Source organism: Sphingopyxis sp. SE2 (assembly GCF_032227185.1).
Classification (GTDB): domain Bacteria; phylum Pseudomonadota; class Alphaproteobacteria; order Sphingomonadales; family Sphingomonadaceae; genus Sphingopyxis.
In genome coordinates, this window is record NZ_JAPMXW010000001.1 from 2,038,704 (window position 1) to 2,096,374 (window position 57,671).

A 57,671-nucleotide genomic window follows, 5' to 3' on the forward strand; every position below is an offset into this window, starting at 1 on the left:
TCGCCTTCTCGATCGAGAAACTGAGCACCTGGCGTCCCGCGATTTTCGCAAGGTTGCGCTGCTCGGCATAACCATCGGTGACCTTGGCGACATCGGCGAGGCGGATCGTGCGGCCATCGCCGATCGAAATGCGCGTTTCGCCCAGCTGATACGCGCTGCCCGCATTCCCGAGCACGCGCACCGCCTGTTCGGAGCCCGCAATCTCGGTGCGCCCGCCCGCGGCGTTGACATTGACCTGCCGCAGCTGCTGGTTCACCTGGCTCGCGGTCAGGCCATAACTCTGCATGCGCGCGGGATCGAGGATCACGCGAATCTCGCGATCGACACCGCCCGAGCGGCGGACCTGGCTCATTCCCGGAATCGAGAGCAGTTCCTTCGCGACCGTATTGTCGACGAACCACGACAGCTGCTCCAGCGTCATGTCGGTCGCCTCGACCGCGAAATAGGTGATCGGGCCGCCGGCGATATCGACGCGCACGACTTGCGGCTCGAGGATGCCGTCGGGCAGGTCGCTGCGGATCTGCTGCACGGCCTGGTTGACATCATTATAGGCGCGGTCGATCGGTGTACCGATGGCAAATTGCACCATCGTTCGGCTGCTGCCCTCGCTGACGTAGGACGACATTTCGTCGACGCCGCTCACGCCGCGAACCGCCGCCTCGACGCGCTGGGTGACCTGCGTCTCGAGCTCGGTCGGCGCCGCGCCGGGCTGGCTGACGATCACCTGCACCGCGGGAAATTCGACGTCAGGATTGTCGTTGACGTCCATCCGGTTGAAGCTGACGAGCCCCGCGAGCAACAGCAGCACGAACAGGACGATCGGCGGCACCGGATTGCGAATGCACCAAGCGGAAATGTTGCGGAAACTCATGACTCAGACGCCCTTGTGCGAATGCGATACCGATGACCGGATTATTGCGACGACTTCTGCAGTACCGGCTTCACCTTGTCGCCGACGTTGAGGAAGGCGCCGGCGAGCGTCACGACCCGTTCGTTGCCCGTGATACCCGACGCGATCGATACGCCGGCATCGCTGACCGCGCCGACTTTGACCGGCTTGCGCTCGATCTTGTCGTCTTTGCCGACGATCAGCACGAAATTGCCTTCGGCACCGCTCTGTACGGCGCTTTCGGGGAGCAGCGGCGCTTCCGCCGTGCCCGACACGAGCCGCGCGTCGGCGAATCCTCCCGGACGCAGCACCGATGAATAGGGAACCGCGATGCGAACCATGCCCTGGCGCGTATCCATATTGACGACCGGCGATACCTGCCACACCTGCCCGGCAATCTGAACGTCGGTGCCGACCGGCGTGACGGTCGCGCGTGTGCCCACCTTGACGCGCGCGAGGTCGGCCTCGGCCATCTGCGCGAGCATTTCCATCTCGCCGCCACGCGCCATGCGGAAAAGCACCCCACTGCCCGCGCCGACGATCTGGCCCAGTTCGACCTGCCGCGTCAGCACAAGCCCGGCGGCGGGCGCGACGATGTTGAGCCGGTCGTTGCGCGCTGTCGCTTCGGCATATTGCGCTTGCGCGACGCGCACGCGCGCATTGGCGGCGTCGCGGGTCGCACGCTTGCGATCCATATCGGCCTTCGAGATGAAGCCGCGGCCCACCAGCGCCTGCGCGCGCTCGAGTTCGGCTTGCGCCAGCTCGGCGTCGGCCTGCGCTACGCGGATCGACGCCGCGAGGCTCGCCGCCTGCTGCGTCTGCACCGAACGGTCAATCACCGCCAGCGTCTGCCCGGCGCCGACCCACTGGCCGGGCTCGACGAGGACGCGAACGACCTCCCCGCCCTCGCCCGCGACGCCCACGGGCATTTCGCGGCGCGCCGCGATCGTGCCGTTGGCGGCAATCGCCGCCTCTACCGACACACGGCCCGGAATGACCACAGTGACGTTCGGAACCGCCGCGGAACCCGCCGCTCCCTCGGCATCGGCCGCGCCCTTACTGCTGGTGAAGGCGTAATAGGCCGCGCCGAGCGCGAGCGCGATCAGCACCAGCGCGACGATCAGCCGCATCCGCTTGCGCCGGCTGTCGTCGGCGTCCTCATAAAAGCTTTGCGTGCCCGCCAGGCTGTCCATCGAATCCACTTTCCGCTCGTAGTTCACGCCCAAAACCCTCCCTGCCATGCGCGGCATCGTGACGCGGAAGGCGCGGATGCGCCTGCCCTCCCCGATCCCGCACAACAGGATCAATCCTCTGCGAGGTGTATTACCTAATTAAATCACCACTGGCAAGAGGCGAAACTTCGCCATCCCCCCTGCGCCCCGGATCGCGCGCCATAGACGCTTTGTCACGCGAATTCCAGTGGTTGCGGGCATAGAAAAGGGCGACCCGCCTTGCGGCGGCCGCCCTTTTTCTTTGCGCCGGCCCCGCCGGGACCGGCTATCGTCGTTCGACGGTCAGCGTACGCGACCGCGGCGCACGAGGTTGACGATCCCGAGCAGAATCACGGCGCCGATAAAAGCGGTAAGCAAGGTCATCGGATCGAAGGCGTCGCCGCGCAGATGGCCGCCGCCGAGGAAGCTGCCGAACAGGAAGCGGCCGAGGATCGACCCGATGCAGCCGACGATGATGTTGAGGAAAATGCCCTGCTGGGCGTCGGTACGCATCACGATGCTGGCAAGCCAGCCGATGATACCGCCCATGATGATTGCAATAATCCAAGTCATAAGATCACCCCTACGATCGTGTTGGCGCCTGACCCTGCAGGCCCCTCATTGGTAACCCAAATATCTGAAATCGCCTAGCGGAATGGCGGCGACACAACGCGGCCGCCATGCCGATCAGCGAACGCTGCCGCGCCGGATCAGGTTGATGATCCCCAGGAGCACCACCGCACCGATAAAGGCCCAGAGCAAGCCGACCGGACTGAAGGTGTCGAGGCTGGCGCCCATGCCGAAAAAGCTGCCGAGAAAATTGCCGAGGAACGCGCCGACGATACCGACGACGACGTTCAGGATGATGCCCTGCTGCGCATCGGTACGCATGACGATGCTTGCCAGCCAGCCGATGATGCCGCCGACGATCAATGTGATGATCAAACCCATGATTTTCCCTTCCCTGAACCGGCCGGGCATGCGCCGACGGCCGGCGATTATCGGAACGTCCGGTCGTGCCCGGACATCGCTTCAGCGATATCGGGATAATGCGGTCGGGGACCGAAAGGTTCCCGGCCGGCCCGTCCGGGCGCGGCCGGGAAAAGGGGGATCGATTCCTGATCAGGAACGTCTCCGGGTCGCAACATGACAGTAAGCAGCCGCATTTGACGCTGGTGTGACGAAAGCCACAGTCGCGAAAATAATCTCGGGTGGAGCGCGCCTAGAGCCAATTGCGCGAAATCTGAATCATCCGCGTCCCCGAGTGAAGACGAGGGGGGGCTCGTTCGAGCGAAGCGAGAACCAGCGCCCTCTGCCTCGACTTCGCTCGCATAGCCCCCCTCGTCTTCACTCGGGGACGCGGATCAGATGACGCGCGCTGCGGTACCCATTCAGCCCGCGCAAACGAAATGGGGGCCGGCATCGCTGCCAACCCCCACTATCCGGTTTTGCCCTGCTGGCTCCGTTTCGCTTCATCCCGGTCCGCTTCTCTTGCGATCAGCGGCCCGCAAAACGATGCGTCGCGGCGCACGCCGGAGCAATCCGGCGACGGTTTGGTCGGCCCCCTTTCGGGGGCCGGCCGCACCTGGAAAGCCCTTCATCATCTCTTCTTGCGTCCGCCGAAGCGGTCGCTGTCCAAGCGATGGACTGCATTTCCCGTACCCGATCGGGTTCGTATCAACTCGTGGGAATCGCTACGTTCCGTGATCGGGCTATCGATCGATTTCCTCGTCGGTCCGTTCGTTCTCTTCCGGCTAGTCTTGCAACTACCCTTGATGTCCCGATGGTCCGACGTATCTGTCGTCCGATGATTTGAAGCTGACATGAAGCGTTCGGGCCGCCAACAAAAAATGCACGAAAAGGCGCCAGAAACACCCCGTGCTTGTGGATAAGTCCGGCATTAGCAACAAGCGGATTCGTTGCAGCAATTTTGCAACAAGGTTGCAGCATTTTTAGAGCCTGTCGCGGCATCGACTCGGTTCGCGGGCAACGGCACGACTCGCGACTCGCGCCAGATAAAAAGAGGGCGGACCCCGGCTGGGCCAGCCCCTCATGTCTGTCCGGGCGACAAATCAGCCCTTCACGGTCACCTCGACACGGCGCGCCGCCGAATTGTCCGCGCCGGAGGTGGTCGTCTCGGCCGGCTTTTCAAGCACGACCCTTTCGGCGGCGAAGCCGAGCTTCTCGAGCGCCGCCTTTACGCTCTGCGCACGGTTCTTCGACAGTTCGGCGTTGGCGGCCGCGTTGCCTGTCGGATCGTTATAGCCCGACACGGCCAGCATTGCGGCGGGGTTGGCGTCGAGATAGGTTTTTACCGCCGCTGCCGCGGTGGACAGATCGTTCGACACCTCGGACTTCCCGGTATCGAAATAGACCGTCAGCATCGGCTTGCCTTCGCGATCCGCGGCGACAACGCCCGCGCCTTCCGGAATGGCGGCGGTGGTGGTCGGTGTCGCTTCGCTGTCGGCGGGTGCAACCGTTTCGCTGACAGCAGCTTCGTCGGTCGCCGGCGCCACCGCGGCTTCCTGTTTCGAACAATAACGCAGTCCGAAGAAAAGCAGCGCTGCCAGGACCAGTGCGAGCAGGAGCCAGCCGAGCCAGCCCATGCCGCCACCGGCTTTGTCGTCGCCGCCGCCACTCGAATAGGCGGCTTGGGGAGTCGTCGAGGGCGGCGGCGGTGGCGTCGCGGGTGCAACGGGTGCGGCCGTCGCGGAAGGTGGGGGGACGGCCGCAGCGAGCGGCGCCACCGGCGCGGCTTCCTCCTCGTCCTTGTCCGCGCCGCCCGTCGTACCTGCAGCAGCCAGTCCGGCAGCCGCGCCGGCAGCACCCGCGACGCCGCCGAAGACGCTCAGCAGGCCGAAATGCTGCGCGAGGAGATAATAGACGGTGACGCGGTTCTTCGTCCGGTCTTCCTTCATCCGCTCGCCGACACCGGCGATCGCGGCATCGAGCGTCGCATCGTCGTCGGTCAACCCGAGCTTCTTCTTAAGGAAATTCTCGCGAACGCGGTCGGTTTCTTTTTTGTCGCTGAAGGAAACCAGCGAGGAATCGCGGTTCCGAAGCGCGATCCCCAGATATTTGACGATCGTCGACACCACCGTCTTGTCGGCGTCCGCGACATATTTCCTGACATCCGCCAGCCAATCTTCTGCCATGCGATTATCCTCCTGCCAGACGCAAGGGTTCGCCGTCAGACGCTCGCACGGGGGGCGAGACTCGCGTCTTAGGAGCCGGAACTTATATCATTTTTCAGGAATGCAATAATGCAGCGGGCTAGCGCTTGCCGAGGTCGCCCTTGCCTACCGTTCCCGATGCCATTTCGAGCATCCGGTCGAGGCTCTTGCGCGCGGCGAGGCGAAGATCCTCGTCCATCTCGATCCGCGGCTTGAGGTCGCGCAGCGCGAGGTAGAGCTTTTCCATCGTGTTGAGCGCCATATAGGGGCAGATATTGCAGTTGCAGTTGCCGTCGGCGCCCGGCGCGCCGATGAAATTCTTCTCGGGCAGCGCGAGCTCCATCTGGTGGATGATGTGCGGCTCGGTCGCGACGATCAGCGTGTCGCCGGGAAAGCTCTTCGCGAACTGCAGGATGCCGCTGGTCGACCCGACATAATCGGCGTGATCGACGATATGCGGCGGGCATTCGGGGTGCGCGGCGACGGGGGCGCCCGGATGCTGCGCCTTCAGTTTCAGCAGCTCGGTCTCGCTGAACGCCTCGTGGACGATGCACACCCCCGGCCACAGCAGCATATCGCGCCCGAACTTGCGGTTGAGATAGCCGCCGAGGTGGCGGTCGGGGCCAAAAATGATCTTCTGGCTTTCCGGAATCTGGCTGATGATCGTCTCGGCGCTCGACGAGGTGACGATGATGTCGCTCAAGGCCTTCACCGCCGCCGAGCAGTTGATATAGGTCAGCGCGATGTGATCGGGATGCGCTTCGCGGAAGCGTTTGAACTGTTCGGGCGGGCAGCTGTCCTCAAGGCTGCATCCCGCGTCCATGTCGGGCAGGACCACGATCTTTTCTGGGCTCAATATCTTCGCGGTCTCGGCCATGAACTTGACGCCGCAAAAGGCGATGACATCGGCGTCGGTTTCGGCCGCCTTGCGGGACAGCTCGAGCGAGTCGCCGACGAAATCGGCGAGATCCTGAATCTCGGGCTTCTGATAATAATGCGCGAGGATGACGGCATTGCGTTCCTTGCGGAGGCGTTCGATTTCGGCGCGCAGGTCGAGGCCCGAGAGATTCTCGCGGATGGGAGCAGTCATGGCGTTTCCTTATATGGCTTAGCCTTGGTGCCCCCCTACACCGCGACCCGCGGCAGGGCAATTCGGCTATGAGCCAGCCAGACGCTCCGCGAGTGCGATGACGGGAGGCGTCATCGACAGCAGCGATATGGCGATGCGCGTTGCGATGACAACCGCGCCGATCGCCCATGTCGCCGGATGCACCGCGCCGCGCGTCCGGCGGTCATAGGCTGCAACGATCGCGACGACCGCGATCTGGCACAGCGCGACGGTGGGCTCCGCCCATGGTCCCATAATCGGTATCGGAAGGAGCCGCCCCAGCGCGGGTTCGAGGATCACGATCGTCGCGCCGATCATCAGCCGCCGGTGCCAGTCGGTCGCACGCCGCCGCCGGAGCGCCCACGCGACCATCGCGCCGAAAACCAGCGACTCGGTCACGGTCAGCGCGAGGAAATAGGGCGGCGTGAAAAAGGGCGGGAAACGGTTCAGGACGAGTGACGCGACGCCGGTGAAGATGCCGAGGCAGGTGATGAAGATCGCGAGCAGCCCGCCGATCCGCCCGAGTTGCCGGTGCCGCGCCAGATTGTCGCGCGAAACGAATGTCGGCTGCGCGATCAGCAACGCCAGCCACGCCAGCATCGCCACGCCGTGGATATGCACCCAAAAGGGCGCCGCGACCGGATCGACGAAGCCTCGCAGCGCGAATTGCAGAAAACCGAAGACGATGAAGATCGCGAGGCCGATCGCCATGCGATGCCAGAAAAGCTCGACGCGCGCGGCGCCGCCTGCCGTTGTAGCCATGCCCATTCCCCCTGCCCGATCCGACAGAAGAATAGCGTAGCGGCAAAAGCGCGAAAAGCCCGGTTTTTACCCAGCCGATGCGTTGGCGAAGCGCGCGGTCACCTTCGCGTCGATGCCCGCGGCCTTCAGCGGCATCGCGAAGCTCTGCTCGACCGCGGCGCGCGCAGCGCCCTGCGCGAGGCGCATCGGCGTCGCGCCCTTTGCCTGCTTGATCAGCTCTTCCTGCGCGCGCTTGCGATTGGCGGCGTCGAGCGTCTGTTCGGCGTCGGTCAGCGTCAGCAGGATTTCACCGTCGCGAAACTCGCTGATCGCATCGATATCGATCTCCGGCCCCGCCAGCCGCAGCGGCGGCAGCGTGACGGTCAGCGCATTGGTCGCCGCATCCCAGTCGAGGTCCGACTGTTTCAGCTTACCGAGGTCGAGTTCGTAGCGGACGGTGCCCGGCATGATCAGTGTCTTCTTCGCGCTCAGCCCGAGCCGGCTCTGCGTTGAGGTCACCACCGCGACATAGCGCGCGGTGAAGGGCACCAGCACATTCTGTTCCTGCAATCCCTGGAGGCTCGCAGCGACGACGGTTTCGGGATCATAGCCGCGCTGCCAGTCCTGCCAGGCGCGCCAGCCGAAGAACAGCGCGAGCGCGAGGATCGCGACCAGAGCGGCGCGGAACGGGCCTTTGCTCACGCCACCAGCCTCCAGCTTTCGGCATCGCGCGCGACGCGGCCTCGATTTTCAAGATCGATCAGATGCGCGAGCACCGATCGGCCGGCGGCCCCGGTCAGCCGCGGGTCGAGCCCCTTGTACATATGTTTGACCATCTCGGGGATGACGCTTGTGCCCTTTTCGAGTTCCCGCAATATCTGCCGCTCGCGCTGCTTGCGATGGCCGAGCATCCCGCGCACCAGTTGCCGCGGCCTGGTCACCGCGGGACCGTGTGCGGGGTAATAGACGCAGTCGCTGCGATCATAGAGTTTCGACAGGCTCGCCATATAGGCCGCCATGTCGCCGTCGGGCGGACTGACCACGCTGGTCGACCAGGCCATCACATGATCGCCGGTGAACAGCGCCCCCGTTTCGACGAGCGCGAAACAGAGGTGGTTCGAGGTGTGCCCCGGTGTCGCGACCGCCTCGATCGTCCAGCCGTCGCCCGAAATCCGCTCGCCGTCGGTCAGGATGCGGTCGGGCGCATAATCGGCGTCGAAGGCCGAATCGGCGCGCGGGCCATCGTCGTTGAGCGCCAGCGGCGCGCAGCCGATGATCGGCGCGCCGGTCGCTTCCTTGAGCGGCGCGGCGGCAGGCGAATGGTCGCGGTGGGTGTGCGTGCAGAGGATCGCCGCGACGCGCTGGCCTTCCACCGCGCGCAGGATGGCATCGACATGCCCCGCGCCGTTGATGTCGGCGGGATCGCCGATGCTCAGCCCCGACCCGGTCGGACCCGGATCGATCACCGCCACATCGCTGCCCGCGCCGACGATCCACGTCTGGGTGCCGGTGAAGGTATAGGGTGAGGGGTTCGGCGCGAGCACGCGGCGCACCAGCGGCTCATGCTGTTCGCACTCGCCGGCGCGGATGCTGTCGGGCCATGGCTTTTCGTCGCTCATGCCGCCCATGTGGCATCGCACGCCGCGAAGGAAAAGGGACGAAGGCCAAAAATCGGGACGCGAAAAAGGGAGCGACATGGGCCGCTCCCTTCCCCGCCCCTGCCGCCGGCCCCACCGGGGAGCAAAGGCCGGCGTCGAAGCTGGTCGGGCTCAGTGGCCCGATTTCTCCATATCGGCCATCGCCTTTTCGAGATCGGCGGCGACCTTGGCGCGCATCTCCTCCGACATGGTGTGCGCCCATTTGGCCTGGGCGAAGCTGTCGCGCGCCTTCTTGAGCGCCGACAGCCGTGCTGCCCCACTCTCCGCCGTGTCGCCGCAGGAGAACATATGGACGCTGCTGTGCTTGTTGCCGTCCGTCTCTTCCTGCTTGACGAGCGGCGCCGCCTTCGTGCCGTCGCCGCATTTGCCCATGATCATCGTCTTGCCGTCCATCGACCAAGCGACACGCGGCATCGGCGGCAGGGGCGGCATCGGGGGCATCGGCGCCATGACGGTGCGGATCCGCTCCTTGCGTTTCGCTTCCAGCCTGTCGGCGATCGCTTCGGCGCGCTTGCCCGAGATGCCCTGCTCCTTGAGCGTCGCGAGCACATCGTCGCGCGACAGGCTGCCGGGGGTGCGGATTTCGATACGCCGCGCCTCGTCCTTGCCATCGATGCGGGCGGACATGGCGGCGGGCGCCTTTGCGCCATCCTCGCGGATCACGATGCGATGCACTTCGCGTTTTTTGCCGCTCTCGTCGGTCGTGACATCGTCGCGATGCTCGGTGAAGACCATGACCCCCGGCGCCTCGAGGGCTTCGGGCGGCAGCGGCGCTTCGGGCGGAGCGGGCGGCGCCGGGACATCAGCCGTCTGCGCCTTCGCCACGACGATCCCCGCCGGAACGAGCGTCGCGGTCGTCGCGAGCACCGCCAGCGTCGCGCCGCCGACGAGCAGCCGTCCGACAAGGCCGCGCTTCTTCGAAATATCCTGCCGCGTCAACATCGTCAGCCTCTCCTGCAGATTGTCGTGCACCGCCATCGGTGCGGCGAGCGACAGGCGCGGGCCGACCGCCGCCTTGACGATCGCGGTCGCATAGCTCGCGGTCCGGTCGCGGCCCTCCCGATCGGCCTCCTCCCGATCGACCATGCTCAGGACGCGCGCGTCGCACGCGGCCTCCTGGTCGAAGCGAAAGGCGCGGATCGCGCGCCAGGCGAAGGGGTTGAACCATTGGGTCGCGAGCAGCACGAGCGCCGCGCTGTTTGCCCAAAGGTCGCCGTGGCGATGGTGCGACAGTTCATGGTCGATCGCCAGCGCGCGCTCCTCGGCGACATAGCGCGCGAAGAAATCGTGCGGCACCGCGACATAACGCTGCCACAGGCCAAAGGCGACTGGGCCGTCGACCGCATTGGACATCACCAGCCGGATGGCCCCGATGGGCTCCAGCTCGACGGCATCGTTCAGAACCTCGCTCCGAAATCGGCGGTGCGACACCATCGCCGCAGCCAGCACGGCGGCCACTCCGGCCGCCCAAATGGCGAAGAGGGGCGGGGTCAGTTCGGCGAGCGACCAGAAGGGCTCGGCGACCGCTGCGGGCGCGGCGACCGGTAAGCCGACCGGCGCCATCTCTACCGCCTCAACCACGGGCGCGGGCATCACGATCACCGGGTCGGCGAAAGGCAGCGGCGGCAGCACCAGCCGCAGGGCCGGCACCGCCCATAAGGCATAGGTCAGCCGCGGGCCGAAATGCCGCGCAAAGGGCTTGCGGACGATCAGGACCAGCAGAACAAGAACCGCCGTGGTGATCAGCGTGTCGGCCCACGCGCCCAGCAGCACCGCGGCGCTCACGACTTCAGCTTCTTCAAGAGCGCCTCGATCTCGGCGATGTCGGTATCGGAGAGCGCCTCGCGGTCGGCGAGATGCGCAATCAGCGGGCTGACGCGGCCGCCGAACAGGCGGTCGACGAAACGCTGCGATTCCTCGCCCACGGCGTCGGCGCGTTCGATCGCGGGACTATAGAGATAGCGTCGGCCGTCGGCCTCGGCCGTCACCGCGCCCTTCTGGACCAGCCGCGCGAGCAGCGTCTTGACCGTCGCCTGCGTCCAGCCGTTGATGGTGCCGATACGCCGGGTCAGGTCGGCGGCGGTCTGCGGGGCCTTGTCCCACAGCGCCGACAGCACCTGCATCTCCGACTCGCTTGCTCGTTCTGCCATGCGGACCCCTCCCATTGGCACCCGTCGATCTGATGCGACTACAAATGTAGTCAAAGGGCTGAACGCTTGCTGAACGAAGCGGAACGCTTGTTGATCCTCCCTGTCGCGCAGCGATGGGGAGGTGGTAGCGCGGAGCGCTGACGGAGGGGCCATGGCGCAGCCCCTCCACCACCCGCTACGCCGGCGGTCCCCCTCCCCATGCCTTCGGCACAGGGAGGATCACATCTGTCGGAATTTTTGACACCGTTCGTCATCGGTAAGAAATCGCTAACCAGCGTCTTGCGCCGGAATCCGCGAGGACCGGAAACTGGCACGGCACTTGTATATTATCATTTGTTCCCGAGTGTTCCGCCTGCGCGAGCGCATACGGTCTGGTCCCCGATGCCCCCCGCCCCACCCGGGAAACCCCACTGTTCCTGATGCAGACGGGGGCGGATGGGCCGAAAGGCCCCGCCCCCCGGAAGCTTTTTTTCAGCCCTTCGAAATTTCCGGCACGCCGAACAACGCCGTCAGATTCGCGCGCTTGGAAAGCAGGTCGGCGAGACTGTAGCCGTCGAGCACCGTCATGAACGCCGCGAGCGCCTCGGCGAGCGCGCCCGTCAATCCGCATGCGGGGGCGATGATACAACTGCCGCAATCGACGAGGTCGAAGCCCTCCTCGGTATGGCGCACGACGGCACCGACATTGATCTCGGCCGCGGGTCTGGCAAGCCGGATGCCCCCGAAACGCCCGCGCACGCTTTCGAGATAGCCCGCGTTCACCAGATCGTTGACCACCTTCATCAGATGGTTCTGCGAAATGCCATAGGCGCGCGCGATCTCGGAGATCGGGCTCAGCCGCGCCTCATCCTGCGCCCCCACATAGAGGAGCACGCGCATCGCATAATCGGTGTAGCGCGTCAGGCGCATCGCAATCCTTCAAATCGGCTCCGATCACATAATATGTATTTTTGTTGCATGTTTCAAATGTCCGGAATACATGCGCATCAGATACATGATTGGAGCGAGTCGTGAACCACGACGATCAGATCGACGAAGCCGCGCTCGCGCGCCTGATTCCAGCCTTCTACGACCGCGTGCGCACCGACGCCGAGATCGGCCCGCTTTTCAATGACGCGGTCCAAGACTGGCCCGCGCACCTCGAAAAGCTCGTCGCCTTCTGGTCGTCGGTGATGCTGGCGACGGGCCGCTACAAAGGCAACCCGGTCGCCGAGCATCTGAAGCACAAGGCGCGCATCATCCCGGCGATGTTCGACCGTTGGCTCGCGATCTGGACCGCGACGACCGACGAGCTGATGCCGCACGCCGCCGCCGCAGCCCTGCAAGCCAAGGCCGCGCGCATCGCCGAAAGCCTCCAGCTTGCGCTCTTCTTCCGCCTCGACGACCCCGGTCGCGGGGCAGCCTGAAGCCCTTCTCCCCTCTTCAACTAAAAGGAAAACCCTATGCGCACCGCGTCCGCCCACGCCATGGCGATCGTCAAATCGACCGCCCCCGCGCTCGAAAAGCACGGTCTTGCGATCACGACAGCCATGTACGCCCGGCTGTTCGAGAACGCGGAGATCGAAGCGATGTTCGACCGCGCCGCGCAGACGAGTGGCGAACAGCCGAAACGCCTCGCCGCGGCGATCCTCGCTTATGCGAAGAATATCGACAAGCTCCAGTACCTCGGTCCTGCGGTCTCGCGCATGGTGAGCCGCCATATCGAGACCGGCGTCCGGCCCGAACATTATCCGCATGTCGCCAATGCCCTGCTGCCCGCGATCCGCGACGTGCTGGGCGAAGAGGCCGCGACCGACGAGGTGCTCGCGGCATGGGGCGAGGCCTATTGGATGCTCGCCGACCTGCTGATCGCCGCCGAGGCGCAAGCCTATGAGGATGCCGAGGCGGCGTAAAATGTGCTGCTTTCGGCCGGAATACGAAATTCTTTCCATCGTTATCCCGGTGAAGGGTATCCGTAGGCACGTGACCCCGGACACGATCTCGCCGGTGCGATAAACCGTTAGGGTGAGATCGTGTTTCAGAATCACGTGCCCTCTGAACACCCTTCGCCGGGATGACGGAACTGAAACGGCAACTCACCACCCCAAAGCCGACAAAAAAGCCCGCCGGACCCGAAGCTCCGGCGGGCTTTTTGTTCTCCAGAAACGCCCCGTTATTCGGCGCGCGTGGGAATCCCGTCCATCAGCGTGTGCAGTTCGCCAGCTTCCCACATTTCCATCATGATGTCGCTGCCGCCGACGAACTCGCCCTTCACATAGAGTTGTGGGATCGTCGGCCAGTCCGAAAATTCCTTGATGCCCTGGCGGACCTCCATGTCCTGCAGCACGTCGACGGTTTCATATTCGACGCCGAGCCGGTCGAGCATAGCGATCGCGCGCGAGGAAAAACCGCACTGGGGAAAGAGCGGCGTGCCCTTCATGAAGAGCAGCACGGGGTTGTCGGCGACCAGCTTCGTAATGCGGTCGTGGGTGGTGGGGTCGGTCATTGTCGGTCTCCGGTCGGGCGCGCCATCGCGCCCGCAAATCATCTGGCCCCTATGAAGGGACGGCGGTGGTCAATTGCAAGGCGTGAAGTTCGCCGCCCATGCGCCCGCCGAGCGCGGCATAGACCGCCTTGTGCTGCGCGACCCGGCTCAACCCGCGAAATTCCTCGCTGACCACATGCGCGGCATAATGGTCGCCGTCGCCGGCGAGGTCGGTGATCGTCACCTCGGCGTCCGGAAACGCCGCCGCGATCATCGTCCGCAAATCATCCTGGCGCATCGCCATCCCGCAGTCGTCCTCAATTCTGGCTGTCGATGAACTGGCGCCGCGCCTCGGCGGTTTTCTGGTTCAGCGCTTCGCGAATCTCGGCATCGCTGATCTCGATGCTCGCCGCGGTCAGGTCGCCCGCGAGCTTGCGGATCACATCCTCGTCGCCCGCTTCCTCGAAATCGGCCTGCACCACCGCCTTGGCATAGGCGTCGGTTTCCTCGGGCGTCAGCCCCATGCGCTCGGCCGCCCATTCGCCGAGCAGGCGGTTGCGCCGCGCGGTGATCCGGAACTGCACCTCCTGGTCGCGTGCGAATTTCGTTTCGAAAGCCCGTTCCCGATCGTCGAATGCGCTCATCTTGTCCTCGTGCGAATGAATCTCCCTTTGCAAATAGGTCGGCCACCCCGGCGGCGCAAGCGGCCTGTGCGGCAGATCACTTCCCTTTCGCTTACGAAGGGTTTAGGGTTTGGTCCCAAGGGAATGGGTCGTACCGCAGCAATGAAGACTGCGCCTTGCCGGCATCGCGTCGGCACGGCGCCTTCGCGCTTGTGTTTGGGGGATTGGTAATGGCCGCTCGACGTTCGCATTTCGCGCCGGTTCTGGCTGCGCTGGCCTTGACCGCGCCGGGAACCGCGCGGGCACAGGAAGGCGATCCGACGCTCCGCGACAGTTTTTCGATCGGCGAACAGGGCGGCTCGCTGTGCGAAGTGCAGGCCACCGTCCAGGACCGCGTGATCGAGGGCATGTTCGACCGCGCCTGGACGATCATCTGCCGCGATGCCAGCCAGCCCGTCGGCACGGTGCGCGTGCTGCGCGCCGGCGCCGATAAGGCGCGCACGCGGATCGAACGCGCCCGTGCGGGCACGATCGTCTGCGCCGCCGATGGCGCGTGCAAGGTCGCGAACAGCGACGTCGCCTGGACGACGCGGGTCGAAACCGACGGCGACACAAGCTATAGCGTCGAAGGCTTCGCCGCCTATGACGACGCACTCAGGATCGCGCTCGAATCGGTGCGCCAGCGCCGGGTCGCACCCGGCGTGATCAAGGTTGCGACGATCTCGGTCGGCGACAATGACGGCTTCGCGCGCACGCTCGCGGGGACGATCGACATCGACAAGGCGCTCGCTGAGGGATATCGCCGCAACCATAGCGGCGACTATGCCGAGGCCGCCGAATTTTTCGAGGCACTGTCGCGCCGGGCGGAGGGCGAGCAGGCAGCGGCCGGCATCGACCCTACCGAATTCACGCTGAACCGCGCGCTGCAACGCTCGAACCTTGGCGAATTCGCCGAAGCCGAGCGCCTGTTCACCGAGGTCGAGGCGATCCCGACCGGCGACCCGGTTCAGCTCCGCCTCCGCCGAAATTTCCGCGCGATCAACGCGCTCAACCAGCGCGATTATGATCGCGCAGCGACGCTGCTCCAGGCGCCAATCGCGCCGCTGACCACCGGCGTGACGGTCGCGGGCGATGCGGTAACGCTGACTCCGGAAATCGTCGCCGGCGTCAACAGCGGCGACAATGCCCGCGTCATCCGTCAGGCGAACGATCGCGAGCGGCTGACCCCGATCGAGCGCGCGCAGATCATCGACGCGCAGGCGGTCCATTTGCTCGGCACCGTCGAACGGCTCCGCGGCAATGCCGCGGCGGCGAAGACCGCGCAACTGAAGGGACTCGGTGACGCGCTTGCCGTGCGTCAGGGCCGCGTGACCTCGATCATCCGGCTGCGTTCGCAAATGCTCGGCGAGCTCGCCTTGGCCGAGGAAGCGATCGGCGACATCGGCAGCGCCGACGCGCGTTTCACCCAATCGGTCGATCTGCTCGCGGTCGAATATCCCGAAACCACCGCGCTCGCCTCGGCGCGTGCGCGCTATGCCGCCTTCCTCACCCGCCACGCGCAGGACGACAAGGCGATAGGAATCTATCGCGAGGTCGTCACCGCGCTTGCGAGTTCGCAGCGTTCGACCGCGGGCATGGCGAATGTCATGGCGCCCTATTACCGGCTGCTGGCGAACCGCGCGGAGACCGATCCGGCCGTGGTCGGCGAATTCTTCGTCGCCAGCCAGCTCCAGATCCGCCCCGGCGTCGCCGATACGCAGGCGGTGCTGGCACGCGAATTGTCGAGCGGCAGCGACGACGGCGCGCGGCTTTTCCGCCAGGCGACGACGCTGAACCGCGACATCGAGCGCGCACGGATCGAGGACGCCCGCCTCGCTCAGCTTCCCGAAACGCCCGAAGTGGGTGCGCTGCGCGCCGACATCAGGACGCAGCTCGACAATCTGGCGTTCCAGCAGTCCGAAACCCTCGTCCAGCTGGCGGCGTTTCCGCAATATCGCGTCGTCGCGTCGGGCAAGCTCGACCTCGCCGAATTGCAACAGGTGCTGCGGCCGGACGAAGCCTATCTGAAGATGCTCGTCGTCGGCGAGGGCGTTTATGCGATGCTGATCGAACCGGGCGGCGCGCAGCTCTGGAAATCGGCCATCGGCGCGTCGGATCTCGAAGGGGCGGTCGACACGATCCGATCGACCATCTCGATCGTCGAAAATGGCCGCCGCGTCACTTATCCTTTCGATGCGGCGACCTCGTACAAGCTTTACGGCCAGCTCTTCGGTCCCGTCGCTGCAAAGCTGCCGGCGGTACCGCACCTGATCTTCGAACCCGACGGCGCGATGCTGCGGCTGCCGATCAATCTGCTCATCACCGCCGACACCGGGCTCGCCGATTATGAACGACGGTTGCTCGACCCCGACGCCGACCCGTTCGACATGCGCCAGATCGCTTGGCTCGGCCGCACGAGCCGCCCGAGCACGGCGGTATCGACGCTCGGTTTCCGCAACGCGCGGCAAGCGCCGCCGTCGAAGGCGAGCCGTCAATATTTCGGGCTCGGCGAGAATCTGCCCGTCGAGGGCCGCTTGCCTTCGCTCGGCACCCGCGGCGCGGCGGGCGGCAGCGTCGACGCCGGCTGCCTGTGGGACGCCGCGCAATGGGGCCGCCCGATCTCGGCCGACGAACTGGTCACCGCGCGCGACGCCGTGGGCCGCGCCGCCGGAACCCTGCTCACGGGAGGCGCCTTCACCGACACGGCGGTCAAGAACCGCGCCGACCTCGCCGACTATCGCATCATCCATTTCGCGACGCACGGCCTTGTCACCGCGCCGCGCCCCGCTTGCCCCGCGCGCCCGGCGCTGGTCACCTCGTTCGACGGCGCCGATTCGGACGGCCTCCTCACCTTCCAGGAAATCTTCGACCTCCGGATCGACGCCGACCTCGTCATTCTGTCGGCCTGCGATACCGCCGGCGCGGCGAGCGTCGCGGCGACGCGCGAGACGGGGCTTTCGGGCGGCGGCAACGCGCTCGACGGTCTGGTGCGCAGCTTCATCGGCGCCGGCGGCCGCTCGGTGATCGCCAGCCATTGGCCCGCGCCCGACGATTTCGACGCGACCAAGCGGCTGATTGGCGGCCTGTTCGCGGCCGACGAGGGAACCAGCGTCGCCGATGCGCTGTGGTCGACGCAGATGCAGCTGATGGATGACCAGCAGACCTCGCACCCTTATTATTGGGCCGGCTTCGCGATCATCGGCGACGGCAGCCAGGCGCTGCTCCACAATGGCACGACCGCCGCCCGACAGGGGGAGAGCGCCGTCCGCGCCGCCCGCTGATCCGATGAACGCGCCCGAAACCATCATCCTCCCCGCGGACCCGTCTGCGCCGGACGGCCAGCGCACCGCGGTGCCGCTCGGCAAGCGCGTGCGCCGGCTGGTCATGCAGCTCGGCCCGTCGCGGATGGCGGCGACGATCGTCTTCCTGCTCGCCGCGATCCTGATCGCGCGCTTCAGCTGGCAGATGCCGCTGATCAACGCTGCCGAACGCGCGCTCTATGACGCGCGCGCGACGCTGATGGCGCCCAAGGTCGAACAGGACAGTCGCATCACCCTCGTCACCTATAATGACGAGACCCTGTTCAACACCGGCATTCGCTCGCCGCTCGACCGCACCCTGCTCGCGAACGCGCTCGGCAATCTCGACCTGATGGGCGCGAAAGCGATCGGCATCGATATCGCCTTCGATTCGCCGCGCCCCGACGACGATGTGTTGAAGGCGCAGCTCCGTTCGATGCGGACGCCGACATGGCTCGCCTATGCCGAACAGGCGAGCAATCCGAACACCATCTTCTATGAGCAGCAGAAGTTCCTCGAAGCCTTCATCGCCGACGTCACGACCACGAAGACCCGGCCGACGAGCGTCCTGTTCCGCACCGACGGCGATGATGTGATCCGCGAATGGCCGCACCGGCCGGCGAATCTGCCGCCGTTGATGGCGAACGCACTGGCCCCGGTCGATCCCGCCTATGCCGATTTTCAGGGCGGCATCCGCTTTCTCGTTCCCGCGCGCGCCGCCGCGGGTCAGGAGGAACCCGTTTTCGCCAACATCCCGATCGACACCTTCGCGATGCCGATGGATGCCGACATGCGCGCCGGTTTCGCCGAGCTGGTGAAGGACCGCTATGTGCTGATCGGCGGCGACATCATCGACAATGACCAGTTCAACACGCCCTTGAGCCGCTTTCCCGATGCAATCACCGGCCAGCATGAAACGATGATCGGGCTCGAAGTGCACGCGCATATGCTCGCGCAGCAGCTCGATGGCGCTTGGCCGCGCCCGATCCCGGTCCCGGCGCTCTGGGCGCTAGCGGTCCTGATCGTCATCGCGGGAGGGCTCACCAGCCTGATCGACCTGCGCGCGCGCTGGGTCGCGCTCGCCTTCCTCGGACAGATGGCCTTCTTCGTCGCCTTCCCGTTCTGGCTGCACGCGCGCGGCATCGACACGACGACGCTGCCGACCTTCGGCTGGGCGGTCGGCTGGCTATTCGGCTATGCCGCGGTAGGCACAGCGGCGCGTACGATCGGATCGCGCCAGCGCGCTTTCGCCCAGTCGGCGCTCGGCAAATATCTGCCCGCCGACGTCGCGGCGCAGATCTTGCGTGACCCCGACCAGCTTTCGCTGCACGGCGAGCGGCGCAACATCTTCTGCGTCTTCACAGACCTCGAAGGCTTCACCAAGCTCAGTCATGCGGTGACGCCGGAAACAGTCGCACGCTTGCTCAACGAATATCTCGACCGCCTCTCCGACATCGTGCTCGACCATGGGGGAACGATCGACAAGTTCGTCGGCGACGCCGTCGTCGCCTTCTGGGGCGCGCCGCTCAGCCGTCCCGACGACGGCGAGCGCGCGGCCGCCGCGGCGCTCGCGATGTTCGAAGCGGGCGAGAAATTCCGCACCGATCTGGCCGCCGACGACGTGCCCCCCATCGGCATGACGCGCGTCGGCCTGCACGTCGGCGACGCGATCGTCGGCAATTTCGGCGGCGAGGGGCGCATTCAATATACCGCGCTCGGCGACAGCATGAACACCGCCTCGCGGCTCGAAGCGGCGAACAAGAGCCTGAAGACCGGCGTGCTGATCTCGGCCGAAGCCGCCGCGCGCTCGGGCCGCGACGACCTCGTCCCGATGGGCCGCGTCACGCTGCGCGGGCGGGCGCAGCCGGTCGACGTGCTCACCCCGCGCCCCGATCTTGTCCCGGAACGGCGCGCGCAGATCGCCGCGCTTGTCGCCGCGCACGCGGCGGGCGATAAAAACACCCATGTGACCACCGCCACAGCATTGGCCGCGGAATTCGCCCAGGACGCATCCATCCTGTTCCTGATCGAACGCCTGAACGAGACCGAAAATGGAGAAAGCTATGTCCTTTCCTGACTTTCCGATGCGCCGCTTCGGCCTGACCGCCGTTGCCGCCGTCGCCGCCATGACGATCGTCACCGCCGCCGCGGCGCAATCGATGGTCGTCCGCTCGACCGGCCCGTCGGCAGCCAAATATCCGACCGGGGCGCGGCTCAAGCCGACTGACAAGCTCACCCTCGTCGCTGGCGACAGGATCGTGCTGATGCAGTCGGGCAAGACGCGCACGCTGTCCGGCCCCGGCACCTTTGCCGCCACCGGCACGGTGCAGGCGAGCCAGTCGCTAGGCGGCAATGTCAGCCGGATGCTCGCCAAGGGGCCGACAATGCGGTCGCGCGGCGGATTTTCGCGCGGCCCCAACGACCCGATCCCCGCCGAGCATCGCGCGCCCAATCTCTGGCTGCTCGACTATCGCGAGGGCGGGACCTTTTGCGTCATTGATCCCGCGTTGCTGATGCTGTGGCGCCCCAATATGCAAGGCGATACCGCGCTTGAGATCGAAAGCGGCGGCAAGAAGACGACCGTCGCGATCGTCGACGGCGCCAATTTCCGCAAATGGCCGACCGACGTCCTGCCGGTGCAATATGGCGCCGACTATCGCCTCTCGGGCGGCGGGCTGGCGCAGCCGGTTACGGTGCGTTTCGCCGCTGTCGAAAACGCCCCCGACACGGTCGAGGGGTCGGTCGACATGCTGATGAGCAAGGGTTGCACACCGCAGCTCAACCGCCTCGTCGATACGATGTCGGAAGCGGAGGCGGGTTGAGTAGAGGGATAGGCCGCGATTGAACGCGCCCTATCCGTCTGATATTATTCCCGGGAAATACCGCCTGTCGCGTGGCGGAACCTTCCTTGGGTCGCAATTGGCTCCGCCGGGTTTGCCGGCTGGCCGATGAAATTGGTGCACCGCGATCGGTGCGCCGGAACGCAAGGGGTGGTGATGGCCGTGTCGGGGGATGTGGGATTTCATGCGGCCGCGAGGCCGAAATACGCGGCGCTCCGCAGGGCGCTCGCGGGCTCGGCAGGATTGATCGCTGCAGCCCTGCCCGCGACCCTGTGGGCGCAGGCGACGCCGCAAATCCCGACGCGCGAAGAAATCCAGCGCCCGGCGCTGCCCTCCGCCATCCAGCCCGGCGAGCAGATCGTCGCGATCGACGACGGCATCGAACGCGCGCCCTGCCCGCTCGCCAGTCCCGAATTCGCCCAGATCCGCTTCACGCTCCGCGGGGTCGAATTTTCGAGCGTCGAAGGCATCGACAACGCCCTGCTCGCGCCGAGCTGGTCCGATCGCGTCGGACAGGAGCTACCGATTTCCGCGGTGTGCGAGATTCGCGACCGCGCTGCAACGATCCTGCGGTCGCAAGGCTATCTCGCCGCGGTCCGCGTGCCGCCGCAGACGATCGGCGACGGCATCGTCCGGCTCGACATATTGTCCGCGCGAATGACGCGCGTCGAGGTGCGCGGCGATGCGGGCGCCAACGAGAAGCTGCTGCAACGCTATCTCTCGCGGCTCGACGATGCGCCGGTGTTCAATATCGCCGACGCAGAACGCTATCTGCTGCTCGCGCGCGACATCCCGGGCATGGACGCGCGGCTGACGCTGCGCCCCGGCACGATTCCCGGCGAAGTCGTCGGCGAAGTGACCGTCACGCGCACACCCGTCACCTTCGACTTCAATGCGCAGAATTTCGGGTCGCGCGACGTCGGCCGCTGGGGCGGCAATGCGCGCGCGCGCTTTGCCGGCCTGACCGGCATGGGCGATCTCACCACGGTCAGCTTCTATGCGACCCCCGATCTCGACGAGCAGAAGGTGGTGCAGGCGTCGCACGAGTTCCGCGTCGGCGGCGAAGGGCTGCGCCTCGGCGCCAGCTATACCTATGCTTGGACGCGCCCCGACCTTACCGGCCTGCCGATCAAGTCGAACACCCAGATCGTCAGCCTGTTCGGCTCCTATCCGCTCATCCTGACGCAGGCGCGGCGCTTGAGCGTAGGCGGCGGGCTCGACATCATCGATCAGGACATCGGCCTGACCGGGGTGCCGATCAACGAGGACCGGCTGCGCGTGTTCAACCTGCGCGCCGACGCGAGCTGGATCGACCCCGCCTCGATCGCAGGGCGCGGCGGATATAATCCCGCCGAACCGCGCTGGTCGCTCGCCACCTCGCTCGAGGCGCGGCAGGGCGCCTCCTTCCTCGGCGCCAGCGACGATTGCGGCCCGGGCGGCACAGCCTGCTTCCTGCCCGGCGCGGTGCCGCTGACGCGCGTCGAGGGCAAGCCCGACGCCTTTCTGGTGCGCGCCAACGCCCTCGCCGAATGGCGGCCGGCAAAGCTGTTCACGCTGTCGGCAGCGCCGCGCGCGCAATGGGCGAACGATCCGCTGCTTGCCTATGAGGAATTTTCGGGCGGCAACTTCACTGTCGGACGCGGCTTCGATCCCGGCACGGTGATCGGCGACAGCGGCGTCGCGGTGGCGCTCGAAGCGCGCTATGGCTCGTTCGTTCCCGCCAATACGAACGCCTTCGCCTTTCAGCCCTTCGTCTTTTTCGACGCCGCCTGGGTGTGGAACAAGGATACCGCCTTCGACGGACTCGATCCGCAAAAACTCTATTCGGCGGGCGGCGGTGTGCGTGTCGCGTATGGCAACCTCGGCCGGCTCGACGTCACGCTGGCGGTGCCGCTCAACCGCGGCGGTTTCCTCACCGAAAAACCCGATCCGCGACTGCTCGTGTCGCTGACCACCCAATTCGGCGTGGGGGCGCGTTAGGATCCGCACTCAATTACAGCGGCGTCGAGGTTTGAAGCAAAATGGCCCAGTGCGAGGAGAGAAGGCGAAGGCATATGTCGATATTTCGAGACTTCTTGACGAAGCAATGGGCCATTTTGATCAAATCCCTTCGGGACGTCCAAATGGCTTCCATCTCGGACCGAAAGCCGCTTGCAAGGACAACCAGCCCTCGCGGCGCGTCTTTCGACCCGAGCTGTTCGCCATTTGGGCGCCTCGACGCCGCTGTAATTGAGTACGGACCCTATCCATGACCTTTGCTTCGAGGACGACTGCCATGCGTGCCACCGCCACTGTATCGCCCGTCCACAAAGGCAAGCAGCGCCTGCTGGCCAGTTGCGCGATCGCGGCCGGTATCGCTGCGCTTGCCTATGGGGGCCCGGCTCCAGCGCAAGTCGCCGGTTCGGGCAGCTTCGTATCGGGCACCGGCTCGATCGGCAACGATGGCGCGACCAACACGACGACGGTGAATGTCGGCGGTACGGAGAGCATCATCAACTGGGTGCCGACCGACACCGCGCCGACCGGCGGCGCGATCGATTTTCTGCCCGCTGGCGAGAATATGAATTTCGTCGGCACCGGCGACTATACCGTCCTCAACCGCTTCGTGAACGGCGGCAGCGGATCGCTGAGCCGCCAGATCGCACTCAATGGCACCGTGAACAGCTATGTCGGATCGACCACCGGCCCACGCGGCGGCAATATCTGGTTCTACAACGCCGGCGGCATCCTGATCGGCGCGAGCGGCGTGGTCAACGTCGGCAGCCTGCTGCTCACGACGAACGACATCGTCACTACCGGCGGCCTGTTCGGCGCGGACGGCTCGATCCGCTTCAACGGCGCGCCGGGCAGTACGTCGGCGATCACCGTCGACGGCACGATCAACGCCAATATCCTCGGCAGTCCCGGCAGCTCCTATGTCGCGCTGGTCGCGCCGCGGGTCGTGCAGGCGGGCACCGTCCGCGTTGACGGATCGGCCGCCTATGTCGCTGCAGAACAGGCGAATATCCGCATCAACGGCGGCCTCTTCGACATCGACGTCACCGTGGGCGCAGAAGGCGGCAACGCGATCACCCACACCGGCACGACCACCGGTCCCGCGCATCTCGACACCAATGGCAACCAGAGCCGCATCTACATGGTCTCCATTCCCAAGAATGACGCAGTGACGATGCTCGTCAGCGGCGCGATCGGCTATGACGACGCGCTGTCGGCGCAGGTCGATCCCGACGGTGCGGTGCGTCTGTCGGCAGGCTACAACATCGTCGGCGGCGAAATCGCCGCAGCGCCCGCCAACGCAACCGCCGCGAACATCACCGCCAGCGATACGCTGTTCCGAAGCAACACGGACGCGCACGCCAGCGGCGCCTTTGCCGCCGGCCCGGCGCAGCAATTGCCCGCATCGCCCCCGCCGCTGTCATCGGAAGGTCAGTTCTTCGTCGAAGGCAGCGGGACTTTCATCGGCGACGCCAGCGCGACGGTTTCGATCGGCGCCAATCAGTCTGGCGGCGCGACGGGAAGCCTCACGGTCCAGTCGGGCGGCCGTGGCGGCACGCCGGGCAACGCCGCGGTAAACGTCACCGGAGGGACGCTCTCGACGCCCGCCGCGCTCACCATCTCGGCATCGGGCACGCCCGACGCGCTGACCGGCGATGCGCAGGGCGGCACCGCCAGCCTGACGATCACCGGCGGCAGCGTAAGCGCCCAAGGGGTCACGGTCGAAGCCAATGGCTTCGGCGACCTCGACGCGGGCGGCTCAAGCGGGAACGGACGCGGCGGCAGCGCCGGCATTTCGGTCAGCAATGCGGGCAGCTCGTTGACCGCCGGCAATATCTTCATCAACGCGGTCGGAAGCGGGGATAACAGCTTCAGCACCGCCCCCGCCGTCAACGGCAGTGGGACCGGCGGCACCGCCAGCCTGACGGTCGCGGGCGGCGGCAGCGTCGGACCGGCAACGCTGCTTTCGCTCGACGCGAGCGGGTTCGGCGGTTTCGGCCTGACCCAGTCGGGCGAGGGCACCGGCGGCACCGCGCGCATCGCGGTGTCGGGCGCGGGATCGTTCCTCTCGGCAACGCAAAGCTTTGTCGACGCGACGGGTGAAGGCGGCGGGAGTTTTGGCAGCTTCCAGACCCAGAATGGCGGCAACGGGACGGGCGGCACGGCCGAAATACTGATCAACGCCGACGCAACCTCGGTCGTGTCGCTCGGCAATCTCGGCGCCTTCGGCATCGGGGATGGTGGCAACGCCGCCGGAAGCGAAAATACGACCGGCGGCGACGCGCTGGGGGGCTCGGCCAGCTTGATCGTCGAAGGCGGCGTCACAGCGCAATTCACTCAAATCGTGCTCGACGCGTCCGCGGCTGCCGGAACCGCCACCACCCCCAGCGGCACGACCGGACAGTCGGGCAACGCGCGCGCGAACGATGTGACATTGACCGCGACGAACGGGTCCACGATCGACAGCAGCGGCTTCATCAACCTTTTCGCCGTCGGCATGAATCCCTTTCCGTTCAACCCTGCCGGCGAAAATTTCGGAGCGGGCACGGGCGGCAATATTGCGGTGGGCGCGACTGCCGGGGGGACGATCACCACCGGCAACCGCCTCACCGCACAGGCGATGGGCGGCAGCATGTCCGACACGACCCGCCAGAGCGCCGGTGACGGCGTCGGCGGCAATGTCGATTTTCTCGCCGACGGCGGCACGATCCAGGCTGAGGTCTATGACGTCGACGTCAGCGGCAACACGGCCAGTGTGACCGGCACGGGCGGCACGGCGCAAGGCGGCACGATCGACATCGTCGCGCAAAATGGCGGGCAATTCGTCTCGACGCTCGACGCGACCAACAGCTTCAACGCCAACGCACGCTCGGGCGTCAGCGCGGCGGGCACGGCCGCCACCGGCGGCACTATCCAGCTGATCGCCGACGCCGGCACGATCGACCTCGGCGTGGGCGCCAATCTCTTTGCCGATGGCACGTCGGGCGGCGCGGCGACCTCCGGCGCGGCCAACCCGACCGGCACCGGCGGCGCAATCCTGATCCGCGTCGAAGCCGACGCGTCGGACAGCAGCCGCATCGACACGGGCGATCTGTTCGCAGCGGCCGGCGGCCAGACCCAGGCCGAGAGCGAAACACCGCCGGGCGTCGAAGCGCCCGCCGGCAACGGCCAGGGCGGGACGATGACGGTGGAAGTCGCCGGCGGCACCCTCACCGGCGGCGTCCTGAACCTCTTGGCGAACGGCGCCGGCGCGGGCAGCGGAACCGGAACCGGCGGCGCCGCGACCTTCACCCAGACGGGCGGCAATGTTTCGGTCAGCGACATCAGCATCGCGGCCGACGGCGTCGGCGGTACGGCGCAAGGCGTGTCGGGAACCGGCGTCGGCGGCATCGCGGCGATCGACCTGTCGGGCGGAACGATCACCGCGGCCGACATCACCGCCTCGGCCAGTGGCGAAGGCGGCATCGGCTTTGCAGGCGATGACTCCGACCCGCTCAACATTGTCGCGAGCGGCGACGGCGGCGTGGGGCGCGGCGGCGCGGCAACGATCAGCGTCGGCGGCACGGCGGTCGTCGATGTCAGCGTCATCCAGGCGAATGCGCTCGGCTCGGGCGGCGACGGCGGACAGTTCGACAGCTTCTTCAATGGGATAGTGGGCGACGCGGGCAACGCGGGCGAGGGCATCGGCGGCGAGGCGACGGTGAATATCCGTGGCGGCACGACGACCGCGAGCAGCGTGATCGCCGACGCGTCCGGTATCGGCGGCGACGGCGGCGACAGCTTTTTCTCGAGTAGCGGCGCTCCCTCGACCGGCATCGGTGTCGGCGGCACCGGCGGCACGGGTCGCGGCGGCACCGCGACGATCGCGCTCGAAACCGCGATCGACGGCGTCGGCGCGGCGAGCAGCGTCGCGTTCGGCTCCGGCGGCGCAGGCGGCGATCACAATGTCGGCGGCAATGGCGGCGACGGCGTCGGCGGCACGGCGCAGGCGATCGCCACCGGCTTCGAGGCGGGCGACCTCGCGGTCATCATCGATTCGACCGGCACAGGCGGCAATGGCGCCGACGGTGCCGACGGGGCGGGCGGCAGCGGCGGAAACGGCACCGGCGGCACCTCGCGCATTGCAGCAGAAGGCGCGGGAGCGAGCCTGACCGCGGTGCAGAGCAACCTCGTGTCCGGCGGCATCGGCGGCAACGGCGGCGCGGGCGGGCTGGGTTTCAGCTCCTTCCCGGCGGTCGCCCCCGACGGCGGCGACGGCGGCAATGGGCAAGGCGGCGCGATCGAGATTGCGGCGAACGAAGGCGGGACTGTCGCGCTTGGCCTCGACAGCGGCGGCGATGCCGTCTCACTATCGAGCAGCGGAAGCGGCGGCGCAGGCGGCCTCGGCAGCAACAGCAGTTTCGGTGAGGGAAATCAGTCGGGGAATGGCGGCGACGGCGGCGCGGGAACCGGCGGGACCGTCCGTTTGATCGCGACCGGCGGGGCAATCACCTCGAACGGCGAAGCGGTCGATATCACCTCGAGCGGCCTTTCGGGCGAGGGCGGCAGCGGCGGCATCGGCCAGGGTGGCGGCGTGGACGGCGCGCTTGGCATTTCGGGACAGACCACGGGCGGTCGCGTCGTGATCGAAACGGCCGTCGGCGCATCGGGACCCGGCCAGATCGACCTCGGCCCGACGAGCATCGCGGCGAACGGCGATTTTGCGGGGCGCATCGAATTGCGCGCGGGCGGAAATATCAACTTTGCTGGCCTTGCCGCCGAGGCCCTCGGGATCGCTGCGCCGACCAATAACGACACCGACACCGCGCTCGCGGGCATCTTCGTTGCGCCGACCGGCGGTACCATCGCCAGCCAGGGAGACGTCACGCTGACCACCGACGGTTCGATCGGCTTCCATGCCCAGTCAAGCGGCCGGTTCGGGGTCAACGGCGCCCTTGCCATCGACGCGGGCGACCAGATCGACATCCGCCACGATGCGCGCGAAGGCGACGGTCCGACGCTGCGCGCGAGCGGAGGCCTGACCGCCACCGCGGCAACGAGCATCAGCGGCGCGCCGGGCAGCCTGATCGCCGCCGACGGCGCGCTGTCGCTGACCACCGACGGGACGATCGGCGTCGACGCCCTCGCCGGCGGCGACATCATACTGACCAGCACCGGCGCGACGACCGTCGAACATGCCGAAGCGGCGAATGATTTCAGCGCGAACGCCGCGAGCTTCGCTACGGGGCTCAATTCGATCATCACAGGGGGCGACATCAGCATCGTCGCGCCGGGCGCGGTCGATCTCGGCAATTCAAGCGCCGGTGGTTTCGTGCAAGTCTCGGGGCAATCGATCGCCTTCAATACGATCGATGCGGGCCTGACCGTCGGCCTTTCGGCCAATGGGACGGCTCCGGGAGCGGAGGGGATCAGCGGCGGCTCGATCGCGGCGGGCGGCGATATCAACCTGCTCGCGAACAGCATCGCACTGACCGGCGCAGTGACCGGCGACGCCTCCTTCTTCGCCTTCGGCACCGGCGGCTTGGTTTCGGTGAACAGCGCCGACGTCGCCGGCACGATCTCGATCTTCGCGGCCGACGATCTTTCGGGCAGCTTCGTCGCCGGCGGCGACATCTTTCTCAATTCGGACAGCAACATCGATGCGTCGGCGCAGGCGAACGGCGGCTATGTCGATGGCAACGGTCTCGCCACGGAAGGCAATCTGTTCGTCATCGCCGCGGGCGACGCTGCACTGACCGACAGTTCGGCGGCGCGCATGTTCGGCGTCAGCGCCGGCGACGGCGCATCGATCGATGGCGGCAGTGCGGGCGAGGACATGCTCATCGTCGCCGGGACGACCGCCAGCCTGACCGACGTCAGCGTGGGCGACGACCTCACCGTCCGCGCACCCGGGAACATCGACGCGGTCAATGTCAGCGCGACCGGCGCGGGCGCCGACACGCATGTTCTGGACTTGTCGTCCGGATCGGGCAGCCCGATCTTCACCATCGGCGTCGGCGATGGAAGCGGTGCCGACATCGCGATCACCTCGGCAAACGGCGCGATCGACGCCGCGGCGCTCTCGGCGGGCGACGATATATTGCTCGACGCCGCGAACGAAATCGCGGTCAACGGCGCGACCACCCTCGGCCTCGGTACGACCGGCGGCGACAGCAGCATCCGCACACAGGGCGGCGCAACGACGCTTTCGGACATCGATTCCTTCAGCGACGTCGTCGTCGATGCGGCGGGCCTTGCCAACCTCTCGGGCGTGGTCGCCGCGGGCCGCAACGCCACGATCAACGCGCAGGATGTCACCCTCGCCGCGCTGACCGACCCCGGCGGCAATGCCGTTCCGACGCTGGACGCGGACGGCGATGTGGTGGTCAATTCGGCGGCGGGCGTTGCGGGCGGCGGCGTTCGCGCGCTCGGCGACGTCGCGCTCACGGCGGACACCGCCATCGGCCTCACCGCGGTCGAGGGCCAGAATGTCGCGCTGACCGGCACGACCGGCATCGACGTGCAGGAAGCCAATATACTCGGTGCAGCCAGCCTCGACAGCAGCGGCGGCGATATCCGGATCGGCAGCCTGCTCGCCGCGGGCCCGATCGACGCCAGCGCCGATGCGATCCGTATCGAAGGCGGCGGCGATATGGTCTTCGCAACGCTCACCACCGACGGCGGCGACGCCTATGTCCGCGCGAACGGCGACCTGTCGGTTGCGAACGGCACCATCGCGGGCACGGCCGATCTCGGCACGCAAGGCGAAAGCATGAGCATCGGCACGCTCGACGCGGCCAATGCGATCCTCGCCAATTCGGGCGGCTTCCTCAATCTCGACACCGTCACCGTCGCGGGCAGCCTCGACGCCAGCGCGCTCGCCTCACTCGGCATCACCGGCGTCGTCACCGGCCAGTCGATCGCGCTTGCCTCGGGGAATATCACGATCGGCTCGGCGGGCCGCGTCGGCACCGCGGGCGTCACGCAGCAATTGTCGGTCGCGAACAACAGCAGCGACAACCAGACCTTCGTCGGCGGCGCATCGGGCACCAGCGTCGCGGGCTATCATATCGACACCGACGAGCTGACCCGCCTCTACGGCAGCCAGATCGAAATCGTCGCGCCCGCGGTGCAGGCCGCGGGCGGAACCTCGGTCGGATCGGCGGCGGCGCCCGACGTTATCGTGGACACGTTCACCATGGCGGGCGGCGCGGCGGGATCTAACCTCGGCGCGAACGGCGCGCTGACGATCCGCACTCCGGGCAAGATGCGCGTGGTCGGCAGTGTCGAACTGACCGGGCTCACCGACGCCAATACGCTCAATCTCGTCGCGGGCGACGCACTCGAGGTAATCCTCGGGCAGGGCAGCGTGCGGCTCGTCAACGGCGCCGATCCGGCAGGGCGGCTCAACCTGGTGTCCGACGACATCATCGTCGCCACCGCCGAAGCGATCGCCGATGTCGGCGCGGCGACCTCGACCAGCGCGATCAACACGCGGCTCGCACAGAATGACGGCATCCTGCTCGACGAAGGCGCGCTCTTCGCACGCGGCATCCGTGCTCAAGTCGTCGGCGGCTTTTATGTGCAGAACAGCGGCGCCGGCACCGATTTCGTCGAGCGCCGCGGGCTAACCTTCGGCGCCGGCGGGCTCGATGTCGTCACCGAAGGGCCGTCGCGCATCGTGATCAATGGCGTGCAATTGGGCCCGAACGGTCAGGTCACCGGCCTCGACACGCTCCAGCTCCTGACCATCGCCGGCGCGACGCCGGTCGCCGGCAGCTATGATCCGCGGTCGACCGTCAACGGCTGTCTCATCTCCAGCCCCACCGTTTGCGCCACCGTCGTGTTCGACGTCGACAGCAATTTTCCGGTGCAAGATGTCATCGAGGAGATCGATGGCGACGAGGACAGCGCAGGCGAAGGCAATACGCTCCCGCAGCCCCTGATCACGATACGCGAGGTCGACCCGCTGACCGGCGCGCCGCTGCTCGACGACCCGGTCACCGGCGCGGGCAACGACGATCTGTGGACGCCGCCCGCAGAGTAGCAAGCGTTTCGGTTGACGGATCGCATCGGAGCGAGGCATGGGCGGCGGCATGACCGACGCCCCGGCCCTTCCGCTCAAGCTGTTCAACAGCCTGACGCGCAGCCTCGAAATCTTCGAGCCCGTCCACCCCGGCGAAGCGCGCGTCTACAGCTGCGGTCCGACGGTCTATAATTATCCGCATATCGGCAATATGCGCGCCTATGTCTTCGCCGACACGCTCGGCCGCACGCTGTCGTACAAGGGTTACAAGCTCACCCATGTCATCAACATCACCGACGTCGGCCATCTGACCGACGATGCCGATGCGGGCGAGGACAAGCTGGAAAAGGCCGCGGCCGAGAAAGCCCAATCGATCTGGGACATCGCGCGTCATTATACCGAAGCCTATTGGGCCGACGTGAAGGCGCTCAATATCCGCCAGCCCGCGCACTGGTCGATCGCGACCGACTATGTCCCGCAGATGATCGAGTTCGCAAAGGCGATTGCCGACAGGCATTGCTACGAACTCGACGGCGGCCTTTATTTCGACACGACCACAGTCAGCGACTATGGCCGCCTCGCGCGTCACGGAACCGATGAGGGCGAAAGCCGCATCGACCCCGTCGACGGCAAGCGCGCGCCCGCCGATTTCGCGATCTGGCGCAGGACGCCGCCGGGCGAAAAGCGCCAGATGGAATGGGATTCGCCGTGGGGCCGCGGCGCGCCGGGCTGGCACCTCGAATGCTCGGTGATGTCGGAGGCCTTGCTCGGCTTTCCGTTCGACATCCACACCGGCGGCATCGACCACCGCGAGATCCACCACCCGAACGAGATCGCGCAGAATCAGGCGCACAGCTGCAGCGACGCGAGCGGCGCGAGGCTGTGGATGCACAATAATTTCCTCGTCGAACGCTCGGGCAAGATGTCGAAGTCGAGCGGCGAGTTCCTGCGCGTCCAGCTCCTCATCGACAAGGGCTACCACCCACTCGCCTATCGCCTGATGTGCCTGCAGGCGCATTATCGCAGCGAGCTGGAGTTCAGCTGGGAGGGGCTCGGTGCCGCGCTGACGCGATTGAAGCGGTTGGTGATGGCCGCGGCACCGGTCCGCGAGGCAGAAGCGATCGACGTGACCGACCGCCGCCTCGCCGACCTGCTCGCCAGGTTCGACGCGGCGATGTCGGACGACCTCAACACGCCCGTGGCGCTGACCCTGCTCGAAGAAACGGCGGCGATGAAAAAGATCGACGCGGGCCAAAAGCGCGCGACGCTCGCCGCGATGGACGCGGTGCTCGGCCTCGACCTGCTGACGATCGATCGCGCCGACCTGCGCGTCCAGCCAAAGGCGGCGACCATCGCCGAAGACGAAATCGAAGCGATCCTCGCGCGCCGCAAAGATGCGCGCGCGGCCAAGGATTTCGTCGCCTCCGACGCGCTCCGCGACGAGCTCGGCGCTGCGGGAGTCGAGGTGATGGACGGCGACCCGCTCGGCTGGGAGTGGCGGCTCGACAACTAGCCTCTCCCTCGCCATGATCGGTTGCAGAATAGAACCGAAGAGAGGCAAAATGTCGAAAACCGTCACCGTCCTGTCCGGCTTGATCCGCCCGCTCGTCGAGAACCGCCTGCCCGACTGGGTCGAACCGCGTTTCTTCCAGTCGAAGGAAGAGGCGCTCGAGCTCGCGCCGCACGCCGAAATCGGCTGGTTCGACATGTACGACAAGAAGGATATGGCGGCTGTCATCACCGCGGCGACGAACCTTAAATGGCTGAATTCGATCTACGCCGGCGTCGACGGCATGCCGCTCGATCTGCTCGCCGAGCGCGGCACCGTGGTAACAAACGGCGCGGGAATCAACGCGATCACTATCGCCGAATACGTCGTGATGGGGATGCTCACCGTCGCCAAGGGCTACCGTGACGTTGTCCGCGCGCAGGAACGCCGCGAATGGCTGATCGATTCGCCGGGCAAGGTCGAACTGTTCGGCTCGAAGGCGCTGCTTCTCGGCTATGGCGCGATCGGCAAGTTGATCGAGGAGCGGTTAAAGGCGTTTGCGGTCGACGTCACCGTGGTTCGCCGTTCGCCCGGCCCGAACACGCTCACTCCCGACCAGTGGCGCGCAAGGCTCGGCGATTTCGACTGGGTGATCCTTGCGGTTCCCGCGACCCCCGAAACCGACGGCATGATCGGCGCCGCCGAACTCGCCGCGATGAAGCCCACCGCAACGCTGATCAACATCGCGCGCGGGAGCGTCGTCGATCAGGGCGCGCTCGTCGCGGCGCTCGATAGCCAGCAGATCGCGTCGGCTTTCCTCGACGTCACCACGCCCGAACCGCTGCCCGCCGACGACCCGCTGTGGAGCCTCGACAACGCGCACATCACCATGCACCTGTCGGGCCGCGCGCAGGACAAGATGTTCGTCCGCTCGGCGCAGCGCTTCCTCGAAAATCTGGGTCGCTGGAAAAAGGGCGAAGCCGTCGAGCCGCGCGTCGACCTGACGCTGGGTTACTGACCCGGCCGCTCGGCTTTCAGCTCGCGCACCAGCGGCTGCAACCGCTCGTCATATTTGGCGAGCATCGTGTGCGCCCCAGCGTGGTCATAGAAACTGACCAGTTCGCGTCCGTTCCAGCGGTGGAGTGCATAGGCGGGGTCCTCGGCGACGATCATCGGGCGGTCGTCGGGCTTGTTCTCGTCGATCGGCCGAAGGTCGAGCGAGACCTGCGGCGCGGTCGACGAGCAGATCGCGATCGTGCGTCCCTCCCACGCGACGGTCACCGAGCGGTGAAGATGCCCGCAGATGAGGCCACGAACCTGCGGGTGACGGCGAACGACATCGGTGAAGGTCGCGACCCACGGCTCGTCGGGGTGGGTGTTCATCCATTCGATCCCGCTTTCGACGGGCGGGTGGTGCATGACGATATAGGTCGGCTTGCCCCTATCCTTTGCCAGTTCGGCGTCGAGCCATGCCGCGCGCTGTTCGCAGAAGGCGCCGCCGTGGCGTCCCTCCTCAAGCGTATCGATCGTCACCAGCCGCAGCTCGGGAAGCTCGATCGTGTATTGTACAAACCCGCCGCCGTCGTCGAACCCCGGAAAGCGCGCATGGAAATTGTCGCGCAGGTCATGATTGCCGACGCTCGGCCAGACCGGGAAGGGACAGCGCGAAAAGGCGGTGACAAGGCGGCGGTAGCTGTCGTCGTCGCCGCGGTCGGTGATATCGCCAGTGGCGAGCAGCAGATCGGGCCGGTTCGGTCCCTCGATGAGCACGTCGAGCACCTCGTCGAGGCGCTTGCGGTTATATTCGGCCGGATTGTCCGGATCGAACCCGATATGGATATCTGTGATCTGCGCGATCAGCATATCCGCCCCCTGCTTTCGCCGGTCTGGTCCGGCGACCCAAAACCCTATCCGCCCCGCCTTGCCCCGTGCAAGGAAGGTCTGCGCCATGTCACTTCGTAAAGGCCCCGCCCCCCGGTTCCTGTGATCATGCTCACACCATAGGTAGCGCCAAGACGTTTATTTGTGATTGCCGCGACATTTTTCTTCCGCTGGCGCGCCGGCATCCACGGCTTGCCGCCGTCCGAATGATATTCGTGGCACATCGCGCAGGGCGATTCGGTCGCGGTTTCGACCTTCACCAGCCGCGCCCCCGATTCGCCGACATGGCAGTCGCGGCATTGCCGGATGCCGGGCACGAGCAGGTCGGTCGATGCCTTCGACGCGGGCGCCGCGACGTGGCAATCGGCGCATGCGGTTTCCTTGTGCGCGTCATGGTCGAACCAGCCCTTTTGCATATAGCGCGGCGTCTGGTCGACCGCCGCGACGCGCCAGCTGTTGCCCGCCCGCGGTTCGAAGATCGTGTGACAGTCGTAACAGGCACCGCCCTTTGAAAAGACGGCGCGCACCGCATCCTGCGCGCGCGAGGGCCGCACCGCGACTTCGTTGAAATAGATGTTGTAGACCTGTCCCTCGGCATAGGCGCCCGGCCGTCGCCGCTGCATCCCGCCGAGCTGGAGCGGCCGCGCCGGCGGCGCCGACCGGTAATAGGCGGTGAGGTCAGCGGCGACCTGATCGGGATCGCCATGCCGCAACGTCCGCGTCACCCCTCCCACGGTCTCGAAAGCAAGGCTGTGGCACATCGCGCAGTCGCGTTTCATCTCGACTGGCTTCACGCGAACCCCATCGGCCTCGACGCGGTGGCAATTTTCGCATTCGAGCTTCTTGCCGAAATCATAGTGGCCGCGGAAGCTCGCGGCCATGCGCGCCACGCCGCCGGTCGCCTGAAGGTGCATGTCGTGCGGGAATTTGAGACCGTTGTAATCGACGACCCCCTTCGCTAGCGTTGTGCGCACCGGCTTGCCGCCCGCCACAGGACGGACGAGCGGACGGAATTCGGGATGGCTCGTCCCGAAATCACTGGCGTCGGCGAGCGTCGTCGGATGCCCGGCACTCTTGAGCCGCGCCGACATGCCGTCGTGGCAATCGGCGCAGAATTTCTGCGGCGTCGCCGCCATCGGCCCCGCGCCCTCATGCTCGGTATGGCAATCGACGCAGCGCCCCTGCGGCTTGTTGAAGGTCTTGGCAAAGCCAGCGAGGATGCGCTCGCCCACGCCGGGCGGGTGGCGCGCGGCGAGCAGCATCGCGGTCGGCGCGTTCGCATGCGCCATGCTCATCGCCTTGTGCTCGCCCGTGTGGCAGCCGACGCACGCCTTGTCGGTCACCGCGACGAAGGGCTCGACATGGCACGACTGGCAGTCGTTCTTCAGACTCGCATGCGCGCTCGACAGCGGGCCCGACAGCCAGGCGCTGTCGGCATGATAGCCGTCGGGACGCTCGTTCACTTGTCTGTAGCTGTACCACGCCCAGATCGGCCCGATCAGGAAGGCGAGCAGCATCAGCAGCCCGAAAACCCAAGCCCCCATGCGCTTGCCGGGCATCGTCCCCGCGAGCGAAAAGGCCTTCGCCTCGTCGACGTCCTTCGACGATTGCGACAGCTCGTCGATCCGCTCGACGAGCAGGATGATCTTCTCCTCCTCGCGCGCGATCGTCAGCCGGTGCCCGCCGAAGCGCAGCTCGGCCCCCGCGGCGCTGTCGATGTCGGCGGCATCGACGGTGCGGCCGTTGAAGTCGAAGCCCAGCCCCTCGAGCGCTTGCACCCGCACGTGGCGCCCGTCGCTGCTGCCGATCGTCGCATGGTGCGCGTTCACGGCAAGGTCGGCGATATGGATTATGTTGCCGGCGTCGCGGCCGAGCGTGATCGCGTCGCCCGGCAGCGGCTGGTCGCGGATGATCTGCTTGCCCGTCTTGGTCGTCGCGATGCGGCGCAGGATGAAGCTCATCGTCCGCGCCTCACCAATAGAAGAAGACGCTGACGATGTGCGCCGACAGCGCCGCGATCAGCGCGAAGGTCAGCGGCACATGCACATAGAGCCAGATTTCGAGCAACGCGCGGATGCGCAGATGCTCGCGCAGCCGGGCGAGCGCGGCCTCTTTCTGCGACAGCAACCCGACCACCTTCGTGCGCGCTTCGGCGTCGCTGCTGCGCGACGCCGACAGGGCCCGATAGGCGGCCGCGGTGGCGCAGTTCGGATAGCGGCCCGAAAGCCGCGCGGCGATGCCGCCCGCGAACGGATCCTCGTCCAGCGCCGCGAGGACCGGCGCGGTATCCTCGGGGGTCAGCGGCTGCGCGGCGCTGTGGAGTTGGCGGTCGAAGGCACGGATCGCCTCGAGCATCTGCATCTGCGTCATCTGCTCGCGATTGTTCGACAGCGCCTGCGGCAACGTCGCATAGACGATGACGCCGTAAAGCCCCGACAGGATCACGAGCATCATCAATGCCCAGGCGAGCGTGTGGACGTTCCAGCCGAGCTGGAAGCCGGTGTGCCAGGTGCCGATGATGATCAGGCTCAAACCCAGATAGACATGCGCCGAGGTCCACGCCTTCAGCGACCAGTGGTCGCGCGTCATCTTGCGCTTGCGATAGCCGAGTGCGGTGAGCCAGAGGATCAGCGCCGCGCCGATCGTGCCGAGCGTATAGCCGTACCAGCTGCCGCCATTATGCCGCGGCGTCACGTCGATCAGCGCGTAACTCACGATGATCAGCAGGCACAGCCCGCCCGAAATCTTCGCCCAGCGGAAGCCCGCATAGCGCAGGAAGCCCTCGTGGCGCCGCTCGCGGACGCGCTCGACCTGCGTTGCCTTCGACCGGCGTCGCTGGAAAAGCGAAGCCATCAGTCGGTGTCCTCGTCGAGCCGCGCGATCGACAGGAATTCCTCGGGCGAAACGCGGATCGCGGCGCCGGTCGGGCAGGCGCGCACGCAGGCAGGGCCGCCGGCGATGCCCTTGCACATGTCGCATTTGACCGCGATCTTCTTCGGCTTCTCGTCGCCCAATTGCTTCTTCGTCCATTTGGGCGACGGTTCGCCCGGTCCGGGACCGAAGCCGGTGAGCAGCCAGCGCAGCAGGCTCGGCTTCTGCGGCGGTGCCGCCTCCATGCGGATCACGCCATAGGGGCAGTTGCGCATGCAATTGCCGCAGCCGATGCAGCCCGGCTCCATGAACACCTCGCCGTCGGGGCCGCGGTGGATCACGTTCGGCGGGCAGTCGGCCATGCAGTGCGGATGCTCGCAGTGGCGGCAGCTCGTCGGCACGTGCAGATGCGCAAAGGTCTTGCCCGCCTCGCGGTCGAGCCGCGACAGGCCTTCGTGGCTGTCGGCGCACGCCTTTTCGCAATTGTCGCAGCCGACGCACAGATTCTCGTCGATCAAGAGCGCGTCGGTCGCCTCGCCGAGCCCTTCCTTCATGATGAAGCTCGCGGTGTCCGAATAAAGGTCCACCGCGCTCGAATAGCTCGCCTTGCGCGATTCGATGAAGCTGTTCATCTGCGCGCGTTCGGCGACCGCCGCCTCGGTCGCCTCGCGCACCTGCGGCCGCGCGGCGAGCATCTTGCGGAAGCTTTCACCGGTGAGCTTGATCAGCTCTGCGCCGACCGCGGCCTTGACCGTGGCATTGCGCGGCGCTCCGCTCAGCACGCCCATTTCGCCGAAGAAGCTGCCTGCCGGAAGATAGCGGAGGAAGATCGGCTTCCCGCCGATATCCTTCTCGACCACCATCGACCCCGAACGGATTACATAGACGTCGTCGCCCTGCTCGCCCTCGGTCAGCACGATTTTGCCCGCGGGAACGCGCTCGACTTCGGCGGTGTCGACGACGGGGCCCAGATCGTCGACGGTCAGCCCGCCCTTGAAGATCTGGAGCAGCTGGCGTTCGAGCGAGATACGATTGATCGCGCGCTTCGCCCCCGGAACCGACGCCATCAGCTTCAGCGCCGCGGTGCGCGACACCTCGACGAAGATGCCGTCAGCACCCGCCCGGATCGTCGCGCCGCGTTTGCGGCCCGAGATCAGCCCGACCTCGCCGAATATCGATCCCTGCTCGATCGGCACGGTGACGCCTGGCCCGACCTCGACCTCGACGAAGCCGTCGGCGATCGCGAACAGCGACGAGCCGGGTTCCCCTTTTTCGAACACGACGTCGCCCTTGCGGTAAAAGGCGACCTTCGAATCGAGCATGAATTCACGCATCTGCAGCGGCGACACGTCGGCGAAGATGCTGACGCGCGTGCGCAGATATTCGAGCCACTCGCTGACCGATTTCTTTTTCGGCAGGCCCTCGAAGATCGCCGCCAGATCCTTCTCGTCCGCCGGGGTCAGGTCGCTATTGCCGTTGATGAACTCGACGACGTCATAGCCCTGGTTCATGCAATGCTTGATCAGCGGATAACCCGCGAGCGCGCCGATCACGAAAATGCCGGGCACCGTGGATTCAAAGATCGGCGACAGCTTCGGAAAGGCTTCGCGGTCGGGCCCGGTGAACTCGATCCCCATCGATTCCACGAAGCCGCGCGGCGCGACCGACCCCAGCCGCGCAACGATCACGTCGCACGGGATCGTCTCGTCGCCGTCGGGCGTCTCGAGCGTCAGGAAACCGGGCTCGACCTTCTTCGGCTGCGTCTCGGTGCGGATGCTCATCAGCCCGTTTTCGCCCGCCTCCATCATGTCGGCGACATTCTTCGCCTTGGCGCGCGCGAAATCCTTCGAGCGGTTGAGGATCGTGACAGTGTTTTCGAGCGCTTCCTCGGCAACGCCGAGCGCATTTTCGATCCCCGCGTCGCCCGACCCGACGACGGTGATATGCCTGTCCTTGAAATCCTCGGGATCGTCGACCTGATAGATGATGTGCGGCAGGTCGGCGCCTTCGCAGCGCATCCGGTTCGGATTGCCCTGCGTGCCGATCGCCAGCACGATATTTTCTGCCGTATAGACGTCGCCCTTCGTCGTCTTGATCGCGAAGGCGCCCTTCTCGCCGCTCACTTCGGCGACCTCGGCGTGATAGGCGACCTGCACCTTGTTGTTCGCGGCGTCCTCGTCCCAATTGCCGAGGATATATTCGCGCGCGCCTTCGGCGAAGCGGCAGTCCGAACGCAGGTCGAGCCGCTCGGGGGTCGCGAGCACGCGCTTGCCTTTCTGATATTTGAAGATGGTGTCGGAGAGGTGATCGGTCTTTTCGAGCAGGATATGGCTCATCCCGAGCTGCCCCGCGCGCGACGCGGCGCTGAGGCCTGCGGGCCCCGAGCCGATGATCGCGACCTTGACAGCCTCGCTCATGCGGAAACATCCTCTCGCCAAGGGCGAATGATCAAGATACCGGTGAACGCATACACGGGCATCCCATTCCCCCCAATCGCTTAACCCCTAAGCGACGCTAACCACGGATGCGACCCGGACTTATCGTCCTCGCGACGAGCTATGCCCTTGAAAGCGGGAAAAGGTCAACCGCCCGGCCGCCAGAATCGGCAGTTGCGAGCCATTCTCAACTATCTCGACAAGGAGAGTGGCTCAGGCGAGTTCGAACATCGCCGCGATGCGGTCGGACTGCGTTTCTTCGACCCGCGACCACCCATCGGGCCCGAGCTTTTCGAGCGGACGGAAGCGCGCCTTATACGCCATGCGCGCCGACCCCTCGATCCAGTAACCGAGATAGACATAGGGCAGCCCGGCGCGCGCCGCGCGCTGGACATGGTCGGCGATGATATAGGTGCCGAGCCCCTCACGCATCGGATGGTGCGCGTCGAAAAAGCTGTAGATCATCGACAGCCCGTCGCCCTGCCGGTCGGTCAGGCAGCAACCGACGAGGCGGCCCTTGCCGCCGTCCGCCGCCGGCTCGCGATATTCGATCATATAGCTATCGACCGGGGTCTGCTCGACCATGTCGGCGAAATCCTGCTCGTCCATGTCGGCCATGCCACCATCGGGATGACGCGAGGCGAGATAGGAGCGGAGCAGCGCATATTGTTCTTCGGTCGCCCACGGCTTGCACGCCGTGGCGACCAGATCGCCGTTGCGGCGCAGGTTGCGCTTCTGCGAACTGCTCGGTGCAAATTCGGCCGCGCAGACGCGCACCGAGACGCACGCCGAACAGTCGGCGCAGCTTGGACGATAGGCGACCGACTGGCTGCGGCGGAACCCGATCCGGCCGAGCGCGTCGTTCAGCTCGTTCGCATTGTTGCCGCTGAGTTCGGTGAACACCTTGCGCTCGGTCTTGCCCGCCAGATAGGGACAAGGCGCCGGGCTGGTGACAAAAAAGCGCGGAAAACGGAACGGTGCGGACACGCGGAAAAAACCTCCGGACTTGCGATGCGGAGCCCCCCGACGCGGGTCCGACGCGCTACTTGCACCAACTATGCCGCGCGGCGTCAATGGTGCAAAGTCCATTTACCATTTTTAAACGTCCCGTTCTGAATCACGCCGAAAATTTTGTGAATCAGCCGGTAACTTTTGTGCCGATTTGAATCGACTATGGCAGAGCGATCCTCCCTGTGGCGAAGCCATGGGGAGGTGCCCGAAGGGCTGACGGAGAGGCTTATGGCGCGACGTCACGGCCCCTCCACCATTCGCTTCGCGAACGGTTCCCCTCCCCACCGCTTCGCGGCAGGGAGGAACTATTCGTCAGCTATATCCGCGCAGTTCGTCGCCGGTCAAAGTTGCAACGTGGAGCACGTTGGTCGACCCCGGCGTACCGAACGGAACGCCCGCCATCATGACGAGCTTCGCGCCCGCCTTGCAGATGCCGTGGCGCAGCGCCATGCGCTTGCCCTTGGCGATCATCTCCTCGAAGCTGCCGATGTCCTTCGTCGGCACCGCATGCGCGCCCCACAGCAACCCCATCCGCCGCGCCGCCTCGCGCTTCGGCGTCAGCACCAGCAGCGGCGCGCCCGGCCGCTCGCGCGCGACGCGGCGCGCGGTCGATCCCGACGCGGTGAAGCAGATGATCGCATCAGCGGCGATCGTCGTGATGATGCTGCCCGCCGCTTCGGCGAGCGCATCGGCGGTCGTCGCGTCGGGCACCGTCTCGGTGAAATGCAGGCGGCGATAATAATCGGGGTCGCTTTCGACCGAGCGCGCGATCGAATCCATCATGGTGACGGCTTCGACCGGCCAGGCGCCCGCTGCGGTCTCGGCCGACAGCATGATCGCGTCGGCGCCATCATACACCGCTGTGGCGACATCGCTCACTTCCGCGCGCGTCGGCGACGGCGAAACGATCATTGATTCGAGCATCTGCGTCGCGACGACGACCGGCTTGCCCATGCGGCGCGCGGTCGCGACGATCTTCTTTTGCAGTGGCGGCACCGCTTCGGGCGGCAGTTCGACACCCAGATCGCCGCGCGCGACCATCGCTGCGTCGGCGAGCTCGAGGATTTCCTCGATCCGCTGCACGCCCGACGGTTTTTCGAACTTGACGAGCAACGCCGCCTTGCCGCCGATCAGCCGCCGCGCCTCGGCGACATCCTCGGGCCGCTGGACGAACGACAGCGCTATCCAGTCGACATGCTGTTCGAGCGCGAAGGCCAGGTCCTTGCGGTCCTTTTCGGTGAGGGCAGCGAGCGGGACGACGACGTCGGGAACATTGACCCCCTTACGGTCCGAAATCTTGCCGCCGACTTCGACGATCGTTTCGATGCGGCCCGGCGCCACGCTCTTCACGCGAAGCACCAGCTTGCCATCGTCGATCAGCAGGCGCGTATCGGGTTCGGCCGCCGCGAACAATTCGGGATGCGGCAAGTGGACGCGCGTCGCGTCGCCCGGCGTCTTGTCGGCGTCGAGCACGAAGGCCTTGCCCTTAACCAGCTCGGCGGGGCCGTCCTTGAACGTCCCGACGCGCAGCTTCGGCCCCTGCAGATCGACGAGGATCGTCGTCGGGCGGCCGGTTTCCTTTTCGAGCGCGCGGATCGCGGCAATCACTTTTGCATGGCCGGCATGATCGCCGTGGCTCATATTGACGCGAAAGGCGTCCGCCCCCGCGCGGTGCAGTTCGGCGATCATCTCGGCATTGGCGCTGGCGGGACCGAGGGTCGCCAGGATGCGAACCTTGCGCTGGCGGGGGGTAAAGCTCTGAACCACAAATGCTCCGATGATTATAGGACGCTAGGGCAATGCCGCCTTGATGCTGTCTAGGCAACAACCGTATAGCTATTCAATCACCCAGCGGAGGAACCATGTCCTGTATCGAAGATCAGACGACCGGCGGCGATGCGCTCGACGAGCTTGACGACGCGGTTGCAGCGGCCGCATTCCGCCGCCTCGTGCGCTTGCTTCAGTACCGCAGCGATGCCGCGAACATAGATTTGATGGGGCTCGCGGGTTTTTGCCGCAACTGCCTCGGCGACTGGATCGCGGAGGCGGGGAATATGGACAAAGAAGCGGGCCGCGCGATCATCCACGGCATGCCGACCGCGACATGGAAATCACGCTACCACGTCGCCGCCACGCCCGAACAGCTCGCGCGGATGGAAGAAAGCATGGCGAAGAATCCCTGACCTCGCTAGGGACGCGCCGAGGCGATTCTCGCCTCCAATCCATCCAATCCAGCGGAGTATAAAATGAGCGAAGCCACCGTGTCCGACGAACAACTGCGCCTTTTCATCGAGCGCATCGAGCGTCTGGAAGAAGAGAAAAAGGGCATCGCCGACGACATCCGCGACACCTATAACGAAGCGAAATCGCAGGGTTACGATCCGAAGATCATGCGCCAGATCGTGCGTCTGCGCAAATTGCCGGTGCACGACCGCAAGGAAATGGAAGCGATTCTCGACGTTTATAAATCGGCGCTCGGAATCGACTGACGCCGACGCAACCAACAGGAGAGTGACGATGTTCAGCACCACCACGAACAATGTCGAGGGCCGCCCGGTCAGCGAATATCTGGGCATCGTCACCGGCGAGGTGATCGTCGGCGCCAACCTGTTCCGCGACCTGTTCGCGTCAATCACCGACATCGTCGGCGGCCGCTCGGGAAAATATGAGGATGTCCTCGCCCGCGCCCGCAAAGAGGCAATCGCCGAGATGGAAGCCGAGGCCGCGCGCCTCGGCGGCAATGCAGTGATCGGCGTCGACCTCGACTATGAGGTGCTCGGCCAGAATGGTTCGATGCTGATGGTCAGCGCTTCGGGAACGGCGGTCACGCTGGAGTGAGCGCTGACATTCGCCCAGCCACCCCAGCCGATGCCGCGCGCTGTGCCGAGATTTATGCGCCCTATGTCATCGACAATTGGGTCAGTTTCGAATGCGATCCGCCCGGAGCGATTGAAATGGCGCGCCGGATAGAAGATTACGGGGCAAGCCATGGCTGGCTGGTTGCGGAGGTCGAAGGCCAAATTGCGGGCTATGCCTATGGATCGCCGCACCGCACGCGAGAAGCCTATGCGACCTCGGCCGATGTCGCGATTTACCTCGATGCGGCTTTCGCCCGCACGGGAATTGGACGGCGGCTTTACGAGGCGCTGTTTCCAATGCTCAAGGATCGCAATGTCCATGCAGTCTTTGCCGGAATTGCCCTGCCGAATGACGCCAGCATCGGCTTGCACGAAGCAATGGGCTTCACACCGGTCGGAATCTACCGCGAGGTCGGTTGGAAAATGGGTAGCTGGCGCGATGTCGGGTGGTGGCAGCGGTTGCTTTGACGTTCGGTCCTGATGTAAGCGCGCTTCCAGTTCCTCCCAGCCAAAAAGAAGAGAGCCATGGCCGGCCATAGTAAATTCAAGAACATCATGCACCGGAAGGGTGCACAGGATAAAAAGCGCAGCAGCCTCTTTTCGAAGCTCAGCCGCGAAATCACCGTCGCGGCGAAGATGGGCCTGCCAGACCCCGACGCAAATGCGCGTCTTCGGGCGGCGGTGAACGCCGCCAAGGCGCAGTCGATGCCCAAGGACAATATCCAGCGCGCGATCGACAAGGCCGCAGGTAATGACGGCGATAATTACGAAGAAATCCGCTACGAAGGCTATGGCCCCGGCGGCGTGTCGCTGATTGTCGAGGCGCTGACCGACAATCGCAACCGCACCGCGACCAACGTCCGCACCGCGTTCAGCAAGAATGGCGGTAACCTTGGCACTTCGGGCAGCGTCAGCCACGGCTTCGACCGCCTCGGCATGATCAGCTATGGCGCCGGCGCCGGCGACGCCGACACGGTGTTCGAAGCCGCGCTCGACGCGGGCGCCGACGATGTCGAATCGTCGGAGGACGGCCACGACATCTGGACGAGCGTCGACAGCCTGCACGAAGTCGCAAAGGCGCTCGAGGGCAAGCTCGGCGAAGCCGAAGGCGTGAAGCTCGCTTGGCGCCCGACGCTGAAGAGCGAGGTCGCCGACGAGAGCGTCGCGCAGACCCTGTTCAAGCTGATCGACACGCTCGACGACGACGACGACGTCCAGACCGTGTGGGGCAATTACGAAATCCCCGACGCAGTGATGGAGAAGCTCGGGTGATCGGGCGCTTCGCCGCAACCGCATTGATCGCGGTCCTCGTTGCCGGGTCCGCCCCGGCGGCGATGACTGCACCCGCCGCGGCGGGGCTTTGCAAGACAGGCGAGGAACCACTCTATTCGTGCCGCTTCGGCAAGAAGATCGGCAGCGTCTGCGGCGGCAGCGACCGCGTGACCTACCGCTTTGGCAGCACGGCGAAGACCGAGATGGAAATTGCGAGCAGGCCCGACTGGTCGAACGTCCGTCTGGGTTTCGTCACCGGACAGCAGGGCGGGCATCAAAGCCACATCCGCTTCACCCGCGGCGATACGCATTATATCGTGTTCGAGGGCGCCAACGGCCAGGCGGCCGTCAACCCCGGCCACAGCTATTCGGGCATCGCGATCGTCGCCGGCCCCGACGGCGGCAAGGCGCTCGGGCGGCTCGATTGCGGCAATGGCACCGACGCGTCGGCGATGGCCGACGCCGCCCGCGACCGCGCGCCGGCGGCGCTGCGCGAGCAGCTGAACGAAACGCTCAATGGCCCTTTCGACGGCTGGTTCTGACCCGGGGATCATTCTGGGCCTCGACCCGTCGCTCAGCTGCACCGGTTGGGGCATCATCCGCGTCGAGGGCAACCGGATCAGCCATATCGCCAACGGACAGGTGAAGACCGACGCCAAGGCGCCCCTGCCCGACCGCCTCGCTCATCTCGACACCGCGCTCGCGGCAGTGATCGCCGACCATGCGCCGGCGTGCGCCGCGGTCGAGGAAGTGTTCGTCAACGACAATCCGCAATCGACGCTGAAGCTCGCCCACGCGCGCGGCGTCGTCCTGCTCGGCTGCGCGCGCGGCGGGCTGACCGTCACCGAATATGCGCCGCGGCTCGTCAAAAAGGCGATCGTCGGCACCGGCGGCGCGGCGAAGGAGCAAGTGCAGGCGATGCTGCGCGTCCTGCTCCCCGGCGCGAAAGTCGCAGGGACCGATGCTGCCGATGCGCTCGCCGTCGCGATCTGCCACGCGAACCACCGCGGGCGCTAGGGCTCCAAGGCTACCAGCGGCCGTTCGCGCGCATTGTCCGGAACTGGATGCGCCTCGATATCGGCGATCAGCGCCTTCATTTCGCCAATCTCGCGCACCTGGGCCGCTATGATCTCGTCGGCTAGCTCGCGAACCCGCGGATCGCGAATCTGCGCACGGCTGCTCGTCAGGATCGCGATCGAATGATGCGGGATCATCGCCTTCATATAGGCGACGTCGCCGACCGTCTGCTGACTCCGCACCAGCCACAGCGATCCGGCGCCGATCAGCAGCGACGCGGTCACGATGGCGATCTTGACGCGGCGGCCCCGATACATGCGCCACATGAAGCCGATCATGACGATTGCCATGGTGGCGCCCATCAATAGCGCCATCCACATTCGCGTCTGGCTGAAATATTGATGATCGAGCGCATAGCTGTTCAGGTACATGAGGCCGAACATAACGACCGTGGATATTGCGATCATGGCGCCAAAGCGGGCGTAGCTCATTTTCGATCCTTTCGGGCTGTCCATCTCTCGAACACGCGACGAGCCCCGATCGTTCGACGGAGCGATAATGATTCCCTTTTCGTTCTCCCCGCGCTAGGCAGGAGCGCATGATCGCGAAACTCACCGGACGGCTCGATTCCAGCGGCGCTGGCCATGCGGTGATCGACGTCGGCGGCATCGGCTATCTGGTCGAGGCGTCGGCGCGCACGCTCGACGCGCTCGGCCCGGTCGGCGGCGAGGTCGTCATCCACACCGAAATGCTCGTCGGCGAGGATTTCCTGCGCCTGCTCGGCTTCGCGAAGGCCGAGGAACGCGACTGGTTCCGCCTGCTCACCAGCGTCCAGGGCGTCGGCGCCAAGGTCGCGCTCGCGATCCTCTCGGCGCTCGAGATCGGCGACCTCCAGCGCGCGCTCGCGAGCGGCGACAGCGCGATGATCGCGCGCGCCAACGGCGTCGGCCCGAAACTGGCGCAGCGCATCACGCATGAACTGAAAGACAAGGCGGGAGCATTGGGCGGAATTGCCGGCACCGGCCCCTCCCTCGCGGCGACCGCCGGCCCGCTCGGCGATGCCGTCGCCGCCCTCACCGGCCTCGGCTTCAAGCCCGGCGAGGCGAGCGCGGCGGTCGCAGCAGCGAGCGAGGAATTGGGCGCGGGCGCAAGCCTCGACGCGCTGGTGCGCGCGGCACTCAAAAAGGCGGCCAAGTGACCGAGCGCGTTCGTAACGCCTCCTGCCGCTGCGGACAGCTCCGTATCGTCTGCGCCGGCGAACCGATCCGCGTCTCGGTCTGCCACTGTCGCAATTGCAAGGCGCGGAGCGGCAGCGCCTTTGCCGCACAGGCGCGCTTCCCCGCCGATCAGGTTCGCACCGAAGGCGACGCGAAGCTCTACCAACATCCGGGCGGGAGCGGCACGCTCGCGGACTTCTATTTTTGCGGCAATTGCGGCTCCACACTGTGGTTCCTCAATCACCCGGAGCTCGACAGCTATGCCGTGCCGATCGGCAATTTCGAACCCGGCCATGACTTCGAGCCGCAATTTTCAGTCTATGAGGATCGTCAGGAACCTTGGGTTTGTATCCTCGGCGAGGCAATAGAGCGTTATGACTGAGCCGGCCCTCACCACCCCCATCCGCACCCCCGAGGATGCCGACGCCGCGCTGCGGCCGAAGTCGCTCGCCGAATTCGTCGGCCAAGCCGCGGCACGCGAGAATCTGCGTATCTTCATCGAAGCGGCGAAGGCGCGGGCGGATGCCCTCGACCATGTGCTCTTTTATGGCCCGCCGGGGCTTGGCAAGACGACGCTGGCGCAGATCGTCGCCAAGGAACTCGGCGTCGGTTTCCGCTCGACCAGCGGCCCCGTGATCGCGAAGGCCGGCGATCTCGCCGCGCTGCTCACCAATCTCGAGGACGGCGACGTCCTGTTCATCGACGAGATCCACCGGCTGTCGCCCGCGGTCGAGGAAATTCTCTATCCGGCGATGGAGGACCGCGCGCTCGACATCATGATCGGCGAAGGGCCGTCGGCGCGCAGCGTCCGTATCGACCTGCCCAAATTCACCCTCGTCGGCGCGACAACGCGGCAGGGCCTGCTGACGACGCCGCTGCGCGACCGCTTCGGCATTCCGGTGCGGCTCAATTTCTACACCCACGCCGAACTCGAACAGGTGATTTCGCGCGCCGCGCGCCTGCTTGCACTGCCGATCGCGTCCGACGGTGCGCTCGAGATCGCGAAGCGGTCGCGCGGGACGCCGCGGATCGCGGGACGTCTGCTCCGCCGCGTGCGCGATTTCGCGACCGTTGCGGGCCACGCGGTGGTCGACGCGGGAGCCGCCGATGCGGCGCTCAACCGGCTCGAAGTCGACGCGCTCGGGCTCGATGCGATGGACCGGCGATATCTCACCATGATCGCCGATATCTATCGCGGTGGTCCGGTCGGGGTGGAGACGCTGGCGGCGGGCCTCAGTGAGCCGCGTGACACGATCGAGGATGTGATCGAACCCTATCTGCTGCAGGCCGGACTCATCGCACGCACCGCGCGCGGACGGATGCTCAATGCGAGCGCGTGGAAGCATCTGGGGCTCAATCCGCCCGCGGGATCGCAGGACGGACTCTTCGATCAGGCGAAATAGACGGTTTTCTGCGGATTTCATTCCGCCAACCGCTCCCGATCTGCGACGAATCGTTTATGAGGGCTTTGCGACGAGTCGTTGCGACGCTATCGGTCGGGACGATGGTAGACGCCCCGCCCCCCTTTGTTCCCGGCGCCTTTGCAGGGTCCGAACATCATTATCGGGCGCGCGTCTATTTCGAGGACACCGACCTGTCGGGCATCGTCTATCACGCCAATTATCTGCGCTATATGGAGCGCGCACGGTCCGACATGCTGCGCCTTGCCGGCATCGACCAGCGCGCGGCGATGGAGGGGGGTGAAGGCGCTTGGGCGGTCACCGATCTCGCTATCAAATACCGTAGCCCCGCCAAGCTCGACGACGATTTGCTTGTCGTCAGCACTGTCGAAGCCGTGCGCGGCGCCAGCGTGATAATCGCGCAGCGCATCCTTCGCGGAACTGACACGTTAAGCGGCGAGACATTGACCGACGGGCAGGTCACCGCTGCCTTTCTGTCGCCCGGGGGCCGGCCGCGCCGCCAGCCCGCGGGGTGGGCCGACCGATTTACCGCCATCATGAATGGAGAGACTTTCCCTTGCTAGACAATATCTCGCTGGCCGCCGACGCGGCGACTTTGTCCCCCGTCGCGCTGTTCCTGCAAGCCGACATCATCGTGAAGGCGGTGATGATCGGCCTGCTGCTCGCGTCGATCTATGTCTGGGCGGTGATCTTCACCCACGGCCGCGGGGTCGGCAAGCTGATGAGCGCGTCGGAACGCTTCGAGCGCGATTTCTGGCGCGCCGACAATATCGACAAATTCTTCGACAAGAACAGCGATGAGGACCTGCCGAGCGCGAAGGTGCTGTCGGCGGGGATCAACGAGTGGCGCCGGTCGACCAAGGGCAAGACTATCGATCGTGATGGCACGCGCGAACGCCTCGGCATCGCGATGAACAGCGCGGTCGCGGGCGAAGTCGACCGCCTTGCCGAAAAGATCGGGACGCTGGCGACGATCGGTGCGGTCGCGCCCTTCGTCGGCCTGTTCGGCACCGTTTGGGGCATCATGCGTAGCTTCACCGCGATCGCGGCGGAAAATAACAGCAGCCTCGCCGTCGTGGCCCCCGGTATTGCCGAAGCCTTGTTCGCGACCGCGATCGGGCTGTTCGCGGCGATTCCCGCGGTCATCGCCTATAACGCCTTTTCGCAGCGGCTGAACCGCCTCGAATCGCGGCTCGGCCGCTTCGCCGACGGATTGCATGCGACGTTCAGCCGCGAACTGGAGGTCGAAGCCTGATGGCGATGTCCGGACCCTCGGGCGGCGTCGGAGGGCGACGCGGCCGCGGCAACCGCCGCGCGCCGATGGCCGAAATCAACGTCACCCCGCTCGTCGACGTGATGCTGGTGCTCTTGATCATCTTCATGATCACGGCCCCGCTCCTCGCCTCGGCCGTGCCTATCGATTTGCCCGAAAGCCGGGCCAAGCCCGTCGAGACCGAGGATCAGGAACCGATCCAGCTATCGGTCGGCGCCGACGATACGCTCTATATCGGCGAAGAGGTGGTGCCCGAGGCCGAACTGCCCGCGCGGCTCGACGCGATCGCGCGCGAGAATGAGGGCCAGGACCGGCCCCGCCAGATCATGCTGCGCGCCGACAAGGGGCTCGATTATGGCCGCGTGATGCGCGTGATGGGCGAGCTCAACCGCGCCGGCCTGACGCGGATTTCGCTGGTTACCACCGGCGCCAACGCCGAACCGGCCGCCCCGGCGGCGGTCACCGACGGTTCAGAAACCGGGACCTAGGTTAGGACGATGGCCGAACACCGGGCAGTGAGGGGGAAGGAAGGACGCGGCTTTGCCATCGCGGTGGCGGCGCATGTCCTGATCGTCGGCCTGCTTTCGGTTCAGTGGACCGCGGGCGACCGGCGCTTCGACAATCCGCCGATGGAGGTCGATCTGATCGCCGAAACCGCCGTGCAATCGACCGCGCCGGTGATCAGCGAGACGCCGCCCCCCGCGCGGCTGGGCGAAGAGGATGATGTCGACATCGCCGCGCCCGAGCCGGTTCCGGTCCCGCCGCTCCCCGACCCCGTCGTGCGGCCCACGCCGGCCCCGACGCCCAAGCAGGTCGCCCGCCCGAAACAGGCACCGCCCAAGCAGCGCCCCGCCGCGAAAAAGGCGCAGCCCAAGGCCGCGCCCAAGGCACCACCCGCAAAGGATCGCCCCGCGCGCCCGACGGGCCGGCTCGACGGCATTGCCGAAGGCCTTTCCAAATCACAGCCCAAATCGCCTTCGAGCAAGGGCGCGCCCGCTGCGGCGACCGCGGCCGAGGTTCGCCGCTCGATCGACGTCAGCATCAAGTCGGCGGTCCTCCCGCGCTGGAACGGTTGCCGCGTTTCGGGGGTCGACGTCGACCAGCTCAAGACCGTCGTGAAGTTTCGCCTGACCCAATCGGGCGCGCTTGCCGGCTTCACCAGCGTCACCACGTCGGGCGAGACCGACAGCAATAAATTCCAGATCCAGCGCCATCAGGAATGCGCAAAACGCGCGGTGGAACTCGCCGCTCCCTTCGACCTGCCCGAGGACAATTACAGCTTCTGGCAGAATTACACGCTCGATTTCATCAAGAGGTAAGAGAAATGCTTCTCCGTCCGATCAGTCTTTCGCTCGCACTGCTGCTGACCACCGCCCCGGTGTTCGCACAAACCGCCCCGACGCCCCCCGCGGTTACGCCGACGACCACACCGCGCGAGACGATCGAGGGCACATTGTCGCAGGAACGCACGGTCATCGGCATCCCGCCGCTCGCCACCGCGTCGGTCCAGACCGTCGCGGGGCTGCGCACCGACAGCCTCGGCCGCCAGATCGCCGAAGTCATCGCCGCCGACCTCGAACGCAGCGGCCTTTACGAACCGATCGGTCCGAACGGGGTCCCCGCGATCACCCGCGCCGAGGTGCAGGCGCCGCGCTTCGCCGAATGGCAGACGCGCGGCGCCGAAAATGTCGTTCACGGCTTCGTCGACGCCGGATCGAACGGCAGCCTGATCGTCGGCTGCTATCTTTACGACACGGCGCTCGGCAGCGAGCTGGTGCGCAAGGGGTTCGAGATTCAGCCCGCCGACTGGCGGCGCGCGGCGCACAAATGCGCCGACGCTATCTATTCGCGCCTGTCGGGCGAAGCGCCCTTCTTCGACAGCCGCGTCGCCTATATCGCCGAGAGCGGCCCCAAGGGAAATCGCATCAAGCGGCTGGCGATCATGGATTCGGACGGCGGCAACCACCGCTTCATCACCAACGGTCAGGCGCTCGCCATCAGCCCGCGCTTCTCGCCCGATTACAAAAAGATCGTTTACGTCAGCTATTTGAACAACCGCGTCCGCGTTTTCATCTACGACGTCGCGTCGGGGTCGCAGAAACTGGTGACCGAAAGCTCGAACGCGACCTTCGCGCCGCGCTGGTCGCCCGACGGCACGCAGATTCTCTATTCGATGGCCGTGAACGGCAACACCGACATCTATCGCATTTCGGCCAATGGCGGCACGCCGGTGCGGTTGACGAACACGCCGGGCATCGACGTCGGCGGCAGTTTCTCGCCCGATGGGCGGAAGATCGTGTTCGAAAGCGACCGGTCGGGCGGCCAGCAAATCTATACGATGAACATCGACGGGTCGAACCAGCAGCGGATCAGCTTTGGCGGCGGCCGCGCCGCGACCCCCGAATGGTCGCCACGCGGCGACCTGATCGCCTTTACCCGCATGGGCGGCGGCGAGTTTCGTATCGGCGTGATGACCCCGTCGGGCGGCGGAGTGCGCATGCTGACGAACAGCTGGCAGGACGAGGCGCCGACCTGGTCGCCGAACGGCCGCGTCATCCAGTTCTTCCGCACGACGCGCGGGCGCGAAGGCAAATCGAGCCTGTGGCAGGTCGACCTGACCGGCGTGAACCTGCGCCGCCTGCCGACGCCGCAGGACGGATCGGATCCGAGCTGGGGTCCCGTCCTGCCTTGAGCGGCGCGGAACCAAAACGCCCGGCTCGGGTTCAAATATCGCGTCCAGCCGGTTCTTTTTGCCCGCAGAATGATTTTACCAACAACAACAAGAGGACAGAAAACATGACGATACGGAAAAGCACCGCGATGATCGCGGCGATCACCATGCTTGCTGTTGGCGCCTGCGCGAAAAAGGCCCCTGACACGCTGCCACCCGCCCCCGAAGGCACCGGAACCGACCCCGGCGCCGGAACCGGCACCGGCGTGATCCCGGGATCGCAGGAAGATTTCCTCGCCAGCGTGGGCCTCGAAGGCGACCGCGTCTTCTTCGATTACGACCAGTATAATGTCGACGCACAGGATCAGGCGACGCTGCAAAGCCAAGCGCAGTGGCTGCAGCGCAATCCCGCCGTTCGCGTCACGCTCGAAGGCCATGCCGACGAACGCGGCACCCGCGATTATAACATCGCGCTTGGCGAACGCCGCGCCAACGCCGCGAAAAATTATCTGGCATCGCTCGGCATCGACCCGAGCCGCATCAACGTCATCAGCTATGGCAAGGAACGTCCGGCCGAACTCGGTTCGACCGAAGCAGCCTATGCCAAGAATCGCCGCGCGGTGACTGTGGTTATCGGCCAGTAAGCCAGCGCCAGACGGGCACCGCGGCGAACGCCGCGATGCACAGGAAAACACCGAAGGGGACCGGTCGCTCTGCTAGCGACGGGTCCCCTTTTCGCTGGGCCAAGATAGCCCAGCCGATCCCCCCGGCGCTGGCGAGCAGCAGCAGCAGCGGCAAGGCCTGCCACCCCGTCCAGCAGCCAATCGCCGCGACGAGTTTGGGATCGCCGCCGCCCATACCCTCTGCGCCGCGCGTCCGTCGATAAGCCCAAGCCAGAAACGCAAGCACAATTCCACCCGCAACGGCGCCGATCCATCGGTCGAGCAGGGCTGCTTCGAACAAGGGACCCGCCAATAGCAATCCCGCGACCGCCAGCAGCGCGTTAAGCCGGTCGGGTAACCAGAAGTGCCGTGCATCGAGCAATGCGAGCGGCAGAAGGAGCCAGCCGAAAAGCGCCCATAGCCAGCCGGTGGTCCCGGGCATCAGGGCGAGCGCGACTGCGCCGATCAGCGCCGCCCCCGCCTCGACACGCGAATGAAAGCGATCGATCGGCGCGCTGCAGGTCCGGCAGCGCCCGCGCGCGGCGAGAGCCGAGAGCAACGGAACGAGATCGAGCCCACCGAGCGGCCGTCCGCACGCGTCGCACTGCGATCGCCCCAGCACCGATCGGCCCGCCGGCCAGCGCAACACCAGCGTTGCGATGAAGCTGCCGAGGATCAGCCCGGCCAGCGCAGCAAAGGCGATGCCCATGCCGAAGGGCAAGGCATCCAATAAAGTCACGTCAGAAGCGGCCCGTGGTCGCCAGCACGAACCCGCCCGCGCCCGCCTTGAACCCGAGCGCGGCGAGCGCCGCCGCCATCGCCGGGTCGCGGTCGACATTGATCGCGAATTGCGCGCGATAGGCGCCGCTGCCGTCGAACGACAGCGTCAGCCTTTCCATGCCTGACTGGCTGGCAAGCGCGGCCTGCGCGCGCCCGTTCACGCAGCTGAGCGAACCCGACAGGCCGCGCGACAGATCGAGGCCGGCGATGGGCGCGCTGACCACGAGCCGGATCCGGCCGCCGGCGACGACGCATTTGCCCGTATCGTCGAAACGCACCGTCGCGCCTTCGAAACTGATCCTGTCCACCGGGACCGCGCCCAGCCCGCCCGCCATCGACGTCGTGCCGCTCACGTCGGACACGCCGCGCGGATCGCTGCCATAAAGGCGCCCGGCGAGCGCCCCCAATCTGTCATCGGTGCGCGCGAAAGCCAGTTCGACATTCCCGCCGAGAAGCGCGAGCGGCGAAAGGCTCGCGCGCACGGTTCCGAGCGGCAAGGCTCCGAACCGCGCTTCGACGAGTTCGCCCGACCAGACCGAGCCGCGAACGTCGCGCGCCGCAACCCCCGCCTCAGTCGCGCCCGACCAGGCCAGCGCGAGCCGCATCGGGAAGGTCGCGATAAGGAGCAGCAGCGCAAGCACCGCCCCGGCGACGATCCATCCTCTGCGCGCGGTCATCGCCCGCCCTTCCGGAGTTCGGCCGTCAGCCCGACGGTGCCGTCGGCGGCGGGGGTGATCGTCATTTGATCGACGACGAAGCCCTGCGCTTCGAGCGAAGCGAGCCAGTCGATCAGCACCGGCGTCTTGGCGGTCGCGATGGCGATCGTCGCCTGCCCGGCGCCCCGCGCCTCGTTGCGGTCAAGCGTCAGCCCGATCTCACCCGCCGATTGTGCAAGATATTGGTCGATCGCTTGCGCCTCTGCCGCCGCCGCACCCGATTTCGCGGGGGTCCGGCCGAGCAATTGCACCTTGGCCTTGACCCGTCCCTCGCGCTCGATCGCGGCGCGATGCTGGCTTTCGAGATCGATGAACCCCGCAACCGCGGGACGGGCGAGGCCCCAGATCAACACGCCAAGCGCCAATACGCCCGCAACGCCGACAAGCCAGCGTTCGCGCAGCGAAAGCCCGTTCCACCAATTTTTGAGCTTGTCGGTCATGGCACCGCCCGGATCGTCACATTGGCCATCTGCTGGCCGTCGCTGCCCGCCATCGGCTGCGCGGTGATGCGATAACCGCGCGCCTGCAGCGCGAGCAGCACCTGGTTGATATCCTCGACGCGCGGCGCGGCGAGCGTCGTCGTCAACGTCCCGTCGGTGCGGTGCGACAGCGTCTTGAGCGACACGCCGGGCGCATCGCCCATCGCATCGTAAAGCGCCGAGGCCGGAACCGAGAAAGCCAGCGGTCCGCCGCCGGCCGCCGCGAGGCGGCGGTCGAGTTCCGCCTCCGCCGCAGTGGCGTCGCTCGCCGTAACCCCGCCCTTTTTCGCCATCGCCACGACCGTCTCGTCGGCGCGGCCGGTGTCGGAAACGAGCCGCACCGCATGGACGACGGGAATGAGCAGGCTCACGACGACGAGCGCGATCAGCAAATATTTCGCTATCCGCAGCAGCGCCGGATCGACGGCCCAGCTTCGCTTGGGCTTCCATCCGCCGCTGAGCAGGTCGAGCGGCGGCGCGGCGAGCGTTAGCAACAGCGCTTCGCGCATCCGGTCGGGATCGAGCGGGGCGATGTCATGGCTACCCGCAATCAGCGCGTCGAGCTCGGGATCCGAGCGATAGGCGCGGTCGGCGCTGCGCACGATCTGCTCGCCGCCGACCTCTGCGGTCCACAGCATATCGGGCTCGGGCGGCGGCACCGCGGCGGCGGCGGGGATGACGGCGACGGGCGACAGATCGCGGGCCTTCAGCCATTCGGTCCACCCGGCCATGGCGGCATGGGTCGTGACCGCTACCGGGACGGCCTGTCCCGCGCCCGCCGGATGGCCCGTGACGACATGCAGCGATGCGGCATCGCCCAGGCTGTCCTTCAGCGCATCGATCCGCGCCGCGGCGGCAGCTTGCGCGGGCGCGGCGTCGGGATAATGGAGCCAGCGCAGCGGCACGTCGGCGGCGGGCGCCAGCGCGACCAGCCGGTCGTCGGCGCCATCATCCTGCGGCTTCTCCCACGCGCCAACCCAGCCGTCGTCCTGTCCCGAATCGACGATCACGCCATCATCGATGCGCAGCCATGCGGGGTGCGGCGCGCCTTCCTCGCCGAGCGCCGCCACCGGGGGCAGCCATAAAACCAGCGTGCGCGACATTTAGGGCATGAATCCGCATACGGCGCCGTCGAGGCGCCGAAATGGCGAAGATATCGGCTTCGCGTGGCCGCAGCGGACGGTGGTTCCGTCTGCAAGGCCGCGCGGAGACGAGATCGAAGCCATTTCGGCGTCCCTCCGGGATTTGACCGATTTTGTCCATGGCTGCGTCAGCGAGCCTTGGAATATACTCATATGCCTGCGTCTCGCTTCCTTGCCCTGAACAAAATCGCTTCAAACCTCGACGGTGCCGTATGCGGATTCATGCCCTAGTCCGCCTCGCCCCAATCGCGGCGCACGATCACCGGCGGCGTCATTCCGGCAGACGGCGCCCCGCCATTGGCATCGATCAGCGAAACTGCGGTCAAGAAACCGTCCCCCATCGTCACGTTCGTCGTCAGCGCGAGCCAGCGGCTGGTCACGCCCGCCTGTTCGGCAACATCACTCGGAGGCTTGCGGCCGTCGAACACACTCGCCTCCCAGAATCGCACGCTGCTGCCATAGCCGCCCGCGGGGCGCGCCGCCAGCGCCGTCCGTGCGTCGGCGATACCGATCTCGCCGGGCAGCAGCATCGCGACCAGCGGCGCCTGTTCGGGCGCAAGCGTATTGACGTTCAGCTTTACCGGATCGGTCACCGGCAGCACGCAGATCCAGGGCTTGAGCCGCGCATAGATCTTCGAGGTGACCCCGCGCACCGCGCGCAATTCGCTGACATCGGCCATCTTGCGGTTGGCGGGCAGATAGGCGCCCTGCATCGATCGATAGACATTATCCTCGGCACCCAGCCGGCCTTCGTTGCTGTCGCTGTCGATCCAGTCGGCCGCTGCGCCCGCAATCGCCTGCGCCTCTCCGTTTTCGATCCCGAGCAGCGTCATCAATTGGCCAAACTGACGCATCGCGCCCGATCGCTGACTGAACCGTCCCGGCACCGTTTCGGCGACCAGGCTGTTGAGGTTGAAGCAATTGTTCGCGTCGGTCAGCTTCGCCCGTCCTTCGCCGCCGGGCAGCGGCAGCGTGAAATCGCGCCCCAGCCAATTGCCCGCCAGCGTCAGTTTGGCCGGGTCGCGCCCGACAAGATCGGCGACCCGGCGCAGCGCGATCTGTTCGGCGGCGAAGGCATAGGCGCGTCCTTGATCGACCGTCGCGGCGCTGCCCGCGATGCGCGTAGCGAGTGTGAGGCGGTCGAGCGCCGTCGCGGCGATGACCGCCATCACCGCGACGAGCAGCAGCACGCTGAGCAGCGCAGCGCCGCGTTCACCTTTGGCATGGCGCTTCATGACGCCGGCGTCCCGATAGTGGGTGGCGGCAACGTCGGAGCGGTCAGGAACGACATCGTCAGCGTTTCGCGTCCCGTGCGCGTCAGTCGCACCTCCACCGCGCGCGGCAGCCGGTCGCCCGGCTCCGACGTCCAGTTTTCGTTCCAATTGCCGCGTTCGTCGCGATAACGCACGACAACCGCCGCAACCTCTCCCACGAGCCGGTCGCCTTCGCCCAGCGGGGTTCCGTCGAGCATCGGCTGCGTCGCGCGGCGCCACTCGCCCCCGACGAGCGCATAACCGACACGTTCGACGTTCGGACGCGAGCTGCCGTCGAGAGAGCCGGCGCCGCCATGGACGAAGGCAAAGCCGTTCGACGACCCGATGAAAGCAGGAATGGCTTCACCCGCCGGACCGCGCGTCGAGCGTTGGACCGCCTGCGCCAGATCGTTCGCCATCACGGCGCGGAGCCGGTTGATGCCGCCCATCGCCTTCAGCCGTTCCTGCACTGCGTCTTGGGTGTCGACGCTGCTGCGCAGGAGGCCGACGCCCATCGCCGCGATCGCCGCGAAAATGGAAAGCGCGACGAGCATCTCGACGAGGGTGAAGCCGCGTTCGCCTTTCATCGCGATGGCCGGATGATCGTCAGCGCCGCCTGCCCGCGCCCGCTTTCGGATCGCACGAGCAGGTCGATGCGGAGCAGCGCGTCGTCGGCGGTCCTCGCAACGCGCTGTTCGACGCGCCAGTTGCGCCCGGCGTTGGAAACGCCGATCGCGCTGTTGCCGATTGTCGGCGGCGCGGGGTCGGTCCACAGCTCGACCGCGCGGTTCTGCGCGACGACGCCCGCCATCGTGCTTTCGTCGAGGTCGCCGGCGGTGCGGACCGCATAGGCGTCGAGGCGGACGAGCGCGAGCGCGGCGATGCTGATGACGCTGAGCGCGACGAGCATTTCGAGCAGGGTGAACCCGCTTTCATGCTCACCGGCCACGGCTGACCTCCCCGGTAGCAGAGACGCGCACGACCTCGCGCGCATCGCCCCCGGCAAGCACAATGGCCTGCGGGGTCGG

Annotated in this window: 55 protein-coding genes (2 of these 55 cut by a window edge); 25 read left to right on the plus strand and 30 right to left on the minus strand. The window is 66.3% G+C overall.

The annotated features are described in order from the left end of the window. The 12 genes from OVY29_RS09735 to OVY29_RS09790 form a co-directional block, all read right to left on the minus strand. Positions 1–871 carry the 5' end (the start) of an efflux RND transporter permease subunit gene (locus OVY29_RS09735; protein ID WP_037555523.1) on the minus strand. It extends 2,546 nt beyond the left edge of the window, so 871 of the gene's 3,417 nt are visible here — the first part of the coding sequence; it begins with the start codon at positions 869–871; its stop codon lies beyond the left edge, outside the window. Between the two features lie 41 nt (positions 872–912). Next, entirely contained in the window at positions 913–2,109 is a 1,197-nt protein-coding gene (locus tag OVY29_RS09740; protein ID WP_037555548.1) for an efflux RND transporter periplasmic adaptor subunit, read from the minus strand. A 294-nt stretch (positions 2,110–2,403) separates the two neighbouring features. Further along, positions 2,404–2,673 (minus strand): GlsB/YeaQ/YmgE family stress response membrane protein, encoded by a 270-nt coding sequence (locus OVY29_RS09745; protein ID WP_037555525.1) that lies wholly within the window; start codon positions 2,671–2,673, stop codon positions 2,404–2,406. A 114-nt stretch (positions 2,674–2,787) separates the two neighbouring features. Beyond that, positions 2,788–3,051, minus strand: coding sequence for a GlsB/YeaQ/YmgE family stress response membrane protein (locus OVY29_RS09750; protein ID WP_037555527.1), 264 nt, complete (start codon positions 3,049–3,051; stop codon positions 2,788–2,790). Positions 3,052–4,172: 1,121 nt separating this feature from the next. Further along, positions 4,173–5,255 (minus strand): DUF2853 family protein, encoded by a 1,083-nt coding sequence (locus OVY29_RS09755; RefSeq protein WP_081933090.1) that lies wholly within the window; start codon positions 5,253–5,255, stop codon positions 4,173–4,175. Between the two features lie 118 nt (positions 5,256–5,373). Beyond that, complete coding sequence (gene nadA, locus OVY29_RS09760) at positions 5,374–6,363, minus strand: quinolinate synthase NadA (protein WP_037555528.1); 990 nt, start codon at positions 6,361–6,363, stop codon at positions 5,374–5,376. A 66-nt stretch (positions 6,364–6,429) separates the two neighbouring features. Beyond that, positions 6,430–7,143, minus strand: a complete 714-nt coding sequence (locus tag OVY29_RS09765; RefSeq protein ID WP_037555551.1) for a hypothetical protein — start codon at positions 7,141–7,143, stop codon at positions 6,430–6,432. Positions 7,144–7,209: 66 nt separating this feature from the next. Next, complete coding sequence (locus tag OVY29_RS09770; protein ID WP_037555529.1) at positions 7,210–7,824, minus strand: DUF4230 domain-containing protein; 615 nt, start codon at positions 7,822–7,824, stop codon at positions 7,210–7,212. Continuing rightward, entirely contained in the window at positions 7,821–8,741 is a 921-nt protein-coding gene (locus OVY29_RS09775) for an MBL fold metallo-hydrolase (RefSeq protein WP_313911209.1), read from the minus strand. The genes OVY29_RS09770 and OVY29_RS09775 overlap by 4 nt, the downstream gene beginning before the upstream one ends. 150 nt (positions 8,742–8,891) lie before the next feature. Next, positions 8,892–10,565, minus strand: a complete 1,674-nt coding sequence (locus tag OVY29_RS09780) for a M56 family metallopeptidase (RefSeq protein ID WP_313911210.1) — start codon at positions 10,563–10,565, stop codon at positions 8,892–8,894. Next, a complete protein-coding gene (locus tag OVY29_RS09785) occupies positions 10,562–10,930 on the minus strand; it encodes a BlaI/MecI/CopY family transcriptional regulator (RefSeq protein WP_037555531.1) in 369 nt (122 codons plus the stop codon). Before OVY29_RS09785 ends, OVY29_RS09780 begins: the two co-directional genes overlap by 4 nt. A 471-nt stretch (positions 10,931–11,401) precedes the next feature. Further along, entirely contained in the window at positions 11,402–11,839 is a 438-nt protein-coding gene (locus tag OVY29_RS09790) for an Rrf2 family transcriptional regulator (RefSeq protein WP_037555148.1), read from the minus strand. 101 nt (positions 11,840–11,940) lie between these two features. Here OVY29_RS09790 and OVY29_RS09795 point away from each other — a divergent pair, with 101 nt between their 5' ends. Together OVY29_RS09795 and OVY29_RS09800 are read left to right on the plus strand one after the other, a co-directional pair. Then, the gene (locus OVY29_RS09795; RefSeq protein WP_037555149.1) at positions 11,941–12,336 is read left to right on the plus strand and encodes a group III truncated hemoglobin; all 396 of its coding nucleotides are present in this window, start codon (positions 11,941–11,943) and stop codon (positions 12,334–12,336) included. 36 nt (positions 12,337–12,372) lie between these two features. Further along, entirely contained in the window at positions 12,373–12,822 is a 450-nt protein-coding gene (locus OVY29_RS09800; protein ID WP_037555151.1) for a globin domain-containing protein, read from the plus strand. A gap of 260 nt (positions 12,823–13,082) precedes the next feature. Here OVY29_RS09800 and grxD read toward each other — a convergent pair whose 3' ends face one another. Genes grxD through OVY29_RS09815 form a run of 3 tightly spaced genes read right to left on the minus strand, consistent with a single transcriptional unit; the run spans position 13,083 to position 14,038 of the window. After that, the gene (gene grxD, locus OVY29_RS09805; protein WP_037555152.1) at positions 13,083–13,415 is read right to left on the minus strand and encodes a Grx4 family monothiol glutaredoxin; all 333 of its coding nucleotides are present in this window, start codon (positions 13,413–13,415) and stop codon (positions 13,083–13,085) included. A 49-nt stretch (positions 13,416–13,464) separates the two neighbouring features. Beyond that, entirely contained in the window at positions 13,465–13,698 is a 234-nt protein-coding gene (locus tag OVY29_RS09810) for a BolA/IbaG family iron-sulfur metabolism protein (RefSeq protein ID WP_037555153.1), read from the minus strand. Between the two features lie 13 nt (positions 13,699–13,711). Next, positions 13,712–14,038: a DUF1476 domain-containing protein gene (locus OVY29_RS09815; protein ID WP_037555154.1), complete on the minus strand. Its 327-nt coding sequence runs from the start codon at positions 14,036–14,038 to the stop codon at positions 13,712–13,714. Between the two features lie 209 nt (positions 14,039–14,247). Between OVY29_RS09815 and OVY29_RS09820 the strand changes: the two genes are divergently transcribed. The 7 genes from OVY29_RS09820 to OVY29_RS09850 all read left to right on the plus strand — a co-directional run bounded on the left by OVY29_RS09820 (position 14,248) and on the right by OVY29_RS09850 (position 32,702). Continuing rightward, entirely contained in the window at positions 14,248–17,337 is a 3,090-nt protein-coding gene (locus tag OVY29_RS09820) for a CHAT domain-containing protein (RefSeq protein ID WP_052182198.1), read from the plus strand. 4 nt (positions 17,338–17,341) lie between these two features. Further along, positions 17,342–19,432: an adenylate/guanylate cyclase domain-containing protein gene (locus tag OVY29_RS09825; protein ID WP_037555156.1), complete on the plus strand. Its 2,091-nt coding sequence runs from the start codon at positions 17,342–17,344 to the stop codon at positions 19,430–19,432. Next, positions 19,419–20,177, plus strand: coding sequence for a hypothetical protein (locus tag OVY29_RS09830; RefSeq protein ID WP_037555157.1), 759 nt, complete (start codon positions 19,419–19,421; stop codon positions 20,175–20,177). Before OVY29_RS09825 ends, OVY29_RS09830 begins: the two co-directional genes overlap by 14 nt. A 261-nt stretch (positions 20,178–20,438) precedes the next feature. Beyond that, positions 20,439–22,175: a ShlB/FhaC/HecB family hemolysin secretion/activation protein gene (locus tag OVY29_RS09835; RefSeq protein WP_313911211.1), complete on the plus strand. Its 1,737-nt coding sequence runs from the start codon at positions 20,439–20,441 to the stop codon at positions 22,173–22,175. A 295-nt stretch (positions 22,176–22,470) separates the two neighbouring features. After that, a complete protein-coding gene (locus tag OVY29_RS09840) occupies positions 22,471–30,216 on the plus strand; it encodes a hypothetical protein (protein ID WP_313911212.1) in 7,746 nt (2,581 codons plus the stop codon). A gap of 49 nt (positions 30,217–30,265) precedes the next feature. Next, entirely contained in the window at positions 30,266–31,708 is a 1,443-nt protein-coding gene (gene cysS / locus OVY29_RS09845; RefSeq protein ID WP_037555208.1) for a cysteine--tRNA ligase, read from the plus strand. A gap of 49 nt (positions 31,709–31,757) precedes the next feature. Further along, a complete protein-coding gene (locus OVY29_RS09850; RefSeq protein ID WP_313911213.1) occupies positions 31,758–32,702 on the plus strand; it encodes a D-2-hydroxyacid dehydrogenase in 945 nt (314 codons plus the stop codon). Here the strand turns inward: OVY29_RS09850 and OVY29_RS09855 are convergent. The 6 genes from OVY29_RS09855 to pyk form a co-directional block, all read right to left on the minus strand. Then, entirely contained in the window at positions 32,696–33,547 is an 852-nt protein-coding gene (locus tag OVY29_RS09855; RefSeq protein ID WP_037555161.1) for a metallophosphoesterase, read from the minus strand. The genes OVY29_RS09850 and OVY29_RS09855 overlap by 7 nt on opposite strands. 44 nt (positions 33,548–33,591) lie before the next feature. After that, a complete protein-coding gene (locus tag OVY29_RS09860; RefSeq protein WP_037555162.1) occupies positions 33,592–35,526 on the minus strand; it encodes a cytochrome c3 family protein in 1,935 nt (644 codons plus the stop codon). 10 nt (positions 35,527–35,536) lie between these two features. After that, the gene (locus OVY29_RS09865; RefSeq protein WP_037555163.1) at positions 35,537–36,418 is read right to left on the minus strand and encodes a hypothetical protein; all 882 of its coding nucleotides are present in this window, start codon (positions 36,416–36,418) and stop codon (positions 35,537–35,539) included. Beyond that, the gene (locus tag OVY29_RS09870; RefSeq protein WP_313911214.1) at positions 36,418–38,853 is read right to left on the minus strand and encodes a cyclic nucleotide-binding domain-containing protein; all 2,436 of its coding nucleotides are present in this window, start codon (positions 38,851–38,853) and stop codon (positions 36,418–36,420) included. Before OVY29_RS09870 ends, OVY29_RS09865 begins: the two co-directional genes overlap by 1 nt. Positions 38,854–39,084: 231 nt before the next feature. Next, on the minus strand, positions 39,085–39,858 hold the full coding sequence (locus OVY29_RS09875) for an arginyltransferase (protein WP_037555165.1): 774 nt from the start codon (positions 39,856–39,858) through the stop codon (positions 39,085–39,087). A 336-nt stretch (positions 39,859–40,194) separates the two neighbouring features. Next, positions 40,195–41,649 carry a pyruvate kinase gene (gene pyk, locus OVY29_RS09880; protein ID WP_037555166.1) on the minus strand — a complete coding sequence of 485 codons (1,455 nt, stop codon included), beginning with the start codon at positions 41,647–41,649 and terminating at the stop codon, positions 40,195–40,197. A 95-nt stretch (positions 41,650–41,744) separates the two neighbouring features. Here pyk and OVY29_RS09885 point away from each other — a divergent pair, with 95 nt between their 5' ends. The 7 genes from OVY29_RS09885 to ruvC all read left to right on the plus strand — a co-directional run bounded on the left by OVY29_RS09885 (position 41,745) and on the right by ruvC (position 45,029). Next, positions 41,745–42,065 (plus strand): DUF1244 domain-containing protein, encoded by a 321-nt coding sequence (locus OVY29_RS09885; RefSeq protein WP_052182199.1) that lies wholly within the window; start codon positions 41,745–41,747, stop codon positions 42,063–42,065. A gap of 63 nt (positions 42,066–42,128) precedes the next feature. Next, a complete protein-coding gene (locus OVY29_RS09890) occupies positions 42,129–42,371 on the plus strand; it encodes a DUF2312 domain-containing protein (RefSeq protein ID WP_037555168.1) in 243 nt (80 codons plus the stop codon). A gap of 28 nt (positions 42,372–42,399) precedes the next feature. Next, entirely contained in the window at positions 42,400–42,720 is a 321-nt protein-coding gene (locus OVY29_RS09895) for a heavy metal-binding domain-containing protein (RefSeq protein ID WP_037555169.1), read from the plus strand. Beyond that, the gene (locus tag OVY29_RS09900) at positions 42,717–43,208 is read left to right on the plus strand and encodes an arsinothricin resistance N-acetyltransferase ArsN1 family B (protein WP_152567606.1); all 492 of its coding nucleotides are present in this window, start codon (positions 42,717–42,719) and stop codon (positions 43,206–43,208) included. The genes OVY29_RS09895 and OVY29_RS09900 overlap by 4 nt, the downstream gene beginning before the upstream one ends. A 57-nt stretch (positions 43,209–43,265) precedes the next feature. Beyond that, positions 43,266–44,012 carry a YebC/PmpR family DNA-binding transcriptional regulator gene (locus OVY29_RS09905; protein WP_037555170.1) on the plus strand — a complete coding sequence of 249 codons (747 nt, stop codon included), beginning with the start codon at positions 43,266–43,268 and terminating at the stop codon, positions 44,010–44,012. Then, on the plus strand, positions 44,009–44,554 hold the full coding sequence (locus OVY29_RS09910; RefSeq protein WP_037555172.1) for a hypothetical protein: 546 nt from the start codon (positions 44,009–44,011) through the stop codon (positions 44,552–44,554). Before OVY29_RS09905 ends, OVY29_RS09910 begins: the two co-directional genes overlap by 4 nt. Then, the gene (gene ruvC / locus OVY29_RS09915) at positions 44,529–45,029 is read left to right on the plus strand and encodes a crossover junction endodeoxyribonuclease RuvC (protein WP_037555173.1); all 501 of its coding nucleotides are present in this window, start codon (positions 44,529–44,531) and stop codon (positions 45,027–45,029) included. Before OVY29_RS09910 ends, ruvC begins: the two co-directional genes overlap by 26 nt. On the opposite strand, the gene OVY29_RS09920 is transcribed toward ruvC, so the two are convergent. Continuing rightward, complete coding sequence (locus OVY29_RS09920) at positions 45,026–45,520, minus strand: DUF305 domain-containing protein (protein ID WP_037555174.1); 495 nt, start codon at positions 45,518–45,520, stop codon at positions 45,026–45,028. The genes ruvC and OVY29_RS09920 overlap by 4 nt on opposite strands. A gap of 107 nt (positions 45,521–45,627) precedes the next feature. Between OVY29_RS09920 and ruvA the strand changes: the two genes are divergently transcribed. The 9 genes from ruvA (at position 45,628) to pal (ending at position 52,255) form a co-directional block, all read left to right on the plus strand. Next, a complete protein-coding gene (gene ruvA / locus OVY29_RS09925; RefSeq protein ID WP_037555175.1) occupies positions 45,628–46,227 on the plus strand; it encodes a Holliday junction branch migration protein RuvA in 600 nt (199 codons plus the stop codon). Further along, positions 46,224–46,628: a GFA family protein gene (locus OVY29_RS09930; RefSeq protein WP_037555176.1), complete on the plus strand. Its 405-nt coding sequence runs from the start codon at positions 46,224–46,226 to the stop codon at positions 46,626–46,628. Before ruvA ends, OVY29_RS09930 begins: the two co-directional genes overlap by 4 nt. Further along, positions 46,621–47,649, plus strand: coding sequence for a Holliday junction branch migration DNA helicase RuvB (gene ruvB / locus OVY29_RS09935; protein ID WP_037555177.1), 1,029 nt, complete (start codon positions 46,621–46,623; stop codon positions 47,647–47,649). The genes OVY29_RS09930 and ruvB overlap by 8 nt, the downstream gene beginning before the upstream one ends. Positions 47,650–47,750: 101 nt before the next feature. After that, entirely contained in the window at positions 47,751–48,230 is a 480-nt protein-coding gene (locus tag OVY29_RS09940; RefSeq protein ID WP_037555178.1) for a YbgC/FadM family acyl-CoA thioesterase, read from the plus strand. After that, complete coding sequence (tolQ, locus tag OVY29_RS09945; protein ID WP_037555179.1) at positions 48,224–48,922, plus strand: protein TolQ; 699 nt, start codon at positions 48,224–48,226, stop codon at positions 48,920–48,922. Before OVY29_RS09940 ends, tolQ begins: the two co-directional genes overlap by 7 nt. Further along, positions 48,922–49,428: a protein TolR gene (tolR, locus tag OVY29_RS09950; protein ID WP_037555180.1), complete on the plus strand. Its 507-nt coding sequence runs from the start codon at positions 48,922–48,924 to the stop codon at positions 49,426–49,428. The genes tolQ and tolR overlap by 1 nt, the downstream gene beginning before the upstream one ends. A 9-nt stretch (positions 49,429–49,437) precedes the next feature. Beyond that, positions 49,438–50,259 carry a hypothetical protein gene (locus OVY29_RS09955; protein WP_037555181.1) on the plus strand — a complete coding sequence of 274 codons (822 nt, stop codon included), beginning with the start codon at positions 49,438–49,440 and terminating at the stop codon, positions 50,257–50,259. A 5-nt stretch (positions 50,260–50,264) separates the two neighbouring features. Beyond that, positions 50,265–51,632: a Tol-Pal system beta propeller repeat protein TolB gene (tolB, locus tag OVY29_RS09960; protein ID WP_037555182.1), complete on the plus strand. Its 1,368-nt coding sequence runs from the start codon at positions 50,265–50,267 to the stop codon at positions 51,630–51,632. Positions 51,633–51,736: 104 nt separating this feature from the next. Next, a complete protein-coding gene (pal, locus tag OVY29_RS09965) occupies positions 51,737–52,255 on the plus strand; it encodes a peptidoglycan-associated lipoprotein Pal (RefSeq protein ID WP_200880172.1) in 519 nt (172 codons plus the stop codon). Here the strand turns inward: pal and OVY29_RS09970 are convergent. The 8 genes from OVY29_RS09970 to OVY29_RS10005 all read right to left on the minus strand — a co-directional run. Continuing rightward, entirely contained in the window at positions 52,242–52,982 is a 741-nt protein-coding gene (locus OVY29_RS09970; protein ID WP_037555213.1) for a prepilin peptidase, read from the minus strand. The genes pal and OVY29_RS09970 overlap by 14 nt on opposite strands. A 31-nt stretch (positions 52,983–53,013) precedes the next feature. Continuing rightward, complete coding sequence (gspN, locus tag OVY29_RS09975; RefSeq protein ID WP_037555184.1) at positions 53,014–53,730, minus strand: type II secretion system protein N; 717 nt, start codon at positions 53,728–53,730, stop codon at positions 53,014–53,016. Then, positions 53,727–54,209: a type II secretion system protein GspM gene (gene gspM / locus OVY29_RS09980; RefSeq protein WP_037555186.1), complete on the minus strand. Its 483-nt coding sequence runs from the start codon at positions 54,207–54,209 to the stop codon at positions 53,727–53,729. The genes gspN and gspM overlap by 4 nt, the downstream gene beginning before the upstream one ends. After that, positions 54,206–55,351 (minus strand): type II secretion system protein GspL, encoded by a 1,146-nt coding sequence (gene gspL / locus OVY29_RS09985; protein WP_037555188.1) that lies wholly within the window; start codon positions 55,349–55,351, stop codon positions 54,206–54,208. Before gspL ends, gspM begins: the two co-directional genes overlap by 4 nt. 266 nt (positions 55,352–55,617) lie before the next feature. Next, on the minus strand, positions 55,618–56,625 hold the full coding sequence (gene gspK, locus OVY29_RS09990; RefSeq protein ID WP_037555189.1) for a type II secretion system minor pseudopilin GspK: 1,008 nt from the start codon (positions 56,623–56,625) through the stop codon (positions 55,618–55,620). Continuing rightward, positions 56,622–57,230: a type II secretion system minor pseudopilin GspJ gene (gspJ, locus tag OVY29_RS09995; RefSeq protein WP_037555190.1), complete on the minus strand. Its 609-nt coding sequence runs from the start codon at positions 57,228–57,230 to the stop codon at positions 56,622–56,624. Before gspJ ends, gspK begins: the two co-directional genes overlap by 4 nt. Continuing rightward, entirely contained in the window at positions 57,227–57,592 is a 366-nt protein-coding gene (gspI, locus tag OVY29_RS10000; RefSeq protein ID WP_037555191.1) for a type II secretion system minor pseudopilin GspI, read from the minus strand. The genes gspJ and gspI overlap by 4 nt, the downstream gene beginning before the upstream one ends. Next, positions 57,582–57,671 carry the end of a GspH/FimT family pseudopilin gene (locus tag OVY29_RS10005; protein ID WP_081933067.1) on the minus strand. Its footprint extends 456 nt past the window's final position, so only the last 90 of its 546 coding nucleotides appear in the window; its start codon lies off the right edge, out of view — the gene reads right to left on this strand; the stop codon is at positions 57,582–57,584. Before OVY29_RS10005 ends, gspI begins: the two co-directional genes overlap by 11 nt.

Bases quoted from the DNA above. Each gene is read 5' to 3' on its own strand.
- OVY29_RS09745 (WP_037555525.1), bottom strand. From the start codon at position 2,673: ATGACTTGGATTATTGCAATCATCATGGGCGGTATCATCGGCTGGCTT.
- OVY29_RS09750 (WP_037555527.1), bottom strand. From the start codon at position 3,051: ATGGGTTTGATCATCACATTGATCGTCGGCGGCATCATCGGCTGGCTG.
- OVY29_RS09755 (WP_081933090.1), bottom strand. From the start codon at position 5,255: ATGGCAGAAGATTGGCTGGCGGATGTCAGGAAATATGTCGCGGACGCC.
- nadA (WP_037555528.1), bottom strand. From the start codon at position 6,363: ATGACTGCTCCCATCCGCGAGAATCTCTCGGGCCTCGACCTGCGCGCC.
- OVY29_RS09765 (WP_037555551.1), bottom strand. From the start codon at position 7,143: ATGGCTACAACGGCAGGCGGCGCCGCGCGCGTCGAGCTTTTCTGGCAT.
- OVY29_RS09775 (WP_313911209.1), bottom strand. From the start codon at position 8,741: ATGAGCGACGAAAAGCCATGGCCCGACAGCATCCGCGCCGGCGAGTGC.
- OVY29_RS09785 (WP_037555531.1), bottom strand. From the start codon at position 10,930: ATGGCAGAACGAGCAAGCGAGTCGGAGATGCAGGTGCTGTCGGCGCTG.
- OVY29_RS09790 (WP_037555148.1), bottom strand. From the start codon at position 11,839: ATGCGCCTGACGCGCTACACCGATTATGCGATGCGCGTGCTCCTCTAT.
- OVY29_RS09800 (WP_037555151.1), top strand. From the start codon at position 12,373: ATGCGCACCGCGTCCGCCCACGCCATGGCGATCGTCAAATCGACCGCC.
- grxD (WP_037555152.1), bottom strand. From the start codon at position 13,415: ATGACCGACCCCACCACCCACGACCGCATTACGAAGCTGGTCGCCGAC.
- OVY29_RS09810 (WP_037555153.1), bottom strand. From the start codon at position 13,698: ATGGCGATGCGCCAGGATGATTTGCGGACGATGATCGCGGCGGCGTTT.
- OVY29_RS09815 (WP_037555154.1), bottom strand. From the start codon at position 14,038: ATGAGCGCATTCGACGATCGGGAACGGGCTTTCGAAACGAAATTCGCA.
- OVY29_RS09820 (WP_052182198.1), top strand. From the start codon at position 14,248: ATGGCCGCTCGACGTTCGCATTTCGCGCCGGTTCTGGCTGCGCTGGCC.
- OVY29_RS09825 (WP_037555156.1), top strand. From the start codon at position 17,342: ATGAACGCGCCCGAAACCATCATCCTCCCCGCGGACCCGTCTGCGCCG.
- OVY29_RS09830 (WP_037555157.1), top strand. From the start codon at position 19,419: ATGTCCTTTCCTGACTTTCCGATGCGCCGCTTCGGCCTGACCGCCGTT.
- OVY29_RS09840 (WP_313911212.1), top strand. From the start codon at position 22,471: ATGCGTGCCACCGCCACTGTATCGCCCGTCCACAAAGGCAAGCAGCGC.
- cysS (WP_037555208.1), top strand. From the start codon at position 30,266: ATGACCGACGCCCCGGCCCTTCCGCTCAAGCTGTTCAACAGCCTGACG.
- OVY29_RS09850 (WP_313911213.1), top strand. From the start codon at position 31,758: ATGTCGAAAACCGTCACCGTCCTGTCCGGCTTGATCCGCCCGCTCGTC.
- OVY29_RS09855 (WP_037555161.1), bottom strand. From the start codon at position 33,547: ATGCTGATCGCGCAGATCACAGATATCCATATCGGGTTCGATCCGGAC.
- OVY29_RS09860 (WP_037555162.1), bottom strand. From the start codon at position 35,526: ATGAGCTTCATCCTGCGCCGCATCGCGACGACCAAGACGGGCAAGCAG.
- OVY29_RS09865 (WP_037555163.1), bottom strand. From the start codon at position 36,418: ATGGCTTCGCTTTTCCAGCGACGCCGGTCGAAGGCAACGCAGGTCGAG.
- OVY29_RS09870 (WP_313911214.1), bottom strand. From the start codon at position 38,853: ATGAGCGAGGCTGTCAAGGTCGCGATCATCGGCTCGGGGCCCGCAGGC.
- OVY29_RS09885 (WP_052182199.1), top strand. From the start codon at position 41,745: ATGTCCTGTATCGAAGATCAGACGACCGGCGGCGATGCGCTCGACGAG.
- OVY29_RS09890 (WP_037555168.1), top strand. From the start codon at position 42,129: ATGAGCGAAGCCACCGTGTCCGACGAACAACTGCGCCTTTTCATCGAG.
- OVY29_RS09895 (WP_037555169.1), top strand. From the start codon at position 42,400: ATGTTCAGCACCACCACGAACAATGTCGAGGGCCGCCCGGTCAGCGAA.
- OVY29_RS09905 (WP_037555170.1), top strand. From the start codon at position 43,266: ATGGCCGGCCATAGTAAATTCAAGAACATCATGCACCGGAAGGGTGCA.
- ruvC (WP_037555173.1), top strand. From the start codon at position 44,529: ATGGCCCTTTCGACGGCTGGTTCTGACCCGGGGATCATTCTGGGCCTC.
- OVY29_RS09920 (WP_037555174.1), bottom strand. From the start codon at position 45,520: ATGAGCTACGCCCGCTTTGGCGCCATGATCGCAATATCCACGGTCGTT.
- ruvA (WP_037555175.1), top strand. From the start codon at position 45,628: ATGATCGCGAAACTCACCGGACGGCTCGATTCCAGCGGCGCTGGCCAT.
- ruvB (WP_037555177.1), top strand. From the start codon at position 46,621: ATGACTGAGCCGGCCCTCACCACCCCCATCCGCACCCCCGAGGATGCC.
- OVY29_RS09940 (WP_037555178.1), top strand. From the start codon at position 47,751: ATGGTAGACGCCCCGCCCCCCTTTGTTCCCGGCGCCTTTGCAGGGTCC.
- tolR (WP_037555180.1), top strand. From the start codon at position 48,922: ATGGCGATGTCCGGACCCTCGGGCGGCGTCGGAGGGCGACGCGGCCGC.
- OVY29_RS09955 (WP_037555181.1), top strand. From the start codon at position 49,438: ATGGCCGAACACCGGGCAGTGAGGGGGAAGGAAGGACGCGGCTTTGCC.
- tolB (WP_037555182.1), top strand. From the start codon at position 50,265: ATGCTTCTCCGTCCGATCAGTCTTTCGCTCGCACTGCTGCTGACCACC.
- pal (WP_200880172.1), top strand. From the start codon at position 51,737: ATGACGATACGGAAAAGCACCGCGATGATCGCGGCGATCACCATGCTT.
- OVY29_RS09970 (WP_037555213.1), bottom strand. From the start codon at position 52,982: ATGGGCATCGCCTTTGCTGCGCTGGCCGGGCTGATCCTCGGCAGCTTC.
- gspN (WP_037555184.1), bottom strand. From the start codon at position 53,730: ATGACCGCGCGCAGAGGATGGATCGTCGCCGGGGCGGTGCTTGCGCTG.
- gspM (WP_037555186.1), bottom strand. From the start codon at position 54,209: ATGACCGACAAGCTCAAAAATTGGTGGAACGGGCTTTCGCTGCGCGAA.
- gspL (WP_037555188.1), bottom strand. From the start codon at position 55,351: ATGTCGCGCACGCTGGTTTTATGGCTGCCCCCGGTGGCGGCGCTCGGC.
- gspK (WP_037555189.1), bottom strand. From the start codon at position 56,625: ATGAAGCGCCATGCCAAAGGTGAACGCGGCGCTGCGCTGCTCAGCGTG.
- gspJ (WP_037555190.1), bottom strand. From the start codon at position 57,230: ATGAAAGGCGAACGCGGCTTCACCCTCGTCGAGATGCTCGTCGCGCTT.